Genomic DNA, 55,774 nt, shown 5'->3' with positions numbered 1-55,774 from the left:
CGGTCGGCGGCGGTCACTGCGCCGCCTCGCTCCCGTGGGAGGCCTTCTCCCGCTCGGCCGCCGCCTCCGCCTCGGCGGACTCCCGGCGGACCGTGACGACCCGCTGGACCAGCGTGATCAGGCTGCCCACGGCGACGACCCACAGGGCGATCGGCAGCAGGATCTGGATGCCCGGCACCCCGAACTTGTGGAAACCGGCCAGACCGGCTGCCACCAGCGAGATCACCAGGCGCTCGGCGCGCTCCACCAGACCGTTGACGGCGACCGGCAACCCGATCGACTCGCCGCGAGCCTTGGTGTAGGACACCACCTGGCCGCTCGCCAGGCAGAAGATCGAGACGGCGCACAGGACGTTGTTGTTCCCGTTGCCCGCGTACCAGAGGGCGAAGCCGCCGAAGATCGCGCCGTCGGCGACCCGGTCCAGGGTGGAGTCCAGGAAGGCGCCCCAGCGGCTGGTCCGGCCCAGCTGGCGGGCCATGTTGCCGTCCACCAGGTCCGAGAACACGAACAGCGTGATCACGATCGTGCCCCAGAAGAACTCGCCCCGGGGGAAGAAGACCAGGGCGCCCGCGACCACTCCGGCCGTGCCGAGGAGTGTGACCGTGTCCGGGCTCACACCCCGGCGGATGAGAAACGCGGCGAACGGTGTGAGGACACGCGTGAAAAATGCACGCGCGTACTTGTTCAGCATGGCCTTCCCGACGGTCGTTGCGCCGTGCGGCCCCTGCTGGCCACCCCGGCTGGCCCATCGTAGCCACGCGCGCCTGTGCGCGACGGGTGGGCACTCGCAGACGGGCCCGGCGGCGGCGCGTGGAGGGGCACGCGGGCGCGATCACGTCCTTCGTATGGACGCACCGTGACGGGAGTGGAAAGCTCGAATAACCGCGGGCGTCATCGGAGCCGCCACCGCACGCGGCCCAACATGCTCGCCCGCGCCCACACAGACCTCACCGTGCACGGGAGGCAAGGCCATGGGCGACAAGGTCAAGGAACACCCCGGAGCCGCCGGCAGGGCTACAGCGGCCGACCACCCCGCGTCCGTACGGAATGTGGTGCTGGTCGGCCACTCCGGATCGGGCAAGACCACCTTGGTGGAGGCTCTCGCGCTTACCGCGGGAGCGGTGAACCGGGCGGGCCGGGTGGAGGACGGCGGCACGGTCTCGGACTACGACGACATCGAGCACCGGCAGCAGCGCTCCGTACAGCTGTCGCTGGTACCGGTCGACTGGAACGGAATCAAGATCAATATCCTGGACACCCCGGGATACGCCGACTTCGTCGGTGAGCTGAGGGCCGGTCTGCGCGCCGCGGACGCGGCCCTTTTCGTCGTCTCGGCCTCGGACGGGGTGGACGGCTCGACCCGGATGGTGTGGGAGGAGTGCGCGGCCGTCGGGATGCCGCGGGCGATCGTCGTCACGCACCTGGAGGCCGCCCGCGCCGACTTCGAGGAGATGACCCGGGTCTGCGCCGAGGCGTTCGGCGCCGACGACCCCGACGCCGTACTCCCCCTCTATCTGCCGCTGCACGGCCCGCAGGGACCGGACGGGCACGCGCCCGTGACCGGCCTGGTCGGGCTGCTCACGCAGAAGCTGTTCGACTACTCCTCCGGGGAGCGCAAGGAGTCCGAGCCGGGGCCCGACCAGCTGCCGGACATCGACGAGGCCCGTAACCGGCTCATCGAGGGGATCATCTCGGAGAGCGAGGACGAGACGCTCATGGACCGCTATCTGGGCGGCGAGCAGATCGACCTCAAGACACTGATCGAGGACCTGGAGCGGGCCGTGGCACGCGGAGTGTTCTTCCCCGTGCTGGCCGCCGCCCCGGCCGCCGACGGCGCCCGCCAGGGGCTCGGCACGGTGGAGCTCCTGGAGCTGGTCACCGGCGGGTTCCCGACCCCGTTCGAGCACCCCACGCCGGGGGTCACCACCATCGACGGCGAGCCGCGCGACATCAAACCGTGCGACACGGGCGGCCCGCTGGTCGCCGAGGTGGTGAAGACCGCCTCCGACCCGTACGTCGGCCGGGTCTCGCTGGTCCGGGTCTTCTCCGGCACCCTGCGCCCCGACGAGACGGTCCATGTCTCCGGGCACGGCCTCGCCGACCGCGGCCACGAGGACCACGACGTCGACGAACGCATCGGCGCCCTGTCCACCCCGTTCGGCAAGCAGCAGCGCCCGGTCACCCATGTCATCGCCGGCGACCTCGCGTGCGTGGCCAAGCTCGGCCGCGCGGAGACCGGGGACACCCTCTCCGGCAAGGACGACCCGCTGCTCATGGAGCCGTGGCAGATGCCCGACCCGCTGCTGCCGCTCGCCATCCAGGCACACAGCAAGGCGGACGAGGACAAGCTCTCACAGGGCCTGTCCCGCCTGGTCGCCGAGGACCCGACCATGCGGCTCGAACAGAACCAGGACACCCACCAGGTCGTCCTGTGGTGCCTCGGGGAGGCGCACGCGGACGTCGCCCTGGAGCGGCTGCGCAGCCGGTACGGCGTCCAGGTGGACGTCGTACCGCACCGGGTGTCCCTGCGCGAGACGTTCGCCGGCCGGTCCGCCGGGCGCGGCCGGCACGTCAAGCAGTCCGGTGGGCACGGCCAGTTCGCGATCTGCGAGATCGAGGTGGAACCCCTGCCCGGCGGCTCCGGCATCGAGTTCGTCGACAAGGTGGTCGGCGGCGCCGTGCCCCGGCAGTTCGTCCCGTCCGTCGAGAAGGGCATCAGGACCCAGGCCGCCAGGGGCGTCGCCGCCGGCTATCCGCTCGTCGACGTGCGGGTCACCCTCCTCGACGGCAAGGCGCACTCGGTGGACTCCTCCGACGCCGCCTTCCAGACGGCGGGCGCGCTGGCGCTGCGGGAAGCCGCCGCGGACGCGAAGATCCATCTGCTTGAGCCGGTGGCCGAGGTGTCCGTGCTGGTCGGCGACGACTATGTCGGCGCGGTGATGAGCGACCTGTCCGGGCGGCGCGGCCGGGTCCTCGGCACCGAGCAGACCAGCGGCGGGCGCACCCTGATCAAGGCCGAGGTGCCCGAGTTCGAGATCGGCCGGTACGCGGTCGACCTGCGCTCCCTCTCGCACGGCACGGCGCGTTTCAGCCGCTCGTACGCCCGTCACGAGCCGATGCCGCCCCAGATCGCCGAGAAGATTCGCGAACAGGCCAAGGAGGCCTCGTAGTTGGTCTCATAGTTGGTCTCATAGTTGGTCTCGAAGTTGGCCTCACGGTCGACATGGTCGATGTGGTCGCCTTGGTCGCCGTGGTCGACGACAAGGGTGTTCGGCGGACGGCTTCGGCCGTCCGCCGACGGTTGTCGGTGGCCGGGGATACCCTGAGTACTTGATCAACAGGTGTGCGGGGTACGGAAGTCGGGAAAGCCGCAGAAGCGGGATGGCGGCAAGTGGGGGCGGGAATGAGCTTCGAGGACTTCTTCGGGCCACAGGTGCCCAGGCCGGGCGGCGAGGCACAGGCCCCGACCTATGCCCTGGCCTCGGCGGCCTACCGGGACACGCCGATGGAGGAGATCAAGAAGGCCGACAACGAGTGGCACCAGTCCACGGTCAACGAGGGCCGCAAGTGGGCGAGGATCTTCCGGCCCAACTTCGGTGAGGCGTACTCCCAGGCAATCGTCGACCGCATGCTGGGCGTCGGCCGCAAACCGCTCATCCAGTCCTTCGGCAGCGAACCCCAGGTGGTCGTCGAGCACTGCCTCGCGGCCAACCGCATCCGCAAGGAGCGGGACAAGCGACTGACCGCCGTCATGTTCCTGTGCGGCGTGCTGTTCCTGCCCGGCCTGGTGGTCTGGCTGCTCGTCTTCCAGCTCCGGGCCGGCATGCTGAAGGCCGACAACAAGCGGGTCTCCGGGCTCGGCAGCGCCCTGCTGGCCGCCGTCGGCGTCCTCGCGGTGATCTTCCTGGTCCGGATGCCGCTCAGCGGCTTCTGGGGCTGGTACGCGCGCGGCTGCATCGTGCTGCCCGTCGTCGGCTGGTACCTGGCCAAGCGGCTCTGCGAGCGGACCGCCGCGGACCTGCGCGAGGCCTGGGGCGGTCTGCTCTCCGGCGGCAGCGTCGGCGCGAAGGTCCCCGAGGCGGTGCCGACCAGCCCCGACCAGGCCGCGGCCGAACAGCTGCGCCAGTCGCTGGCCCGGCTCAGCGCCGAGCAGCAGTCCAACTCGGTCTTCTACGCCGGCACCAAGGGCATACTCGGCATGGGCACCCGCTGGGGTTCCTGGGTACTCGCGGAGGAACTGGTCCCCCTCGACCCCGTCAAGGGTGTCCACGAGTTCCGGGCCTGGACGGTCGTCCGGGAGATCGAGAAGGAGCTGAGCGTGCTGCACCGGCAGCACCTGAAGACCGGCGGCTTCCCCGAACCCCAGGTCAAGCACTGGATCGTCACCCATGTCGGAGCGGGCGCCAAGGAGGTGTCCAGGCCCGAGGGCACCGACTACAAGGTGGGGCCCAAGGACGTCGAGGGCATCTGCAACAGCAACCACTTCGACAAGGGCGACCGCCACTACCTGGGCGTGCAGTGGCCGTACCTGTGGAACGGCGACCTGATCATCACGATGATGGCGACCGTGACCGTGCTGAAGGAGACCCTCCGCATCGAGGTCACCGGACACGCCCTGGGCCCGGTCAACGGCCTGTTCAAGGGCAAGCCCGAGGCCCCCACCAAGACGGTCGCCAAGACCGTGCGGTTCTGGGAGACCCGGACCGTCAAGCTGCCGCTGGTCACTGCCGACGAGGTGGTCCGCCTCACCGCCCGTGCCACCGTCAGCTGGTATCCGCCGGTGCTGAAGTGGCTCGGCGGTTCGATAGGCCTGCCCGAGCCGTTCGGTCTGCGGCACGCCTGGGCCGACCAGCCCTGGGACCACCGCTTCATGGCCGACGACGCGCTGCGCGCGGCCACACCGATACTCCGTGCGGTACACCGGGCGGCGCTCAGTGTGCTCAAGGAGCACGACGTCGACATCGACAAGTTCACCTCGCGGGCGGGAGCGCTCAGCGGGTCGGTCCAGGAGGCGTCACCGAAGAAGGCGGACAAGTACGACGCGTGACCCCGTCCCCTCCCCGCTCCGGGGAGGGGACGGGTGGGACCGTCAGGCCCGGACCGTCGGCCAGACCTCTGCCAGCATCTTTCGGGTGTCCGCCAGCAGTTGCGGCAGTACCCGCGTGTGGCCCACCACCGGCATGAAGTTCGTGTCGCCGCCCCAGCGGGGGACGACGTGCTGGTGCAGATGGGCCGCGATGCCGGCACCGGCCACCGTGCCCTGGTTCATGCCGATGTTGAAGCCGTGGGCACCGGACGCGGTGCGCAACGCGGTCATCGCCTGCTTGGTCAGCTCTGCCAGTTCGGCCGTCTCCAGGTCGGTCAGGTCCGTGTAGTCGGCGACATGGCGGTACGGGACCGTCATCAGATGGCCGCCGTTGTACGGGTAGAGGTTGAGCACCGCGTAGACGTGCTCGCCGCGCCGGACGATCAGCCCGTCCTCGTCGGATTTGGCCGGGATCGAGCAGAAGGGACAGCCGTCGTCGGCCCCCGGGCCGGTCGGCTTGTTCTCACCCTGGATGTAGGCCATCCGGTGGGGCGTCCACAGGCGCTGGAACGCGTCCTGCGTCCCCACTCCGATCTGCTGCTCCGGCTCACTCGTCATGCTAGGCAGCATATGGCTTCGCCCGTTCGCGGCGTGTCGCCGGGGCCAGCGCGAACCGCTCGGCGGCGAAGCTGGGCGGATGGACGACGACAGCCGCCTGGACCGCTGGGAGCGGGGGCCTGCTGCGGCCGGTGCGGATCGTGCGCACCTACGAAGCGATGCAGCGCAGACACGGGCACCCCCGGCTCGCGCTGCAGTCCCGCGTGATGGCCTACGCGAGCCTGTCGATCGCCCTGCTGGGCTTCGCCGGCGCACTCGCCGTCCACCAGGCCGAACGCGGCGCACCGAACGCCACGATCCACACCTTCGGCGACTCCGTGTGGTGGACCTGCTCGACCCTCTCGACCGTCGGCTACGGCGATGTGACCCCGGTGACCACGCTCGGCCGGACCATCGCCGCGGGGCTGATGGCGTGCGGGATCGCCCTGCTCGGCGCGGTCACCGGGTCGTTCTCCTCGATGCTGCTGCAGCGGTTCGCGCTGGAGGGCGAGGAGGACGCACTGGAGGGCCGGGCAGCGAAGAGGCCCCCGGAGAAGTGATCTCCGAGGGCCTTTCGCAGGGGCGCGGGATCAGACCTGGGTCCGCTCCTCGACCACCTGCACGATCTTGGCGATGGCCTCGTCGAACGGAATGCCGTTCTCCTGCGAGCCGTCGCGGTAGCGGAAGGAGACCGAGCCGGCCGTCATGTCCTCGTCGCCCGCGATGACCATGAAGGGCACCTTCTGCTTCTGGGCGTTGCGGATCTTCTTCTGCATCCGGTCGGACGACGCGTCGACCTCGACCCGCAGGCCCTTCTTCTTGGCCTCGGCCGCGAACTTCTGCAGATACTCGACGTGCCCGTCGCCGATCGGGATGCCGACCGCCTGCACCGGCGCCAGCCACGCCGGGAAGGCGCCCGCGTAGTGCTCAAGGAGCACCGCGAAGAACCGCTCGATGGAGCCGAACAGGGCGCGGTGGATCATCACCGGGCGCTGCTTGGAGCCGTCGGCCGAGGTGTACTCCAGGTCGAACCGCTCGGGCAGGTTGAAGTCGAGCTGGACGGTCGACATCTGCCAGGTGCGGCCGATGGCATCCTTGGTCTGCACGGAGATCTTCGGGCCGTAGAAGGCGGCGCCGCCCGGGTCGGGGACGAGCGGGAGGCCCTGCTTCTCGGCGACCGCGCGGAGGGTCTCCGTGGCCTCCTCCCAGACCTCGTCGGAGCCCACGAACTTCTCCGGGTCCTTGGTGGACAGCTCCAGGTAGAAGTCGGTGAGACCGTAGTCGCGCAGCAGGTTCAGGACGAAGGTGAGCGTCTTGTCGAGCTCCTCCGCCATCTGCTCCTTGGTGCAGTAGATGTGCGCGTCGTCCTGCGTGAACCCTCGGGCCCGGGTCAGGCCGTGCACGACGCCGGACTTCTCGTAGCGATACACCGTGCCGAACTCGAAGAGGCGCAGCGGCAGTTCACGGTAGGAGCGGCCGCGCGCGTCGAAGATCAGGTTGTGCATCGGGCAGTTCATGGGCTTGAGGTAGTAGTCCACGCCCTCGTCGAGCTGCATGGGCGGGTACATGCCGTCGGCGTACCAGTCCAGGTGCCCGGACGTCTCGAAGAGCTTCCCCTTCGTGGCGTGCGGGGTGTAGACGAACTCGTAGCCCTCCTCCTCGTGCCGGCGGCGCGAGTAGTCCTCCATCACCCGGCGGATGATGCCGCCCTTGGGGTGGAAGACGGCGAGGCCGGAGCCGATCTGCTCCGGGATGGAGAAGAGATCCAGCTCGTTGCCCAGCTTGCGGTGGTCGCGCTTCTCGGCCTCGGCGAGGAAGTCCAGGTACTCCTTCAGCTCGTCCTTGGACGGCCAGGCGGTGCCGTAGATGCGCTGGAGCATCGGGTTCTTCTCGCTGCCGCGCCAGTAGGCGGCCGCGTTGCGCATCAGCTTGAACGCCGGGATGAGGCGGGTGGAGGGCAGGTGGGGACCGCGGCAGAGGTCCTTCCAGCACAGCTCGCCGGTCTTGGCGTCCAGGTTGTCGTAGATCGTCAGCTCACCGGCGCCGACCTCGACGTCCGCGCCGTCGTCGCTCGACGCCGAGCCCTTGAGGCCGATCAGTTCGAGCTTGTACGGCTCGTTCGCCAGTTCCTCGCGGGCGGCCTCGTCGGTCACCGCGCGGCGGGAGAACTTCTGCCCCCGCTTCTGGATCTCCTGCATCTTCTTCTCGATGGCCTTGAGATCCTCGGGCGTGAACGGCTTCTCGACGTCGAAGTCGTAGTAGAAGCCGTCCTTGACCGGCGGGCCGATGCCCAGCTTGGCCTCCGGGAAGATCTCCTGGACGGCCTGCGCCATGACGTGCGCGGTGGAGTGGCGGAGGATGTTGAGACCGTCCTCGGAGGCGATCTCGACGCCCTCGACGGTTTCGCCGTCCTTCGGCTCGTACCCGAGGTCCTTGAGCTCGCCGCCCACGCGCGCGGCGATGACCGAGCGCTCACCGGCGAAGAGCTCGGCGGCCGTAGTGCCCGTCGTCACCACGCGCTCTTCCCGCTCGGAATCGCGTTGGATGATCACACGGACGTCTGACACCGGTCTCTCCTGCCTGAAGGTGGATGCGGCGCCATACCAGGAGCGCGCGCAATACCGGATCGTACCGACCCGGCCCCACCGACCGCTAAACGGTCACCCACAGTCCGCGCTCAGTCGCAGTCGTCGCCGCTGCACGCCTCCTCGAAGAAGTCCAGGTTCTCCTGCAGCGACTTCATCAGCCGGTCCCGCTCGGCCTCGTCCACCTGCACCGGTACGACCCCGGAGGCACCGGACAGCCGCCGGAACCCGCCCCGGCTCTCCAGCCGCCCGTGCACCCGCACCGGGAGCCCCACGAGGTGGGCCTGCCCGGCGATCCGGTAGTCCTCCTCGTCGAGGGTGACCCGGACGTACGGCACCTCGGCGCCGGCGATGACCCGCAGCCGTACCGCGCCCTCGCCGCGCTGCTCCGAGCGGCGCATCCGGACCACGGTGCCGGTGATCCGGACCGGGACGGACGGTTCGTCACGCAGGAAGCGGGCGCCGGCCTCGCGCAGCACGGGGAGGTCGCCGGGTGAGAACTCGACGGGCTCGGCGGTGGACGCGCAATCGTCGGGGACCCCGGCGCCCGGGGCCCACTCGACGGAGATCCGGGCGCCCTCGGTGCCGCGCACGAGCGTGACCAGGGCGTCGGTCAGTTCGCGGCTCACGCCCGCCTCGACGGCTCCGTCGAAGGCGTCCATGCCGCCGGTGGCCCGCTGGTAGTCGATGGCCTCGCGGGCGGCGTACAGGGCCTGGTGGAGGCGTACGGCGAGGGGCCGCCCGGTGCCGACGGGCACGAAGGCGGTCAGGCCGCGGCCGCCCTCCGCCGAGCCGACGAGGACGGACTCCAGCATGGCGGCGGCCGCACGCTTGTGCCGGGCGCCGTAGTAACCGGCACGCGCGCGGGTGGCGAGCGCGCCGGCCAGCAGGGTCTGCCGGACCGCGGTGCGCAACTGCTCCTCGACCGTCCAGGGCGCGGCGTCCACGGGCCCGCTCGGCACATCCCGCCACCAGCGGATCTCGTCGCTGGGCACCGCGAGCCCGACCAGCACCTCACGCGCGGCGGGCGTGCCGCTGCGCACAAGAGCCGTGAGCGCCTCCCCGAGCAGATCGTCACTGTCCGGGAAGGCGCGGCTCTCTGGTACGAGCAGGCTGGTGCCGGTGCTGCCCGGCCCGGGTGGGGTCCAGCGGCCGTAACGCCCCGGGGCTCCCCCGCGCCGCTGCCAGCCGTGCCGGCGCAGCAGGGCGCCGAGCACGGCGGGGTCGACCTCGGTGGGCTCGGGAGGACGGTGCCAGTGGGGGTCCACGGGATGCGGCCGGACTTCCCGGAACTGCTCCTCGTACGGACGGTGCCTCATGGTCGTCCTCCCGTCCCGACCCGCGTCATGATCTCGCAGAGCGCCCGGTCGTCGAAGATGCGCGAGGTCGGAATCCGCACGGTGGTCCGGTTCCGGCCGGTGATCGGGTGCCCTGCCAGGTTGACCCAGTAGCAGCAGTGGCGCAGATCGAGCCGGTCGTGGCTGGCGCGCAACCAGTCGTCCTGGGAGCGCGGAACCAGCATCACCACGAGGATCTTGTGCACCGACACCGGTGTGCGGGCGAGCTTGCGCAGGTGGTCGTTGTCCAGCGTGAAGGAGAAGAAACGTCCCGGCGGGTTGGGTGGGATCTGGTACGTGCACTTGAGCTGCACCTTTATGGTCACCTCGTCGTCGACGGTGTGCCCGGGCGAGCCATGGCTGACGTGCCAGTCGATGCCGTTGTCCGGGAATGGCTGCGAGAGCGAGCAGCCGGCCGCCGCGGCGACGGCGTGCAGATATCCCACCTGCAGTGTCTCCATGCAGGCGGTGGTGGCGAGTGTGCCGCGATGGGGGCCCGTGCGTTCGGGCAGCAGCCCGCCCCGCTCGGGCTGCGCTATCGCCATGACCAACAGCCTTCCCAGCCAAAGAGTTTCCCCGTGGCGGGCCGCTGAACTGCAAAGACCCGCACTCCTGTTGTGTCCTTCCGGCGTACGCCGCAAACGGCCCGGGTATCACCAAACGGGCAGAAGACGGAACGTCAGCTGCCGTGGGTGAACGAGGAGTTGTATTGGCATGACGTGCTGGTACGAGGGGCCCTTGGCGGCCTTCGACACGGAGACCACGGGCGTGGACGTGGAGACCGACCGCATCGTGTCCGCCGCGGTCGTCGTCCAGGACGCCGCGGGCACCCGGCCCCGGGTGACCCGCTGGCTGGTGAACCCGGGCGTGCCGGTGCCGGAAGCGGCGACGGCGGTGCACGGGCTGACGGACGAACACCTGCAGCGCAACGGCCGTTGGCCGGCGCCGGTGATGTACGAGATAGCCGAGGAACTGACCGAGCACGCGGCGATGCACCGCCCACTGGTGGTGATGAACGCGCCGTTCGATCTGACGCTTCTGGACCGCGAGTTGCGGCGGCACCGGGCGTCTTCACTGGACCGCTGGTTCGAGGCGAGCCCCCTGCTCGTCCTCGATCCGCGGGTCCTGGACAAGCATCTGGACCGCTACCGCAAGGGCCGCCGCACCCTGACCGACCTCTGCGCGCACTACGAGGTCACCCTGGAGGGGGCGCACGACGCGGCCGCCGACGCACTGGCCTCGCTCGATCTCGTGCGAGCGCTGGGCCGCCGTTTCGCGGCCCGGCTGGAGCGCCTGAGCCCCGCCGAGCTGCACACGTTGCAGACGACGTGGCACGCGGCGCAGGCGCGCGGCCTTCAGGCCTGGTTCGCGCGCAGCGGCACACCGGAGACGGTGAACACGTACTGGCCGCTACGGCCGGAACTGCCGACGGCGGCGTGAGTGACGGGGCACCGGCACCCCGGCGCCCCGTCACACGAAAAAGGCCGGCCCGCTGGTGCGGACCGGTCTTCCCGGTGGTGGGCGATACTGGGTTCGAACCAGTGACCTCTTCGGTGTGAACGAAGCGCTCTCCCACTGAGCTAATCGCCCGGGAACGCAGTGAACGATACAGGGACCGGCGGGTTTCGTTCAAACTGCTTGCAGGTGCCTGAGCAGTCCCCGCCGCCCCGCCCGCATCATCAGCCGGTGGTTGACGCGGAAGAACGGCCGCCCGGGGACCGCCAGTCGGCGCAGCAGCGGCTTGTTGACGTCGACGACCTGGTCGTAGCGGGCGAGGGTGCCGGTGCCGTCGGCGGTGATCGTCCAACGGGACCAGCCCTCGATGTCGCCGGTCATCACGATCTCCAGCACCCCGGCGGCCGGGTCGCGCCGCGTCTCGCGTGCGGTGAATGTCATGTCGTACGGCAGGACCGAGCGGATGGTGATGACGCCGGTGGTGTCGTTCAGCCGGCTGACCGTACGCACCTGCGGCCACCAGCGCGGGTAGTCCTCGACCCGCTCCAGGGCCTGGTAGACGGCGGTGGACTCGGCGGCCAGCGGCCACAGGCTGCGGAAGCGGTAGTGGGTCCAGTCCATGAGCGGAGTCTGCCCCACCGGGTCGACCTGAGTACGCGTACTCATGCCGTACCGAGTGACCTGGACCACACTCATGGGTGCGAGCGCCGCCGCCCGTGCGACGGCGCTCCCCCGCCTTCTTATGAGGGCATCCTGTCGCCCAGCAGGGCGAGGTTCTCGATGGCCGCGAGCCCGTACAGCGCGGTGTCGTTCGAGGACACCCAGCTCGCCTCACTCCCCGCGACGAGCGTGACCGGCCCGGAGAGCGGCTCGGTCTTCCACGGCGAGGACTCCGTATAGCCGTCCGAGCTGTAGAACTTCGTCCACGCGCGCTTGGCGAGCGTCTCGTCGCCGGTCTGTACGGCGGCGTAGGCGTCGAGCCGCGAGTGGCCCTGGAAGAGCAGCAGGGTGCCGAAGTTTGAGCCGTAGCGTGCCGCCTGTTCGGCCTTGGTGGCGTTGAAGTAGCGGCAGTAGTCGAAGTACACCTCGTTGAACTTCGGCATGTCGATCAGGTGGATGAGTTCGGCGCAGAGTTCGTTGAGGCCGAAGACCGCCGAGAGATGCGAGACCGAGACGACCGGAGCGGTCGCCGTGGCGAACCTGCCGGTGTCGAGGTCGTACAGGCCGCTGCCCTGGACGAAGCCGTTGGGCTGGGCGGCGATGCCCTCCATGGTCGACAGCACACGTGCCTTGGCCTTCTCCCACTTGGGGCCCTTGCGTTCCCACTCGGTCAGCCAGGCCGACACCAGGCCGCTCCAGTCGGTGCCGAAGCCGATGGAGAGGGCATGCCGGTCCGGGGTGTAGGGGTCGGTGCGGACCTTGCGGAGTGGGTCGAGGACGAGGAAGGTCTCGTCGGAGTCGACGTTGGCGGCCATGAGGTCGCCGACGCGTTCGTCGGCGGTGAGGAAGTAGTAGAAGCGCCGGTAGGTGGTGTTGGAGATGCGCTGCTGCTTGGCGCTGTCCGCGAAGTGCTGGACGCCGTGCCGGGTGCCGAGGCCGGCCCACTGTCCGATGTGGTAGACGTCGACCTCGCCGGTGTGCCGGGTGAGCGCCTCCGCGAACCGGAAGATGTCCGAACGCCCGCTTCTGAGGTACGCGTACCAGAGCCAGAGGTCGGGTGAGAGTTCGGAGTTGTCCCAGGCGTACCCGCCGACGTCGTACCGCCACTGGTGGCGCACGGTGTCGTAGGTGTGCATGAAGTCGCCGTAGTCCCAGAAGCCGTACCAACGGCGTTGCTCCACCTGGTCCTTGTAGTAGGTGAAGAGGAAGTCGAGGTGGTCCTCGATCCTGGCCTTGGCGGCGGTGGAGCGGTCGGGCTCGGAGTAGAGGCCGGGGCCGAAGACCTTGGCCTTGATGAGCTGCTTGGGCGGGGCGGTGAGCTGGGGCAGCGTCCGTACGGCCTCGACCTGCGCGGCGAGGGCCTCCGGCGCGGGCGTCGACTCGTTGGCCCAGAAGAGGAGTTCGGAGGTGCGGGCGATGCCGTAGGGCGTGCCGAATTCGGGCTCGTAGTCCTCGTAGGTGATGTTGAGGCCTTCGAGTTGTTCGGCGTAGGTGTCCTGGCCCATGCCGTCGTGGTAGAAGCGCAGGTCCATCGGCTGGGCATCGGGCGACCAGAGCCAGAGGGTGACCTCGGCCTCGTCGGTGTGGGCGTCGCGGATGTCGAGTTGGGCCGGGAACTTCTCCCAGAAGTCCCGCAGCCCGAAGGAGAATCCGCCGCTCGCACCACCGACGTAACCGAAACCGGAGGCCCGCTTGCCGCCGCCGGCCGCGATCCAGCCGTACCCCTTCTTGGTGCGCTTGCGCAGGGTGAAGCCGTCGGCGGAGAGCTGGGAGAGGGTGTAGTCGCCCCAGTGCGGGATGTACTGCAACCGTGTCGTCACCCGCTGGTCCCAGGTGGACGGGTCGGGCAGCTTCTCCCCCGCGTACTGGGCCGCCTGCACGGCCGCGCCCGGGTCGCGCCGCAGCCCGGTGATGCCCTGGACGGCCTCCCGCAGCAGGCCCGTTCCCTCGCCGCCGAGGCGGATGTGCCGGTCGTAGGCCTCATCGCGCATCGGCACGCCGAAGCGGACACCGAGCCCGCGGATGAAGTCACCGCTCGCCTTGCCCGGCTGCTGGGTGCCGTCGTAGGTGATCGTGTGGACCATCCGGAAGGAGTCGGCGCCCGCGTAGAAATAGAGACGGAGGGAGAACGGCAGCCAACTCCGGCTTCCCTTGCGGTGTTTGCCGTCGATGCGGACCACGGCCCGGACCGGGCCCTCCTGCTCGACGGTCACCGCGTCGATGGCGCCGTCGAAGCGCTCGGTCCTGACCGTGCCCTGGTCCTCGTCCTCGATCTCGGGCTGGCGGATGAGGACGAGCCGCCCGTTCCTGGCGATCTCCGTCGCACCACGGGTGACCGACTTGATGAGCGTCGAGCCGTTCTTGCCGATCCTCACGCCGATCACGCCGGTGGACACGTCGATCGTGCCGCCGCTCTTGTCGACGGTGACCTTCTGGGAGGGGGCGGCCGGGGTGCCCGCGGCGAGCGTGAGCTTGCCGTTGCCGGAACTCACCGCGTGGGCCGTCCACTTGAGGGAGCCGTCCGGCCAGTAGGCGATCGGCCAGGACTGGACGGGCACGTCCTGGCCGTCCTCGTCCGTCAGCGCGAAGGCCTGGTCCTCCTGGAACGTGCCCTTCGGCCAGGGCACTCCGACGGTCGAGCCGGGCGCGGCGCCGAGACCGCCGTCCTCCAGCCAGTCGAGGCTCACCGGGTCCGCGTCGGCGGCTGCGGCTCTGGGCGCGGCCTGCGCCTCCTTCGCGCCCAGCGCCCAGCTGAACTGGGCGGCGGCACCGGCGACGGCGGCCGCCTTGAGAAGGGACCTGCGGGGGATGGGAGACATGGTCCGCCTTTCCTTTCCGTCCACATGCGGTTAGTCAGGGGCATGACAGTGAGAGGTGCGGCGCCGGGAGACGCCATCCCTGGGTATGAGGCTGGTCAGCGGCGGCGCCGGTGGCGCTCCTCCACGGCGACGGACGCCGCCGCGACGGCACCCAGCACCGGCACCGCCAGCGGCGCGATGAGCAGCGCGGAACAGACCACCAGGACCGCTCCCCCGACGAGCAGGAAGGATCCGCCGGGGTCGAGGACGGTACGGCGGCCGGCCGCCGCGAGCAGGGTGCGCCAGCGGTCGCCCGGCGCCCAGACGGCCGCCGCGCGCAGGCCTGCGACGGCGAGACCCATCACCGCGAACAGGCCGACGGCCCCGACGAGCGGCCCGCCCGGCAGCCCGGCCCGCACGGCCTGGACGTCCACCCAGGCGACGGCGACCGCACCCCATCCGGCGAGCCCGACCAGCCGGCCGCCGCGCAGGGCGCTACGGAAGTCCTCGACGAAATCCCGCCAGCCGCCGCCGACCTGGCCGGTGCGGCGGCGCAGATGGCGGGCGCCGGCGGCGAAGGCGGCCGGGTAGGTGACGACTCCCAGGGACGCGACGGCGATCCACACGCCGGTGAGCAGGCACTCGGCGAAGACGCCGAAACGATCCGAGAAGGCGGTGGACTCAGCCCGTACGTCGTCGGCCACGGCCTCAGCCCTTCAGTCCGGAGGTCGCCATTCCGTCGATCAGATAGCGCTGGAAGGCGAGGAAGAACAGCAGCACGGGCAGCAGCGCGACCAGGGACATGGCGATCATCCCGCCGTAGTTGGCCGCCACGCCGTCGGAGTCGCGGAACATCATCAGGCCCAGGGAGACCGTGTACTTGCCGGGCTCGTTGAGGTAGATCAGTGGGCCCATGAAGTCGTTCCAGGCGTTGATGAAGGTGAAGATCGCGCTGGTGATGAGAGCGGGCCGGCACAGCGGCAGCACGATCGACCAGTAGATACGGAAGTGCCCGCAGCCGTCGAGCCGGGCCGCCTCGTCCAGTTCCCGGGGCAGGTTCCGCATGAACTGCACCATCAGGAAGACGAAGAAGGCCTCGGTGGCGAGGTACTTCCCGATCAGCAGGGGCGTGTAGGTGTTGATCCAGCCCAGCTTCTGGAACATCACGTACTGCGGGATCAGCAGCACGTGGTACGGCAGCAGCAGGGTGCCGATCATCAGGGAGAAGAGCAGGTTGCGGCCGGCGAAGCGGATCCGGGCGAAGGCGTAGGCGGTGAGCGAGCAGGAGATGAGCACGCCTACGACGGCGCCGAGCGCGTAGAAGAGGGAGTTCTGGAAGAAGGTCCAGATCGAGATGTCCGCGATGCCGTCGGCGAGGCCCTTGAAGTTGGACAGGATCGGGTGGGACGGGACCAGCTGGAGGCTGTTGACGATGTCCTTGCTGGGCTTGAACGACGCTCCGACGACCCAGACGACCGGATAGAGGATGACCGCGAGGATCAGCAGGGCGCCGAGGTGCCAGGCGAGCGAGCCGGTGCGCTTGTGGGAGAGACCGCTGCGCTTCTGCAACAGACCGGGGGAACTCATCGGGAGACCTCCTCGTAGTGCACCCACTTCTTCTGGGACCAGAAGAGGACGGCCGTCACCAGGGCGACGGCGAGCAGCAGCATCCAGGCCATCGCGGCGGCGAAGCCCATCTGGGCGTTCTTGAAGCCCTGCTCGTAGAGGTAGCAGGTGTAGACGAGCGTGGCGTCGGCCGGTCCGCAGGTGCCGTTGGAGACGACATAGGCCGAGCCGAAGATCTGGAAGGAGTGGATGGTCTCCAGGAGCACGTTGAAGAACAGCACCGGAGAGATCATCGGCAGGGTGATGTTCCAGAACTTCCGGAACGGGCCTGCGCCGTCCATCTCGGCCGCCTCGTACAGCTCCTTCGGCACCTGCTTCAGGCCCGCCAGGAAGATGACCATGGGCGCGCCGAACTGCCACACGGTCAGCGCGACCAGGCAGTACAGAACCCAGTCGGCGTTGCCGACCCAGCCGCCGACATGCCAGCCGAAGAAGGTCTGGCCACGGTCCACGATCGCGCCGTCGGAGAACAGGGACCGCCAGACGAAGCCCACCGAGACACTCGCGCCGATCAGTGAGGGGGCGTAGAAGGCGGCCCGGTAGAAGGCCTGGCCGCGCCGGCTCCGGGCGAGGAGCAGGGCCACCCCGAGGGCGAGCAGCAGCTTCAGCGGGGTGCCGATGACCACGTACTTCGCGGTCACCTCCACCGACTTCTGCCAGCGGGGGTCGTCGAACATCTTGGTGAAGTTGTCGAACCCGACCCACTTCGGGGTGTTGAAGAGGTTGTAGTCGGTGAACGCGAAGTACAGCGAGGCCACCATCGGGCCCGCGGTCAGCAGCAGGAAACCCGCGATCCACGGTGACATGAAGAGGTAGCCGGCGAGGTTCTCACGCCGGCGGCCCGGCCGCCGCCCGGTGGTGGTGGAGGCGGCCGAACGCGTCCCGCGCGCCGCGGGGAGGGAATCCTTGACGAGCGTCACGGCACGTCCCATCAGGCCTGGAAGGCGGCCTCGGACTCGGTGAAGAACTGCTTCACCGCGTCCGCGACCTTGGTCTTGCCCTGTCCGAGGTCGCCGCCGATACGCAGGAAGGCGGCCTCGATGGTGTCGGCACCGGAGGGGTGCGGGGTGATCGTGCCGAGGACGCCCGCCTTGGCGGTGTCGTCCTCGTACTGCGCGATCTCCTTGTTCACCGTGTCGGTCGGCTTGAACGCCGCGTACTGCTCGGTGCTCGCGAGGATGCCCCGGTCGTAGCCCATGATCCTGCCGACCTCCGGGTCGTGGACCATGAAGTCGATGAACTGCGCGACCTCCTTCGGGTGAGCGGTACGGGCGGAGGCGCTCAGCATCAGGGAGGCCAGGTACTGCCCGGTGTGCTTGCCGTCCATGGTCGGGATCGGGGCGAGGCCGTAGGTGCTGTTGCCCTCCGACGAGTAACGGACGGTGAAGTTGTCCCAGGTGAACTCCGAGGCGCCGTGCCCGGCCGACAGGGAGGACTTGGGGACGTCCTGGGCCACGACCTTCGGGTCGGTGACGATGCCGGCCTTGACGCGGTTGTAGCCGTCGGCCCACCACTCCGTCAGATCTGCCTGGTCGAAGCCGAGTCCGTCCTCGGTGTAGAACGCCTTGCCGTTCTGCCGGAGGTAGAGGTCGTAGAGGTACATGATGGCGAAGTAGCCGGTGTCCCCCGCGACCTTCGTCCTGTCGTGGATGGTCTTCAGGGCCTTGAAGTAGTCGTCCCAGGTCCAGCCCGTGTGCGGTTCGACGCCGGCCTTCTCGAAGACCTTCTTGTCGATGACGAGCGCCATGGTGTTGGAGCCGACGGGGATTCCGAGCTGCTTGCCGTCGACCTCGCCGACCTTCGTCACATCGGCCCGGAAGTGATTCAGGCTCAGATTGCCTGCCTGAACCTGGGACTTGAGGTCGAGGAGAATTCCTCGCTTGTCGTACTTCCGAAGAAAGGTGACGGCATTCTGGAAAACGTCCGGGGGATTTCCCCCCGCGGCCTGTGTCTGGAACTTCTCCCAGAACGATTGATATGTCTGGAAGTCCGTCTTGACCTTGATCTTCGGGTACTTCTTCTCGAAGAGCTTGATGGTCTGGTTGATCTTCGTGGCGCGTTCCTCGGCACCCCACCACGAGTAACGGATCGTCACCGTCCCGTTCCCGGAACCGCTTCCGCCACCGCACCCGGTCGTCGCGGCGAGCCCGAGCGCGACCGCCGAGGCCCCGGCCGCCTTCAGAACGGTCCGCCTCTCCACATTCCTGCTCGTTCCCACAGTCGGGCCCCTCCCCGCAGCGTCGCCGACGCCTGCATGAATCGTTTCAAGTAAGCGCTTGCTGGCACAAGTTACGGAGGGGCCGGTGAGGCGTCAATGATTCGGACAGGAATTTCTTGTGGCCGGGGGCGGCGGAGCGGCGCGGTGGGGTGCGGGCACGGTGGCTGTCGGGTGGGTGACGTCGCAGGTGAGGGACGTGCGGTCGGGCGGCCGAACGTGAAGTGGCTTGCGGGGGCGGCAGTTGCGGGTTGGCTTCGACGAGCGGTTCGGAGTGGCGGCGAGGCCGGACCGAAGAGCATGTCGAGATCGACGAGGAGGGCTGCGCGGAGGGGCGGGGCGGCCCGCAGATCCCCTTCCACGCGGCGGCCCCGTCGGTCCGACATCGAGAGGTGGGACACGGTCACGCACTGGCGATTTCAGCGGCGCCGAGCCGGACGGCGGGGAGATACCTCCGACCACTCCGACCCGGCGGGCCCCGTCCAGCGGCCTTGCCCTGAAGATCGCCGTCCGCCTGTGCCGGTACCTACCTGAGCCATCAGCCGACCAGCGGCCGAGCGTGTACGACCGTGATCGCCCTCGCCGCCGCGGACGCTCAAGAAACTGTCCGCACCGTGCGGAGCGTGACGGAGCGCGACGGAGGCGATGCCACGTACCTCGACCTGCGTCGACTGCCGCCGTTGCCTTCGCCGCACCTGCCCGCCGTACGGCGGGCAGGTGCGGCGAAGGGCGGCAGGGTGGGGCAAGGCTCGTCGTACCGCTCCGCAGGAGCAACGACCGGCGGCAGTCCGCCCGCGCAGTGGACGCAAGCAGGGCAAGCGCGCAGGCGACGCGCTCGGCGGCGTCCCGCCGGAGTCGCACCGGCCCCACCCGACCGCGACACCGGCCCGCAGCAGCCCTGCCGAACGAGGTAGCTGTTCCCGCCGGAGCCCCGCCCCTCCCCGCTCCTGAAACAACTGCGGCCCACCTGCTCTCTCGCAGGTGGGCCGCAGTTCCGGGTGGGCGATACTGGGTTCGAACCAGTGACCTCTTCGGTGTGAACGAAGCGCTCTCCCACTGAGCTAATCGCCCGGACGCAGGAAGAACATTACCCCATGTCAGGGGGTGCCCCCGACCAGTCGCCGGGGCCCGCGGCCGTCGGCCGGGTCACTCCTCGATCTTCCAGGGCATCACGACGCCGAACTTGGAGAGGTATACCCCGGCCAGGCCGGCCACGATCACCAGGCCGACCGTCGTCAGCGTGATGTTCCGGCGGCGTACCTTGGGGTCGAGGGCCTTCTGGGCCGCCTCCGTGACCTTGCGTTTCGTCCAGCGGAGCACCAGCTGGGCCCAGACGAACTCGGTCGCCCAGATCGCCATGCCGCCGAAGATGATCACCCAGCCCGGCCCCGGCAACGGCAGCAGGACGATGCCCACGACGACCACCGCGAGGCCGACCGCGAAGACCCCGACCTGCCAGCTGAGGTGCAGCATCCGACGTGCCTTGATGAACTCGGGCGCCCGCGATCCAAGTCCCCGCTCGTCGCGCGCCCCGTCCTCCTTCGTTCCGACCACCTCGCTCCCGTCCGAGGCCACGGCGACCTCGCCCGGTTCGTTACTCCCCGTATTCATACGACCAAACCCTACCTGAGCGATTCCTGTCACCGGAATGGTCGTAGCTCTCGTACGGGTTCTCGGCCGGAAGAGTTACGTAAACACACGCAAAACACTCAGAGGGGTTTACAACGGCACCGTAGGTGGCATGTCGATTTCGCCGACGTGCGAATCCCCGAGCGCACACTGAGCGAAAGGCCCTGGCGCTTATGAACACCACGGTCAGCTGCGAGCTGCACCTGCGCCTCGTTGTGTCGAGCGAGTCCTCCCTGCCTGTCCCCGCAGGCCTGCGGTACGACACGGCCGACCCCTACGCCGTGCACGCCACCTTCCACACCGGAGCCGAGGAGACCGTCGAGTGGGTGTTCGCCCGCGACCTCCTCGCCGAGGGGCTGCACCGGCCCACCGGCACCGGCGACGTCCGCGTCTGGCCGTCCCGCAGTCACGGTCAGGGCGTCGTGTGCATCGCCCTGAGCTCTCCGGAGGGGGAAGCCCTGCTCGAAGCCCCGGCGCGGGCCCTGGAATCCTTCCTGAAGCGAACTGACGCCGCCGTGCCGCCCGGCACGGAACACCGGCACTTCGATCTCGATCAGGAGCTCTCGCACATTTTGGCGGAGAGCTAGGGCGACGCCCCTCAAGCCGCCCGGCGCCGTCCACTCGGGGAGACGGCTCGGGCCTAGACAACCGCATACGGCAGCACCGGCGCCGCCACCGTGATCGGTCACGGGGCGGCGCCGGTGTGTCCTTGTGCCCTGGGAACCGCCACCGGGCGGTGAGCGTTCTACAGGGCAGCGACGAGTGGGGCAGAGCACGGTGCGGTGGAGCCGTGTGTCGCTACGATCGGCCACCATCGGCGGGCGCCCGCCCGACCCTCAGGCCAGGGAGCGAAACGTGCTGATCACCCACGACACCCGGTGTTCCCTCGACGCCGTGGTGGATCTGGTGAACACGGCGCCGGAGGACGACACGGCGCCGGACGGACTGCCCGATGTCGCGGCGCTCCAGGTTTTCGTGCGAAACCACGACATCAGCGATGTGGGCGTGCTCTCTGAGTTCGACCTGTCGGCGGTGCGCAAGGTCCGCGGACGGTTCGCGGGGATCTTCGCCGCCCCTGACGCCCGGGCCGCCGCAGGGATGATCAACGAACTGGTCGCGGCCGCGGGCACCACGCCCCGGCTCACGGACCACGACGGCTACAACTGGCATGTGCACTACTTCGCGCCCGGCGCCTCGGTGGCCGACCACCTCGCCGCCGACTGCGGGATGGCGCTCGCGTTCTTCGTCGTCGCCGGAGAGCAGGAGCGGCTGCGGCGCTGCGAGGCCCCGGACTGCCGACGGGCCTTCGTGGACCTCTCCCGCAATCGTTCGCGCCGCTACTGCGACAGCCGGACCTGCGGAAACCGGCTGCATGTCGCCGCCTACCGGGCACGCCGCAAGGAAGCGGCGGGCTGATCGCCGGCTCTGCACCCGAAGGGCGAAGGGCTACCGACGGCCGCCGGACGTCACAGAGCCGGCGACCCGGTCCGTCGTCGGGGTGGGTCGATGCCGACGCCTGTCCCGGCGGGTGGCGCCGGGACGGGCGGGTACGGCTCACAGCCACAGCAGGTCGTGCAGCGCAGCCATGAGGAGCAGACACCCGATCACCGCAAGGAAGATCATCAGCGGTGGCTGGGAAAGGGCGAAGAGGCACCCGCGCGGCTCGTCCTTCGGCGGCACGGCCTCGCTCTGTTTCGTGTCCAGCATCTCGCGGCGATGATGACCCAGCGGGCACCCGCCGCGCGATCAACACGCCCGGAATGGGCGGTAGTTCGCCGAATTCCGTAATGTCGGGTCCGCTTCCGGTCGCCCCGTGAACGCTTCCGCGCGCGCCGTAGACGCACTGTGTCGTTTCAATGCCTCATGTGACTGTCATACGGATGCGGTGCATCCGCCCGCGACCGGCCTGAACAGCGTCGTCCCCACGCGACGGGCGCCGTCTCCCGCATGGGAGGCCCCGCCGCCGCGGGAGGGTCATATTCCGTGCTTCTTGAGGATGGCCTCGATGTCGCTGAAGTCCTCACCCGCGTCGGAGCCGCGGGGCGCAGCCGCGGGCCTGGCCGCCGGGCGGGTGGCCGGTCCCAGCGACGGTGCCGAGGCGGCGGGGGCGACGGCGTCCCGCTGCGCGCCCCGGGCGGCCGCCTTGCGCTCGGCCCGGGTGCCACCGCGTCGGCGCTCCACGGCCCGCGTGGTGGCGAACAGGGCCCAGGCCGCGCCGAGCACACCGAAGCCCGCCCAGGCGGTGGGACTGAACGCCGTGTCGGCGATCCAGCCGACCACTCCTGTCATGACCAGGCCGACGGGCACGAGCGAGTAGGCGGCGATACGGGCCGCCGACAGGTACCGCTTGCGGTAGGCGCTGACCACGGCGATGCCCAGGCCGGCCGCGGACACGGCGGAACACACTGTCTCGGCGATCATCCGGTCCTCCTGGCGGGCTCGGGCGGGCGGAGCGAGGGACGCGCGCTGCGTCGCGCCCCTTCCATCGTGCACCGCCCGGCCCGCGCGATCCATGCCCAGGCCCGACAATCAGGGGCATCTCGGGGTCCTCTCCGGGTCGTCTCCACCCCAGGTACGGGCTGTGATCACAGCCGGCCACCGCCCGCCGCCCCCTGTCACGATTGGGCCGCGGGAGCCCGGCCTGGAAGACTGGTCGCCATGAACGACTCCCCCGCGCGCACCGACGCCCCGGTACTCGACGTCTGGTGTGAACTCCAGTGTCCCGACTGCCGCAGCGCCCTGGACGACCTCCGCGCCCTGCGTGCCCGGTACGGCGACCGGCTGGAGCTGCGGCTGCGGCACTTCCCGCTGGAGAAGCACAAGCACGCCTTCGCCGCCGCGCAGGCTGCCGAGGAGGCTCTGGAGCAGGGCAAGGGCTGGGAGTACGTCGAGGCGGTCCTCGGCCGGATCGAGGAGCTGGACCGCAAGGGCGAGCCCTTCCTGGTCGAGGTTGCCCGTGAACTGGGCCTGGACGCCGAGGAGTTCGATACCGCGCTGGTCGACGGCCGGCACATCCTGATCGTCGACGCCGACCAGGCCGAGGGACAGGCCATCGGCGTGACCGGCACCCCGACCTACGTCATCGGTGGTGAACGCCTCGACGGCGGCAAGAGCCAGGAGGGCCTGCGCGAGCGGGTGGCGGAGATCGCGGACCGGTTGCTGGCCGGGCAGGGGTGACCGGGTCTCGGATCAGGTCCTTGTGGAGCCGGGCCTCAGATCAGGTCCTTGTAGAGGGAGTACGACGTGGTGACGTACCCCAGTGACGCGTAGAGCCGCTCGGCCGGTGTGTTGCCGACGAACACGTTGAGGCCCAGGGCCTGCTTTCCGGCGGCGATCGACTGGGCTTCGGCGAGCAGCATGAGGGTGCGGCCGTGACCCCGGCCCCGGAGGCCCTCGTCGACCATGACGTCGTAGACGAAGGGCGGCTCGCGGGCGAGTACGAGCCAGAGGGTGCCGACCCTGGCCCCCTCGTGCTCCAGGACGCTGATCCGCGTGTCCGGGGTCGACAGGCCCTGCGGCAGCCCGACGGCGTAGTCGCGCTCGGACTTGGCCAGGGCCTCCGCCGCCGGGACGCCCCGGTCGATCCAGTCCTGAGCGTAGTCCACCGTGCCCGCCGCCAGCCACGGGCCGTACTCGGCGTCCGTCATGGCTCTCGCCCGGCTGCCCGCCGGCAGTTCGGGCGGGGTCGCGCCGAGCGGTTTCACCATACGGCGGTTGCGGTGCACATACCCGAGCGTCGTGGCCAGCCGGAGTGCCCCTTCCGCGTCGGCGGGCACCTCGATGCCGAGTCGCGCGCAGCCCCAGCCGCGGGCCACCTCCTCGGCCGCGAGGGCGGCCACCGTGCCCCGTCCGCGTCCCCGGTCCGCTTCCTCGACGTACAGATCGTGGAGCACGGCGACGGAGGGCCCCCAGGAGGGATGGGTGGAGAGGCGTACCGAGCCCACTGGCCGGCTGTTCACGCACACCTGGTAGCGGCGGGACAGCGCCTTGTCGGCGCCGCGCTGGAGCGGCTCGGTCGGCCGCAGAGTCGTGGTCATCAGAGGTGTTCTACCCGCTGCGGACGCCCACGTCAGCCCAATAAACGAGGCTCCTACGGATCCAGGTCCTCGCCCGACCGCTCGTCGAAGATCCGCATCGCCTTGGCGGTCACCGGGCCGGGGGCGCCGGGGAGTTCGCGGTCGTCGACCCGGTGCACGGCCTGGACGTCGCGCAGGGTGGAGGTGAGGAAGATCTCGTCGGCCCGCTCCAGGACGTCGAGGGGCAGGTCGGTCTCCCTGGCGCCGGTCCATTCGACGGTCAGGGCGCGGGTGATGCCGGCCAGACAGCCGGAGGTGACCGGCGGGGTGTGGATCTCGCCGTCGAGGACGACGAAGACATTGGAGCCGGTGCCCTCACAGAGCTGCCCGACGGTGTTGGCGAACAGGGCCTCGGAGGCGCCGTGTTGGTGGGCGCGGGCCAGTGCCACGACGTTCTCGGCGTACGAGGTGGTCTTCAGGCCGGTGAGCGCACCGCGCTCGTTGCGCGTCCAGGGGACCGTGATGACGGCGGTGGAGTCGGCGCGGCGGTCGGTCTCCCCTACGGCGACCACGAGGGTGGGTCCCCGGTCACCGCGGTCGGAGCCGAGCGGGCCGTGGCCGCCGGTGTAGGTGATGCGCAGCCGGCCCAGCGGCATCGGGTTGGCCGCCAGCACCGCCTCGCACGCCCGGCGCACCTCGTCGTGGTCGGGATCGGGCAGACCGAGGCCTCGGGCCGAGCGGGTCAGCCGGTCGAGGTGCCGGGTGAGTGCGAAGGGCCTGCCGTCGGTCGCCTTCACCGTCTCGAAGATGCCGTCCCCCACGGTCAGCCCGTGGTCGAACACGGAGACACGCGCGGACTCGACGTCCTGCAGTGCGCCGTCCAGCCAGATCTTCACCCGAGATCCCCTTCGTTCATGTCGTACGTACCCGACGCTACCGCGAGCAGCCGGGCGGCCTTCAGCTCGGTCTCCCGCCATTCACCCTCCGGGTCGGACCCCCAGGTGATCCCGGCCCCGGTGCCGAACCGCAGTGCGCCCGCATCCCGGTCGATCCAGAAGGTACGGATACCTACGGCCAGCTCTCCGACGCCCCGGTCCGCGTCCACCCAGCCGATGCCGCCGCAGTACGGGCCGCGCGGCGCGGTCTCCAGGTCCTCGATGATCCGCAGGGCGCTCGACTTCGGCGCGCCGGTGACCGAGCCGGGCGGGAAGGCGGCCGCGAACAGCTCCGCCCAGCCGGCGCCCACGCGCAGCTCACCCCGGACCGTCGACACCAGGTGGACGAGCCCGGGATGTTTCTCGACGGCACACAGGTCGGGGACGGTCACCGTGCCGGTGGCGCAGACCCGCCCGATGTCGTTGCGGACCAGGTCCACGATCATCACGTTCTCGGCGTAGTCCTTCTCCAGGAGGTCCGCCTCGGTGCGGCCGGTGCCCTTGATCGGCCCGCTCTCGACGGTCCGCCCCGTCCGGCGCAGGAACAGCTCGGGCGAGGCGGTGGCTGTCTCCACGCCGTGCTGGGGCAGCCGAATCGTTCCGGCATACGGCGCCGGGTTGCCGCGGGCCAGCAGCGCGGTCAGGGCGTCCACGTCGGCGTCCGGGGCGACCGGCGCCGACAGCACGCGGCAGAGGTTGGCCTGGTACACCTCGCCGGCCGCGATCTGCGTACGGATCCGCTCCACAGCCGTCGTGTATGCCACGCGGTCGAGCGACGACGTCCAGTCACCGGTGGCGGGCCCCCGCCACCGCCCCGGCACCGGGGCGGGCACCGGTTCCTCCCGTACGTCGCCGAAGCGGGCACAGGTCAGCCTGCCCTCGAAGTCGGCGCAGACGGCCCAGAAACCGGTGGAGTCGAGGACCGCGGGATCGCTGGTGACATCGAGGAGACCGGTGGCGAGACGGGTGCCGAAGCGGGCGAGAGGAGCGTGAGGGAGCACGTCGTCGAGTCTATGGTGGGTGTCGTGGGGGTGACCCGGGCATGTCGTCGAGGCGGCTCTGACCACGTCGCCCGCGAGGTCCGGCGCAGCACGCTGCGTAAACGCGTTTTTGTGCTGGCCCGGGAATCCGCTAGAGTTCAACACGTCGCCGGGCCGCGAGAGCGGACCGAAACGACAGGCGGACGTAGCTCAGTTGGTAGAGCGCAACCTTGCCAAGGTTGAGGTCGCGAGTTCGAGCCTCGTCGTCCGCTCGAAGGAACTAGGGGTCTTCCCGATCCCCTACACTCCTGGTGGAGTGGCCGAGAGGCGAGGCAACGGCCTGCAAAGCCGTCTACACGGGTTCAAATCCCGTCTCCACCTCCAAGGACGATTAGCTCAGCGGGAGAGCGCTTCCCTGACACGGAAGAGGTCACTGGTTCAATCCCAGTATCGTCCACTGGATCTTCGTCGCCTTCGTCGCTCTAGTCGAAGGACCGAGGATCTGACCTCGCGCGATTAGCTCAGCGGGAGAGCGCTTCCCTGACACGGAAGAGGTCACTGGTTCAATCCCAGTATCGCGCACGCAATGCCCGTGATCTTCGGATCACGGTCCCGAGGACGATTAGCTCAGCGGGAGAGCGCTTCCCTGACACGGAAGAGGTCACTGGTTCAATCCCAGTATCGTCCACACAGCACAGAAGCCCCCGGCCGTCTCGTACGGTCGGGGGCTTCTGCGTGGACTCAGCTGGAGAAGAGCATGTGGGCCCAGCTCTTGTGGCCGTGGTGCCCGCCATGGCCGTAGTGGCCGTGGCCGCCGCCGTGGTGACCGCCGTGCTGCGGGGCGCCCCAGGCCGGCGCGGGCGGCGCCGGGTACGCCTGCGGGGCCGGCGGAACCGGCCCGGCCCACTGGGCCTCCAGCTGCGTCAGCGCCTCAAGCTCGCCGTAGTCGAGGAAGATGCCCCGGCAGCCGCTGCACTGCTCGATCTGGACGCCATTGCGGTTGTAGGTGTGCATCGGCGCATGACACTTCGGACACTGCATGGTCGGCTCAACTCCTCGCCGGTCAAAACTGCTTCACGTTCTCCCAGGACAGACTCCGTCCGGCCCTGGCCGGTTGCACCTTACTTCGGAAAATCGGGGGTCAACCGGGCGGGGACCGAGGCCGTTCAGGAGCATCACGGGTCATTCCGGGGCCATACGGGCACAAGCGTCGATCAAGGACTGCTCGACCTCGTCCAGGGGACGGTCCGCCGCGAGCGCCTTCGCGAGATAGCGCGCGGCGGTCTGGACGGTGAGGGCGCGGGCCGGGACGTCCAGGGCGGCCCAGGGGTCGCCGTCCTCCGGTACGGCCGGGCCGCCGGCCGCACGGTAGGCGGACAGAAAACGGGTCCAGTCGTCGGGCGGGAGGAGGCCGCAGGCGTACCAGGAGGCGGGGCGGGCGAGGTCCCAGGCCGGGACGCCGACACCGAGGTCGTCGACGTCGATGAGCCGCCACGATCCGCCCGGCGCCGGGTGCCGGACCAACTGGCCGAGGTGCAGATCGCCATGGCAGAGGGTGCGGGTGCCGGGCATCGGGGCCTCGCCGCGGGCCCAGGCAGGCAGGGCGGACCAGGCGCGGAGAACGGGCGGGGCGGCCGGGTGCGTCGCCGAGGTGGCCAGCGCGGCGCGGAAGCGGGCCATCGCGTGGGCGGCCTTGGCGGGGCCGCGCATCGGTGGTGTGGCGGGGGCGGCCGGGGTGCGGTGGAGGCGGGCGAGGAGGGTGGCGGCGGCTTCCCAGGGGGCGGCGTCCGGGGCGTCGGGGTCCACCGGACGGCCGTACGGCCAGAGGGTGACCGGGCGGGTGCCGAGCACGGTCGACGGAATGGGCGTGAGCGGCGGGAGGAACACGTCGGGAAGGTGTGCGGCGGTGGCCAGGCGGAGGGCGAGGGCGGTGGGGTCGGTGCCGGGGGCGTGGGCCTTCGCGACGGTTCCCGCGTGGCGGAGGACCGTGGTGTCCGGGCGGTGGGCGAGGGTGGTGGTGGCGCCGCAGTGGCAGGGGGCCGCGTCGGGGTGGGCGGCGGCTCTGACCTTGGCGGTCAGCTGGGGTATCACGTCTGCGGTCACGGGTCCCCCGGGCTGGTACGACTTGCTGCGGTGAGCGTACGTGGGTGTGGCGGTGCGGCGTTCACAGTTGGGGCCGGCAACTTCCCCCCACCCCCGGCGCGCCGCGACGGCTGCGGTGTGCCCTGCCCGTTGCCGACCCGCACCACCGCCCCCCGGGGTGGGGGTTGGGGTACCGGGGTTTCGCTTGCCCGCGCCGGCGGGGTGCCGCTGCGCCCACCCGGGCCGCCTGGGGGCACCTCCCAGGCCCTTAAGGCACTGGGGGAGGCACGACTGCCCGCAGCTATGTAAAAGCAATGCCGGCGCAGCTCCCCAGCTGCGCCGGCATTTTGCCGTCCGCCGCACCCCCGTCCCCACGGGGTTTCATGGGTGGATGTCCCCGCCCGGACCGCTCTTCCGGGCCTGGGGTCGCCGCTCAGCGCCCCAGCATCACTCCCACGGACGACGCCTGTGTGGCCACTGTCTCCCAGCCGTCGAAGACGAGGAGGAGCAGGGCCGCCAGGGGAAGGGCCATCAGCGTCGCCACCAGGGGGTGGCGGCGGCCCTGTCGGCGGGGGCGGGTGGTGTGTGTCCGCTGTGCCGTAAGAGCCATGGTCCCTCTCCTGACCGTTCAGTTGTCTTGGCAGCGGCGGGTGTCTGACCTCGGGGGACGAGTGCTGCACCCGCCGCTTGACCTCAAATCTAGGCGCGGGACACCTCGGGGACGTCATGCCCTCGTACCGAATCGCGGGCCTCCGAGAGGATGAGCCGTGACCTGCGCTCTACTCCCCTGGGTGGAGACAGGTCCTACACCTCGTCCTACGCCTCGGGGTCTTCCCGGAGGGGGTGCCCGGTCCTTCCCGGTTTTTCCGAGCTGTCCTCGCGGGGTACCGGCTGCTCCACGAGGGCCAGGACCCGGGTCGCCATGAAACGGGCCGTACGGACGACACTGCCGTTTCGCGTGACTTCGCTCACTTCCACCACCCCTCGTCGTACCGCCGTCTCCACCCGGCGGCCCGCCCGGCTGGCCACCACCTCGTACGTACGGGTCGTGTCGCCGGCGTCGACGACTATCTCCACTCGGTCACCCTTCACAGCCTCAATCCCCCTTCTGTGACGGCTGGTTGGAGCAGACAAGTAGTCAAAGGCGTTGATACCGGCGCCTTCCTGACCACTCCTCAAGTCTCGCACCCGGCACTGACAATCCGTCGGGCCGAGAGGGCGCGGCCTCTGCGCGCGGGCGGCCGTGGAAACGTAAGCTGTGCCACGTCAGACGGACCGGGCAGCGGGGATGAACATGGCGATGATGCGCCTGAGGCGCGAGGACCCGCGCGTCGTCGGCTCGTTCAGGCTTCACCGAAGGCTCGGCGCCGGCGGGATGGGCGTGGTCTATCTCGGCTCCGACAAGAAGGGGCAGCGGGTCGCGCTGAAGGTGATCCGGCCCGATCTGGCGGAGGACCAGGAGTTCCGGTCCCGTTTCGCCCGTGAGGTCTCGGCGGCCCGGCGGATCAGGGGCGGTTGCACGGCACGGCTGGTCGCCGCGGACCTGGAGGCCGAGCGGCCGTGGTTCGCCACCCAGTACGTGCCCGGTCCCTCGCTGCACGACAAGGTCGCCGACGACGGCCCGCTGGGCGCGGCGGACGCGGCGGCGGTCGGCGCGGCGCTGTCCGAGGGACTGGTCGCCGTGCACGAGGCCGGCGTCGTCCACCGGGATCTCAAGCCGTCCAACATCCTGCTGTCCCCGAAGGGACCGCGGATCATCGACTTCGGCATCGCCTGGGCGACCGGCGCCTCCACGCTCACCCACGTCGGTACGGCGGTGGGCTCCCCCGGGTTCCTCGCGCCCGAGCAGGTGCGCGGGGCGGCGGTCACCCCGGCCACGGACGTGTTCTCGCTCGGCGCGACCCTGGCGTACGCGTCCACCGGTGACTCGCCCTTCGGACACGGCAGTTCCGAGGTGATGCTCTACCGGGTCGTCCACGAGGAGCCGCAGCTGTACGGGGTGCCGGACGCGCTGGCGCCGCTGGTGCGGGCCTGTCTCGCGAAGGACCCGGAGGACCGGCCGAGCACGCTGCAGCTGTCGCTCCGGCTGAAGGAGATCGCCGCACGTGAGGCGCAGGGGCTGCCCGACGTACGGCCGCCGGCGCCGCGTGCCGCGGAGGCGGACCGGCCCACCGGGCGGCTCACCGAGACCTACCCGGAGCCGCAGCGCACCCAGCGGCGGCCGCAGTCCTCGGCGGGCACGCCGGTGCGGGGCAACGCGCCCTCGCGCGGCGGCAGCGGTCCACGGGCGAACGGCGGTATGCCGTCCCGGCCGGGCGGCACGCGTCCCACGCCTGCTCCGCGCGGCAACGGCACCCGGCCCGGGCACCCGAACGCCGGCGGGAACCGGCCCGCGTCGCGCGGTGGTACGGGGCGTCCGGCGCCGCGCCCCACGGGCACCGGACGGCGCCCGGCCAATCCCCGGCTGCTGCGCCAGCGGCTGTTCGTGTTCGTCGTGGTGACCCTGCTGGTGGCGCTGGGGATCGCACTGGCTCAGGGCTGTTCCGGTCCGGCGAACGGGATGGGCGTGCCGCGTGGCGTCGTACCAGCGCAGTGGGTGACTCTCAGGGAGTAGGGGTCCGGAGCGGACAGGGGCCTACGCCTCCGGGCGGCCGGTGGTCACCGCGTAGAAGGCGACCGCGGCCGCCGCGCCGACGTTGAGGGAGTCGACGCCGTGGGACATCGGGATGCGGACCCATTCGTCGGCGGCGACCAGCGCCTGGGTGGAGAGGCCGTCGCCCTCCGCGCCGAGCATCAGGGCGACCCTGTCCATCCGGTGCGGGGCGGCCTCGTCGAGACTGCGGGCCTTTTCGTCCGGAGTGAGGGCGAGCAGCGTGAACCCGGCCTCGCGGACCGAGTCGAGTCCTTTGGGCCAGGTGTCGAGACGGGCGTACGGCACGGAGAAGACCGCGCCCATCGAGACCTTCACGCTGCGGCGGTAGAGGGGGTCGGCGCAGTCGGGGGACAACAGCACCGCGTCCATGCCGAGGGCCGCCGCCGAGCGGAAGATCGCACCGATGTTGGTGTGGTCGTTGACCGACTCCATGACGACGACCCGGCGGGTGGTGCGCAGCAGCTCGGTCGCCGTCGGCAGCGGCTTGCGCTGCATGGAGGCGAGCGCGCCGCGGTGCACGTGGTACCCGGTGACCCTCTCGGCGAGCTCGGGGCTGACCGCGTAGACGGGGGCCGGGAGTTCGTCGATGACATCGCGCATGACGTCGACCCACTTGGCGGACAGCAGCATCGAACGCATCTCGTAGCCCGCGTCCTTCGCCCTGCGGATGACCTTCTCGCCCTCGGCGATGAACAGGCCCTCGGCCGGTTCGCGCTTGCGGCGCAACTCGACGTCGGTCAGGCCCGTGTAGTCGCGCAGGCGCGGGTCGTCGGGATCCTCAACGGTGATGAGATCGGCCACAGGGTGATACTGCCTTGTCCTGGGTGTGGTGCCAACGGGCTGGAACGGGTTGTGTTACCCGGGGTTACGCCGGTTCCGCTCCGGCGGACGGGTGCGGGCCGACGTTCACGACCTCGCCGATGACGATGACCGCCGGGGGCTTCACCTCCTCGGCGCGCACGACCTCCGCGACCGTGGCGAGGGTCGCGTCGACCCTGCGCTGGGCGGCGGTCGTGCCCTCCTGGACCAGGGCGACCGGGGTGTCCGGGGACTTGCCGTGGGCGACCAGGGCCTGGGCGATCTGCCCGATCTTGTCGACGCCCATCAGGATCACCAGGGTCCCGGTGAGCTTCGCGAGGGACGGCCAGTCGGCGAGCGACCGCTCGTCGTCCGGCGCGACATGGCCGCTGACCACGGTGAACTCATGCGCGACGCCCCGGTGCGTGACCGGGATACCGGCCGCGCTCGGCACGGAGATCGAGCTGGAGATGCCGGGCACGACCGTGCAGGGGATGCCGGCCTCGGCGAGCGCCTGGACCTCCTCCATGCCCCGGCCGAAGACATAGGGGTCCCCGCCCTTCAGCCGTACGACCGACTTGCCCTGCTTGGCGTGTTCGATCAGGGCGTTGTTGATGGCCTCCTGGGCCATGTAACGGCCGTACGGGATCTTCGCCGCGTCGATCACCTCGACGTGCGGGGGGAGTTCGGCGAGCAGGTCGCGGGGACCGAGGCGGTCGGCGATCACGACGTCGGCCTCGGCGAGGAGGCGGCGGCCGCGCACCGTGATCAGGTCGGGGTCGCCGGGGCCGCCGCCGACCAGGGCGACGCCCGCGGTGCGGGTGCGGTGGTGCGGGGCGACGAGGGTGCCGTCGCGCAGACCCTCGACGACCGCGTCCCGGATGGCGGCGGTGTGGCGGGGGTCGCGGCCCCGCGCGTCGGTGGTGAGCACGGCGACCGTGACGCCCTCGCTGTGGCCGGTGGCCGGGGTCCAGGCGGTGGCCTGATCGGCATCGTCGGAACGGACGCACCAGACGCGGTGGCGCTCGGCCTCGGCGGAGGCGGCGGTGTTGGCGTCGGCGTCACTGGTGGCGATGAGGGCGTACCAGGCCTCGGTGAGATCGCCGTCCTGGTACGGGCGTCGGAGCCAGGTGATCTCGCCCGCGTCCGCCATGGCCTCGACCGAGGGGGTCGCCTCGGGGGATACCAGGGTGATGTCGGCGCCTGCCGCGACAAGGGCGGGGAGACGGCGCTGAGCCACCTGCCCGGCGCCGAGGACGACCACCTTGCGGCCGGTGAGGCGGAGGCCTACGGGGTAGGCGGGGTGTTCGGCCATGAGGGTGCGGCTCCCTGGTGTGGCGGCGGTGTTCGGTGCCCTGACGTGGGCATTTTAAGCGGCACCGGGTTTTGACGGGTCAGGTGTCCGATGGCTGAGCGTTGCGGGGCGGGCGCACGGCTTTGGGTGGTTGTGCTCACCCGTTCCGTCCCGGCGGAACGGGTGAGCACAACCACCTGGTCGGCCAAGAGGAGACCCGGAACTGCCCTGCCTATTTCTCGGTCACGCCCGCCGAGTCGAACGTGGCCACCTCATGCATCGCCCTCGCCGTGCTCTGCACCAGCGGAAGCGCAAGCAACGCGCCCGTACCCTCGCCCAGGCGCAGGTCCAGGTCGACCAGGGGGCGCAGGCCCAGTTTGTTGAGGGCGGCGACATGGCCGGGCTCCGCGCTGCGGTGGCCCGCGATGCAGGCGGCCAGGACCTCGGGGGCGATCGCGCGGGCCACGAGCGCTGCCGCGCCTGCGCTGACGCCGTCCAGGATCACCGGGGTGCGAAGGGAGGCGCCACCGAGCAACAGGCCGACCAACGCCGCGTGTTCGAAGCCGCCGACCGCGGCCAGGACGCCGATGGGGTCGGCCGGGTCCGGCTGGTGGATGTCCAGGGCGCGGCGGACGACCTCGGTCTTGCGGGCGAGGGTCTCGTCGTTGATGCCGGTGCCTCGGCCGGTGACCTCGGCGGGGTCGGCTCCGGTGTAGACGGAGATGAGCGCGGCGGACGCCGTGGTGTTGGCGATGCCCATCTCACCGGTGAGCAGGGCCTTGTTGCCGGCCGCCACCAGGTCGCGAGCGGTCTCGATGCCCACCTCGATGGCCTGTTTGGCCTCCTCGCGGGTCATCGCCGGGCCGGTCGTCATGTCGGACGTGCCCGCGCGGACCTTGCGGGGCAGCAGACCTGGCGTCGCCGGGAGCTCGGAGGCGACACCGACGTCCACCACGCACACCTCGGCGCCCACCTGGGACGCGAACGCGTTGCAGACCGCTCCCCCGCCGAGGAAGTTGGCCACCATCTGCGCGGTGACCTCCTGCGGCCACGGGGTGACGCCCTGCGCGTGCACACCATGGTCTCCTGCGAAGATCGCGACCGCCGCGGGCTCCGGGATCGGCGGCGGGCACTGCCGGGACAGGCCGGACAGCTGGGCGGAGATGATCTCCAGCATGCCGAGCGCGCCGGCCGGCTTGGTCATCCGCTTCTGCCGCTCCCAGGCCTCGCCGAGCGCCTTGGCGTCCAGCGGGCGGATCCCGGCGACGGTCTCGGCGAGCAGGTCGTGGGGGTCCTCGCCGGGCAGGGCGCGGCGGCCGTACGTCTCCTCGTGCACCACCCAGGACAGCGGGCGCCGCTTGGACCAGCCGGCCTGCATCAGCTCGGGCTCGTCCGGGAACTCGTCGACATAGCCGACGCACAGGTAGGCGATGACCTCGAGGTGCTCGGGCAGCCCCAGCGCGCGGACCATCTCGCGCTCGTCGAAGAAGCTGACCCAGCCGACGCCGAGGCCTTCGGCGCGTGCGGCGAGCCAGAGGTTCTCGACGGCGAGGGCCGCGGAGTACGGCGCCATCTGCGGCTGGGTGTGCCGGCCGAGGGTGTGGCGGCCGCCGCGGGTCGGGTCGGCGGTGACGACGATGTTGACCGGGGTGTCGAGGATGGCCTCGATCTTCAGTTCCTTGAACTGCTTCGCGCGGCCCTTGGGGAGGGACTTGGCGTAGGCGTCGCGCTGGCGCATGGCCAGTTCGTGCATGCTGCGCCGGGTTTCGGTGGACCGGATGACGACGAAGTCCCAGGGCTGGGAGTGGCCGACGGAGGGCGCGGTGTGGGCGGCCTCCAGGACGCGCAGCAGCACCTCGTGCGGGATCGGGTCGCCGCGGAAGCCGTTGCGGATGTCACGGCGTTCACGCATGACCTTGAGGACGGCCTCGCGCTCGGCGTCGTCGTAGGCGGGCGCGGCCGGGCCGGTGGACTGACGTGCTTCTGCCACGGGGGCCGTGCTCTCTTCCTGGTCGGCGGCCCTGGTCTCCAGGTCCTCCGCTTGCTGTACGACATCGGGGTCCGCCACCGGACCGGGACCGGGCTCGGCCTCACGGGGCGCGGGGACGGTGGCGGCCTGCTCCGGTACGGTCTCGCCCTGGTCCTGGGCGGGGAGGACCAACGGGTGCGGCGGGGTCGGGGCGAGGTGCGGGGTGGTCGGCACCTGGCCGTCGACGGCGACGAACTCGCCGAGGGTCTGGTCAGCCGTGGTTTTTGTCGGAACGGCCGCGGCCGGGGGCTCCTCGGGCTGGGCCGCGGCGGCGCCCTGGGTCTGAGGGCCGGCGAGGGGCTGGGCAGGCGGCGGCTCAGGGAACTCGGGGGCAGCGGTCTCGGCCGGCGGTACGACAGCCGCCGCGGGGAACTCGGCCCGAGCCTCCGGCGCTACGGCGTCCGGGGCGGGCTGCTCGGCTTCCGGGGCGGCGGGGGCGAAGGGCTCCGGCTGCTGCGGGGCCTCGGCGACGGCCGCTGGGGCTGCCGGGGCGGGTGCCTCGGCGACGGCCTGCTCGGCCTGCACCGGCACGGCCGGCGCGGTGGCCACCGGCTGACCGGCCTCGGCCAGGGCGGCTTCCGGGGCGGGAACGGGCTCGGGCACCGGAACGGGTTCGGGCGCGACGGTCTCTGTGACCTGCTCGGGTACGACCGGCTCCACCGTCTGCGGCTCCGGCACGACGGGCGGCACGGGATGCACCGGCTCGGCCCCCACGGCCTGGGCGGCCGGCTCCGGAACCACTGCCTCCACCACCGGCACGGCCTCAGGCTCGGCGACCGGGCCGGGAGCCACTCCGGCATCGGGCGCCGGCACCGCGTCCTGCCCCGCCGGAACCTCCGGAACCGGCGCGACCTGCGGAATCTCCGGAACCCGCGGCATCTCCGGAGCCTCCGCGACCACCGGCGCAGCCTCCGGCACGGCACCCGTCACAGGCCCCTGAGCACCTTCCGGAGCCTGCGCAACCTGCGGTGCCGTCGGTTCGGCCACAGGTCCCGGAACGCCCCCGCCGACCGGCTGGGCCGCGCCCTCCGGACCGTACTCGGTGTCGGGCCGCATCTCGACTCCCACCGGTGCCTGCTGCTCCGCCGCGACGCCCGCGACGCCGGACGGCTCGGCAGCCGGGAAGTGCTGAGCCACCACGGACTCCTGGGCGAAAGCCACGGGGGCCGGAGGAGACTCGGGAGTGACCGTCTCCGGTGCCGGAACAACCGTTTCGGCAGCTGGGGCCTGTGCGCTCACCTGTGCCACCGGCGCGGCCTGCGGGACGGCGGCCTGCGGGACCGCCGTCTGCGGCGCGCCCCAGGGCGCGGCCGACTGAGGCGCGGCCTCGTGCAGCGGCTGGGCGTCGAGGTACTCGGGACCGGCCGTCGGCAGGCCCGGCTGCCGGACCGGCGTGCCGGCCGGGCCACGGTCGGCGAGGGAGCGGACCGGACTGGCGGAGGCGTCGGGAATCGGCGGACCGAGGTGCAGCGGGCGGCGCGGGGCCGGGGCGGCCCCGGGATCGTGGGGCACGGAGAGGATAGGGGACGCCGGTACCGAGTTGGGCAGCCGGACGGCGCTGAGGTCGACCGACCCGCTGTCCCGGCCGTCCGTCTCGTGCGGGCCGGGCTCGTGGACGGTCTCGACGACCGGCTCCGGGGCCGGCGGCGGCACTTCGTTGCCCCAGGCACCCTGGGCGCCCGGCAGCAAGAGGTCTTCGTCCTCGGCGGGCGACTCGGAGAGGTAGGTGTACGCGCCGTGCGCGGGAACGCCCGGCTGTTCCACCATGCCTGCGCTCTCCGGCAGTCCCTCGCCCGGGACCTGGCCGGTGTCGGTCATGCGTACCCCTCGCCCATCGGTTAGTGCCTTCTACGACCAGCTCACCCGGGACGGCGCACCGACCGCCCCGCAGTGAAGAACGAGCGTGCGTGCCCAGCGGCACGAACGACCCGCCGGAAAAGGCGACAAAGCCATTCAGTGGCATTGTCCCGGCCGTTCGACCGTCGCGACAGCGTGATCCGCGACAGCCCGCTGTGGACTGCGCCACGTTGCGCGTCCCAGGTTCTGCCGTACCACACCCGCCCCAAAAGAGGCGCGTTTTCCGGATATTGACGAGCGAATTTCCGGGCCACCGGTGCGGTGCAGCGATCGGCCAGCCTACCGCGCGCAGTATGACAACAGGATCACGGGGCGCGTTCGGGAAGAACGCCGCTGAGCAGGAACGCGACGTGCCGCTCGGTCTCCGTCCAGGCCCTGGTGTCGAGTTCGACGGACTGCAGGAGTGCGCACTCGACCTGATATCCGTGCTCGGTCAGGTCCCGTCCGATGAGTTCGGCCGCGTCGCGGGTGGCGGCATGGGTGACGATGCGCTGCGGGCGGCGGTCGGCGACCGCGGTGACCACGGCCGCTCCCCCGCCGCCGACCCGGACGACATCGGGTTCGGGCAGGTTCTCCAGTACGTGAGGCGCACCGCCGTGCACGATCTGGAGCTGGACCCCGAACCTGCGGGCTGCCGTCTCGCTGCGGACGCAGGCCGCGAGGTCCCGGTCGACGGCGATGACGGCGGCTCCGGCGCGCGCGGCCTCGGTGGCGAACGCGCCGCTGCCGCACCCGATGTCCCAGACCAGGTCACCCGTCCGGGGGCCCAGCCGGGCGAGTTGGGCGGCCCTCAGCAGATCCGTTTCCCCTTCGCCGAGCGCGGCTCCCTCGCCGTACTCCGCATCCGGCTGCACCCAGCCGCGCGGGCCGGCCGACGGGTCCCGGCCCGCGATCCAGCCACTGCCCTCGCCGGCCGCCAACGGTGCGGAAGGACCGCCGATGACGATGACGACGTTGGGGTCGCGCCAGGTGTGGTCGGCGGCCTTGTCGGAGGTGACCACGCTGACCTGCTCGCGGTCGGTGCCGAGTTCCTCGCAGATGACGAAGGTGCGGTGGACGCCCTCCATCAGCAGGCTGAGTTCGGTGGGGCCGGCGCCGGGTGAGGTGAGGACGGCGACCTTGGTGTGGGCGCGGCACACATTCACCGCGCGTCGCAGGGTGCGCCGGTGTGCGACGACCACCTGGGCGTCGTCCCAGGGCATGCCGGCGCGGGCGAAGGCGGCGGCCACCGAGGAGACGGCGGGGACGACCTCGACCTCCAGGCCGAACTCGGGCGCGCGCAGGGTCCGTACGACGCCGAAGAAGCCGGGGTCGCCGTCGGCGAGCACCACCGCGGTGCCGCGGTGGCCGGCGATGCGGCGGGCGGCGAGGGCGACGCTGCCGAGGCGGATGCGCTCGGCGGTCTGTGGCACCTCGGGGAGGGCGAGATGGTGGGCCGCGCCCGCGACGAGCGTGGCGGCGCCGAGCGCGCCGCGTCCCGCGGCGGTCAGGGGCGAGCCGTCCCAGCCGATCACCGTGACCCGGTCGGCCATCGTCGTCAGTCTCCAGGGTTTTTGCAGGTCGTCATGGTCCGGGGCCCGTGGGCGGGCTCCGTGAGAGTATCTGGTGGAGCCGTCCGGCGCGCGGCGGGGCGAGTCCCGTCGGCGTCAGTTCCAGGAGCTGAAGCCACCGCTCTCGGCGAGTTCCTCGCCCGCGCCTTCCAGGTCCTCCGGGAGCAGGCTCCACACGATGAAGTCGGTGCGCACGTCCGCCCAGGTGCCGTCCTCGGTGCGGACGTGGACTATGCAGGCGTTGCGCAGCACACCCTCGCTGATCGAGCCGATCTTCTGGGCCACCTGCTGGGAGGCGGTGTTGTCGGCGGCGGTACGGATCTCGATGCGTTCGAGCTTCTGGTCGCCCAAGAGCCAGTGGGCGGTGGCGAGCGCGGCCTCGGAGGCGTAGCCCTCGCCGCGGGCCCAGGGGGCGATGATGTACGACAACTCGGTCGATCGGATGTGCCAGTTGGTCTTGGTGAGCTGGATGACGCCGACCAGGCGCTGGGTGAGGAACTCGGTGACCGCGAGGTCGAGGCCCCGCCCCTCGGTGCGCTCGGCGGAGGCGTACTCGGTGATCCAGTGCCGGGCCGCGTCCTCGGTAAAGGGCTGGGGCACGTCGGTCCAGGCCGCGACCTGCTCGTCGTTCATCATCTCGGTCAGGGCGGGCACGTCGTCCTCGTCGAGGGGACGCAGCACCAACCGCTCCGTGCTGATGGAGATGTTGGGGAAGGTGCTAGTCATGCGCCACTCCGTAACCTTCGGAAATCCTTAGGGCGTGCGAACTGCCCAGCATGCAGCATGAAACCACTGAACCGCACGACGGGGTCCACCCGCGGTGAGCGAGTGGACCCCGTGCGTGGCGATACGCCGTATACGTGCAGTCGGACAGCCGTACAGCTGCCGTCGGAAGGACGATCAGAAGGACGGGATGACCGAGCCCTGGTACTTGTCCTCGATGAACTTCTTGACCTCGGGCGACGTCAGGAGCTTGGCGAGCTTCTTCACCCGCGGGTCCTTCTCGTTGCCCTTCTTCACCGCGAGGAAGTTGCCGTACGGGCTGTTCTTCGCGGACTCCAGGACGAGGGCGTCCTTGGCGGGCTTGATACCGGCCGAGATGGCGTAGTTGCCGTTGATCACCGCGGCGTCCACGTCGTCCAGGGAGCGCGCGGTCTGGGCCGCCTCGACCTCCTTGAACTGGAGGTTCTTCGGGTTCTTGGCGATGTCCTGCGGGGTCGCCTCGCTGCCGGCGCCGTCCTTGAGGGTGATGAGCCCGTTGGCAGCGAGCAGCTTGAGGGCACGCGCCTCGTTCACCGCGTCGTTCGGGACGGCGACGGTCGCACCGCTCTTCAGCGCGTCGGCGCTCTTGACCTTGTGGGAGTAGAGGCCGAGCGGCTCCAGGTGGACCGTGACGACGGGCACGATGTGGGTGCCGCGCTTCTTGTTGAAGTCGTCGAGGTACGGCTGGTTCTGGAAGTAATTGGCGTCCACCGAGCCGTCCTCGGTCGCCGTGTTCGGCACGATGTAGTCCTGGAACTCCTTGACCTCCAGGTCGAGTCCGGCCTTCTTCGCCAGGTGGTCCTTGACGTAGTTCAGGATCTCGGCGTGCGGGGTCGGGCTCGCGGCGACGACCAGCGGTCCGCTGTAGTCGGAGGAGCCGGAGGCGGAGTCCTTGCCCGAGCCGCAGGCGGTGAGCCCGAAGGTGAGGGCTCCGGCGGCGAGGACGGCGGTGGTGAGCTTGGCGGTGTTACGCACGAAAAGTGCCTTTCCTTAAGGGTGGAGCGACCCCGCGGTGGGTGGTGCGGGGAAATCTGTGGGGGGTGCGGGCGGCTCAGACGGTCTTGCTGGTGGCCGTCGAGGCCTTCAGCAGCCGCAGCTTCGGCGCCGGGCCGGACTGTCCGCCGCGCCGGTGCAGCGAGCGGGCCGTGTGGTCGCCGGCGAACTGGATGAGCGAGATGACGACGGCGAGGATCCCCACGGTGATCCACATCAGCTCGGTCTCGAAGCGCTGGTAGCCGTACCGGATGGCGATGTCGCCGAGCCCGCCGGCGCCCACCGTGCCGGCCATGGCCGAGTAGCCGATGAGCGCGACGATCGTGGTCGTGGTGGAGGAGATCAGCGAGGGCAGCGACTCCGGTACGAGGACCTTCCGTACGACGGTCCAGGTGTTGCCGCCCATCGACTGCACGGCCTCCACGAGGCCGCCGTCCACTTCGCGGACAGCCGTCTCGACCAGACGCGCGAAGAACGGGATGGCACCGATGGCGAGCGGCACGATGGCGGCCTCGCGGCCGATGGTCGTCCCGGTGATCGAGCGTGTGAAGTTCATCAGCGCGACCATGAGGATGATGAACGGCATCGAGCGGGCGACGTTCACTATCTGCCCGATGACCTTGTTGGCCAGCACGTTCTGGAGCAGTCCGCCGCGGTCGGTGAGGACGAGCAGGACGCCGAGCGGGAGTCCGCCGACGACGGCGATCAGCGTGGACCAGCCCACCATGTAGAGGGTGTCCCAACACGCCTGGGACAGCAGCGGCTGCATCTCGGACCAGCTCACTTGGCACCTTCCTTCACCAGCGCGGGCTCCTGGCCCACCACGTCGATCTGCAGGCCCTGTTCGCGCAGGAAGCCGATGGGCACCACGTTGTCCTCGTAGCGGCCGGGCAGTTCGATGCGCATCCGGCCGATCTGAAGGCCGCCGACGGTGTCGATGGCGGCGCCGAGGATCGATATGTCGATGTTGTAGGTGCGGGAGAGCTGGGAGATGACCGGCTGGGTGGCGGCCTCGCCGTGGAAGGTGACGTCGAGGACCGTGCGGTCGTCGCCGGAGGCCTCGCCGCCCACCGGGAAGAGTGCGGCGGCCAGTTCGGACCCGGGGGTGCCGAGCAGCTCACTGACGGTCCCGGACTCGACGATGCGTCCCTTCTCCATGAGGGCGGCCGAGTCGCAGATCGACTTCACCACGTCCATCTCGTGCGTGATGAGCAGGACGGTCAGGCCCAGCTGCCGGTTCAGGTCGCGCAGCAACTGGAGGATGGAGCGGGTGGTCTCCGGGTCGAGGGCGCTGGTGGCCTCGTCGGAGAGCAGCACCTTGGGGTCGCCGGCGAGTGCGCGGGCGATACCGACACGCTGCTTCTGACCGCCGGAGAGCTGGGCCGGGTAGGCCTTCGCCTTGTCGCCGAGACCGACGAGGTCCAGCAGCTCCAGCGCCTTGCGGGAACGTTCATTCCCCGACGTGCCGAGGATTTCGAGCGGCAGCTCGACATTGTCCTGGACGGTCCGGGAGGAGAGCAGGTTGAAGTGCTGGAAGACCATGCCGATACGGCTGCGTGCCTGCCGCAGCTCCTTGCCGGCCCGGGGGCCGCGTCCGGCGAGGGCGGTGAGGTCCTGGCCGCCGACCGTCACGGTGCCGGCGGTGGGACGCTCCAGGAGGTTGACGCAGCGGATGAGCGAGGACTTGCCGGCGCCGGACTGGCCGATGACGCCGTACACCTCGCCCTCGCGGACATGCAGATCGACGCCGTCGAGGGCGGTGATCTCGCGGCCGCGGGAGCGGTAGACCTTGGTCAGGCCCGTTGTGGTGATCACTGGGATTCCATCACTGTTGAGTACGCGGGCGTGGGTGTGCCCTGGTACGGGAGGGAAAACGTGCGCGGGGCAGCCGGGTCACATACGGCTCAGGGCGTACGGACAGGCCACGGCGGCGGCTCGCTTCGGGGCGCGAGGCTCTGGGGTGGTGCGGGGGCCCTCTAGAAGGCGCACATTCGACACATACAACGAGCACCGGGCGTCATGGTCGCCTCGGTCGCAGGGGTGCGGTCGCTCGTCGTGGTCATGCGATCAGTAAACCAGACGGACGGTCCTGACAGGCCGCCGCCGTCCGCATGCTGGACAGCGGCGGACGCCCGTCAGCCGCGCGTCGAGATCTCGACGACGTGGTCGGTGACCAGCGCCGACAGGGCCGAGAGGTCCTGCACCACGAGGTCGGCGTCCAGCTCGTGCGCCTGGTGGGTTGTGGTCAACGCCACGGTGGTCATCCCGGCGGCGCGGCCCGCCTGGAGACCGGCCGGGGCGTCCTCGAAGACCACGCAGCCGGCCGGGTCGACGCCCAGCCTGCGGGCGGCGAGGAGGTAGGGCTCGGGGTCGGGCTTGCCGCGGGTGATGTCGTCCGCGGCTATCAGCATCTTCGGTCGTATCCCGACCGCGTCCAGGCGGGCCTCGGCGAGCCGGCGGGTGGCGGAGGTGACGACGGCCCAGCGGTCGGCGGGGAGGGAGTCGAGCAGGACGGCGGTGCCGGGGAGCAGCTGGACACCGCCGTTGGGGACGTCCTCCACCTCCAGCTGCTCGACCCGGGCGACCGCCTCCGGGACGAGGTGGGCGGGGAGCAGGTCGGCGACGATCTCGGCGGCGGGGCGGCCGTGCAGTTCGACGCGGGCGAAGTCCTCGGTGACGCCGTACTCGACGGCCCAGCGGGTCCAGCAGCGGTCCACGGAGGCGAGGGAGGAGACCAGGGTGCCGTCGTTGTCGAAGAGCAGGGCTTGTGCGTGGATCGTCCGGAGCGTCATGGTCCCGACCCTACGGCGTACGGCAGGGGCGACGACGGCGGGCCTTTTCGGCCGTAATAAGGTCACCGCATGCTCAATGCCCTGCTGCTGGTGACCGGAGTCGCCGCGCTGCTGCTCGCCGCGTGGTGCGGCTGGGCCGCGTACCGGGACCAGCCGACGAAGGACTGGCACTTCATCGGGATGGCCGTGGTGTCGGTGCTGGCGGTGATCCAGCTGGTGGCCGGGATCGTGCTGCTGGCGCGGGGCGACAAACCGGCGCAGGGTACGACGATCTTCGTGGCCTATCTGCTGGGGGCGTTCGCGTGCGTCCCTGCCGCGGGGTTCATGTCGCTCGCCGAACGGACCCGGTGGGGTTCCGTGACCGTCGCCGCGGGCGGTGTGGTGCTGGCCGTGCTGGAGGTGCGGCTCTATGACATCTGGGGAGGGTGAGATGACGACCGTGGAGCAGAGGCCGAAGCGGCTCACCAGTGGGCCGGGCACGCTTCTCGTGTGGTTCTACGGCGTGATGGTCGTCGGGGCGGTGTCGCGATCCGTGTACCAGATCGCGACCGGGTTCGACCGGGCGCCGCTCGCGTACTCGCTGTCGGCGGTCGCGGGGGTGGTGTACGGGTTCATCACGTACACGCTGGTGCGGGGCGGCGAGGCCGCGCGCAAGGCGGCACAGGTGTGCTGTGCCGCCGAGCTCGCCGGGGTGTTGATCGTGGGTACCTGGACCCTCGTCGACCCTTCTGCGTTCCCGGACGCGACCGTGTGGTCGGACTACGGGATGGGGTACGTGTTCATTCCTGTGCTGTTGCCGGTTTCCGCGTTGTACTGGTTGCGGAAGGCGCCCAAGCAGCAGGAGGGCTGAGCGACATGGGCGACTGCGGACCGTTGTGGCTGGTCGCGCCCGCGCGGCGGTAGCCGCATATCGAACACAGCCCCGCGCCCCTTTCGGGGCGCTCCGGTTCGGGGCGTTGAGAAGCTAGGCCGTTGTCGCGTACGTGCTGGCCGGCTTTTCCAGGACGATCATGGGTACGCCATCCTGGCCCTTTGACGTGCCTACCGTCTCGTAGCCGACCCGGCGGTACAGGCGCAGGTTGCCCTCGCTCCTGTGGCCGGTGAACAGGCGGAACTTCTTGGCTCCGCGTTCTCCTTCCAGCGCCGCCTCCGCCGCGCGCAGCAGCCTCGCGCCGATGCCGTGGCCCTGGAGGCGGGGGTGGACGCAGAGCTTGCCGATGGCGGCGGCGCCGTCCTCGGTGACCGAGCCGCGGACCGAGCCGACGACCTCCTCGCCGAGGCGGGCGACGAAGACGCAGTCGGAGGCGACCTCCTGGCGGACCGAGTCGAGGCTCTGGACGAGCGGGTCGATGCGGTAGTTGCCGTACAGCGCTGCCTCGCTCTGGAAGCACAGGTACTGGAGCCTGAAGATCTGCTCTGCGTCCTGCTCGGTCGCCACCGAGATGGTCACGCTCATGCCCATGTGCGCACGCCTCCCGCTCACCTGATCGCCTGTCGTTCTCACTCCTATCCCCGCGCTTCGCGGGACGCAACCTCCGACGTCAACAATCGGCGCAGACATCCCAGACATCTGGAACGTTCCGGTCCCAGACTGCCCTGTGAGATACCCAACTCCCCCGCGATCTCACGGTATGTCAGGTCCTTCGGGGAGAGCAGGGCCTGGAGGAGGCGGGGGCAGCGGCCGGGGAGGCGGGCGACCGCCTCGCGCAGGGCGCGGTGGTGGGCGGTGGTGACGGCGCGCTGTTCGGGGGTGGGGGTGGTGTGGTCGGTGGGTTCGGTGCCGTAGGGGCGTTCATGCCGTGTCGTACGACGGGTGCGGCGGGACTCGGCCCGGACGGCTCTGCGCAGCCAGTCCTCGGGGGCCCGTGGCGGGCCGTGGGTCTCCAGCCGCTCCAGCAGGCGGAGCCAGACGGTCTGTTCCAGGTCGCCGGGATCACTTCCGCAGGCATATGCCTCGGCAGAGGCCTCGGCGGTGAGCAGGGGGCCCAGGGCGGCAACCAGGTCGTGCGTCATATGCGGAACGACGCGGCCGCCCCGGGGCAGGTTGCCGGGGCGGCCGCAGACACCCCGAACGGGGTGCGGGGGCTCAGCCGTTGACGAAGGCGTCGCGGGCCAGGATCGCGGTGTCGGCGTTGTCCGAGAAGACTCCGTCGATGCCGGTCTCGAAGTACGTCTGGAAGACGGGGAAGACATCGCCGTACGCGGTGACGTCGCTGCCCTTGCGGTAGGCCGGCGGCAGGAAGGGGTTCTCGTTGCGCATGGTGTAGGGGTGCAGGATCAGTCCCACCTTGTGCGCGTCCGCGACCAGCGTGCTCGGCGTGGTGAAGTTGCCGTTCGCGTCCTTCGGGATGATCAGGTCCACGGTCGGGCCGATGCCCTGCGCGTAGCCGGCGATCTCCCGCAGGCCCTTCGGCGTGATCAGGTCGGCGACGGTGCGCGGGTCGCCGGTCGCGACGAAGTCGTAGGGCCGGGTGTTCGCGGCGGAGAGCAGGACGACCAGCGGGTTGTCGACCAGCGTGTTCAGGCGCTGGATGCTGGTCGGCTCGAAGGACTGCAGGATGACCGGCGAGTTCCGCTTGTCCTTGCCGTACTTGCGCAGCAGCTTGGCGACCCGCTCCTCAAGTCCGAGGCCCAGCTTGCGGAAGTAGGTGGGGTGCTTGGTCTCGGGGTATATCCAGACCTGCTTGCCGCGCTTGCGGGTCTGCTCGTCCTGCCACTTGAGGACTTCCTCGAAGGTGGGGATCTCCCAGCGGCCGTTGTAGAGCGTGTTGTGCGGGCGGTTGGCCGGGATGCGCTCGATCGCGCGCAGCGTCTTCAGTTCGGCGAGCGTGAAGTCCTCGGTGAACCAGCCGGTGGTGGGGGTGCCGTCCAGGACCTTGGTGGTCTTGCGGTCGGCGAACTCCCTGTGGTCGGCGACGTCCGTGGTGCCGCCGATCTCGGGCTCATGACGGCAGACCAGGTAGCCGTCCTTGGTGGGGCACAGGTCGCCGGCCTCGACGACGTCGGCGCCGAGGTCGAGGGCCAGGTTGTAGGAGCCGAAGGTGTGCTCCGGGCGGTAGCCGCTGGCGCCCCGGTGGCCGATGATCGTCGGCTTGGGCAGGCTCTTCAGGCCGCCGTTGCCGTGGCCGGACTGCCTCGCCTCGGCCGCTCTGGCGGCGCCGGGCAGGCCGAGGACCGCTCCGCCGGCGCCGAGCACCGCGGCACCGAGCAGCGCCCGCCGTCCGGTCATACCGTTCACCTGTGTCCGCTCGTCCGAGTCGTTCGCGTTCATGAGCGCTCTCCTGACCTTCGCCCTTCGATGCCGGCTGATCGTAGGGCTGCGGACGTGACCGACGGGAGACCGCCGCCCCAACGGCCGGGTGACGCCGTATGGCTGATGAACGGCGACTCATGACGGTCTGTCGGCGACTTCCGTCACATCGTGGCGGCGTGTCGCGAGCTGTCTCCTGGGCGGCACCGCAGGTAAACCAACGTCAACAGTGCGTAAGACCTCGGTGAACCGACGGTGCTCGATGTGCGCTCCCCACAGAGCCGCGAGTAATGTCCTCACCTGCACAGACTCATACCGCCCCCTCGACGTCGGAGGACCCGTTGTCCCGCTTCGCGTTCATCAAGGCAGCGCTCGGACCGATCATGCGCCTGATGTTCCGCCTCCAGGTGGAGGGCGTGGAGCACATCCCCGGAGACGGTCCGGTCATCCTCGCCGGGAACCACCTGACGTTCATCGACTCGATGATCCTGCCGCTGGTGAGCAAGCGGCAAGTGTTCTTCATCGGCAAGGACGAGTACGTCACCGGGAAGGGCTTCAAGGGCCGGCTGATGGCCTGGTTCTTCACCGGCGTCGGCATGATCCCGGTGGACCGGGACGGCGCGAGCGGCGGTGTCGCCGCACTGATGACCGGCAAGCGGGTTCTGGACGAGGGCAAGATCTTCGGGATCTACCCGGAGGGCACCCGCTCCCCCGACGGCCGGCTGTACCGGGGCCGTACCGGCATCGCCCGGCTGACGCTGATGACCGGCGCGCCGGTGGTGCCGTTCGCGATGATCGGCACGGACAAGCTGCAGCCGGGCGGCGCGGGCATCCCGCGGCCCGGCAAGGTGACCGTCCGCTTCGGCGAGGCCATGGAGTTCTCCCGGTACGAGGGGATGGACCGGGACCGCTATGTGCTGCGGGCCGTGACCGACTCGGTGATGGCCGAGGTCATGCGGCTCTCCGGGCAGGAGTACGTGGACATGTACGCGACCAAGGCGAAGGCCGCCTGACACTCTTTCGGCGGACGGGCACGGACCGGGGGTCCGTGCCCGTCTGTCTGCCGTTCGCCTGACATCCGTGACGTCCGCCTGGCGGTGGAATCTGGCCCGACACTTCGGTTATTCCTGCGCATTTACCGGCCATATGAGCACACAGCATGTCTTATTCAGACATGCAGAAACCTTCTCGGCGTACCCTGCTCCTTGCTCCGTTCGCTGCCGCCGGTGCGGGACTCCTGGCCGCTTGTTCCGACTCGGACTCCCCCTCCCGGTCCGGCCCGCAGCAGGCGGCCCGGACGGCGGCGTTCGTCCCGCAGGGGCCCAAGGGGTTTGTCAACCCGTCGGATCCAGAGGTGCTCGCGACCGAGCGGAAGCGTGGCTCCGGCCCCGTCCGCATGGTCACGTTCACGGCTGCCGAGAGCCTGCTGGACCTGGGCGGACAGTCGGTGCACAGCTGGGCGTACAACGAGTCGGTCCCGGGGCCGCTGGTGCGGGTCACCGCCGGTGACGTCCTGAGCCTGACCCTCAGCAACCGGCTGACCGAGAAGACCACGCTGCACGCCCACGGGGTGCGGCTGCGCTGCGACATGGACGGCGTTCCCGACCTGACCCAGCCCGCCATCGCGCCGGGGACGGACTTCGTCTACCGCTTCGTCGCCGCCCACCCGGGCACGTATCTGTTCCATTCACACGTCGACATGCAGCCCGACCGCGCCCTGTACGCGCCGTTCGTCGTCGACGACCCGAAGGAGCCCCTCGCCTACGACAAGGAGTGGATCGTCGTCCTGGACGACTGGGTCGACGGCATCGAGGGCTCCACCCCCGACAAGGTGCTCGACCAGCTCAAGCCGGGCGGCTCCATGGCCATGCACATGGGGATGGGCATGGGCCCCGGCCACGGCAGCCCGAGCCCGCACGGGTCGGCGAGCGCGTCCGCGACACCCTCCAGGTCCAGGAAGCAAACGGGCCCCGACCGGGTGCTGCGCGACTCCCACAGCCGCATGCTGCACGGCGAGGGCGGCAACGTCGCCTACCCCCACTACCTGGCCAACGGGCGGCTGCGCACCGACCCCTCCGTCTTCCGCTGCCGCCCCGGCGACCGTGTCCGGATCCGCATCATCAACGCGGGCTCCGAGACGGCCTTCCGGGTCGCGCTCGGCGACCACGCCATGACCGTCACCCACACCGACGGCTACCCCGTGCAGCACAAGCGGACCGACGCCCTGCTCGTCGGCATGGCCGAGCGGTACGACGTTCTCATCACCGCCAAGGACGGCGTCTTCCCCCTGGTCGCACTCGCCGAGGGCAAGAAGGGCAAGGCGCTCGCGGTCCTCCGTACGGACAAGGGAAGGAACCTTCCGGCGCCGGACGTCCGCCCGAACGAGCTGGACCGCGAGGTCGTGCCGGCGCGCCGTCTGCTGCCGGCCGAGTCCGTCGCCATGGACGACCGGGTGCCCGACCGCGACCTGCGGATCAGGATCACGGGCACGATGCAGAAGTACGACTGGGGGTTCGACCACAAGCCGTACGACGTGCGGCAGCGGCATGCGGTGCGGGCCGGTGAGCGGGTGCGGCTGACCCTCATCAACGCGACCGACATGTGGCATCCGATGCATCTGCACGGGCACACGTTCTCGGTCACCGGGCTGAACTCGGCGGGGGCCCGGAAGGACACGACGATCGTGCTGCCGCACCGCAAGCTGGTGCTCGACTTCGACGCAGACAATCCCGGGCTGTGGATGCTGCACTGCCACAACCAGTACCACTCGGAGAGCGGGATGATGACGGTGCTCGGTTACAAGAAGTGAGGCGTCACGCCTGCGTGGCGCTCTCCAGTTCCTGCCCCTTCAGCAGGAACCAGGCCACCACTGCCGTCGCCAGCAGGACCACGGCGCCCGCGCCCGAGGCCAGGTGCAGGCCGTGGACGAAGGAGTTCCGGGCCGCCGTCAGCATCTCGGTCGCCGAGTGGGGAGGCATGGCCGTCGAGGCCTGCACCGCCGCGCCCAGGGATTCGTGGGCGGCGGCCGGGGTGCCCGCCGGGGCCGGGAAGCCCCGGTAGACGCCCATCACGATCGAGCCGAGCAGGGCGATGCCCAGGGCCGCGCCCAGTTCGTACGCCGTCTCGGAGACCGCCGAGGCGGCGCCTGCCTGGTCCTTGGGGACGCTGGAGAGGATGACGTCCGCAGTGACCGTGAAGGAGAAGCCGGCGCCGACGCCGACCACCAGAAGGGCCGCGCCGAGGATCGGGTAGCCGGTGGACTGCGCGAGCGTGGTCAGGGCCGCGAGGGCCACGCCGACGGCCGCCAGGCCGCCGGAGACCACCGCCCGTACCGAGTAGCGGCGGGCCGCCCGGCCGGCCACCAGGCCCGCCGCCACCGCGCCCACGGCGGCGGGGAGTTCGGCCAGGCCCGCCTCGAACGGATGCCTGCCCTGGACCAATTGCAGATACTGGGAGAGGAAGAACACCAGGCCAGACATGCCGAGTACGGTCAGCAGGTCGGCGAGGACCGCTCCGCTGAAGCCGCGTCCGCGGAACAGCCGCATGTCCAGCAGGGGCTTGGGCATGGTGAGTTGGCGGCGGACGAAGCCGTAGAGGGCCGCGGCGCCGAGGAGGGCGGCGGCCGCGGTGACTCCGGTGACGCCGTGGGTCGCGGCCTCCTTCACCGCGTACACGACCGCGATCATGCCGACCAGCGACAGGACGACACTGGTCAGGTCCCAGGGGCCGGGGTCGGGGTTACGGGACTCGGGGAGCGTCCTGATGCCGACGAGGACCAGGACCACCATCACCGGCAGGTTGATGAGGAAGACCGAGCCCCACCAGAAGTGTTCGAGCAGGAAGCCGCCCACGATGGGGCCGATGGCCGTACCGGCGGAGGCGGTGGCGCCCCAGATGCCGACGGCGAGGCTGCGCTCACGCGGGTCGTGGAAGAGGTTGCGGATCAGGGCGAGGGTGGCGGGCATCAGGGTCGCGCCGGCGACGCCCAGCAGGGCGCGGGCCGCGATCATCGTCCCAGGGGTGGTCGCGTACGCGTTCAGGACGGAAATCGCGCCGAACGCGGTGGCGCCGCCGAGCAGGATCCGCTTGCGGCCGATACGGTCGCCGAGGCTGCCCATGGAGACCAGCAGTCCGGCGATGACGAACGAGTAGACGTCACCGATCCACAGCAGCTGGGTGCCGGAGGGTTTGAGGTCTTCGCTGATGTAGGGGGTCGCGAGGCCGAGGACGGTCGCGTCCACGGCCACCAGCAGCACGGCCAGTACGAGGACGGCGAGCGCGAGCCAGCGGCCCGGACGCCTGTCCGTCTCCCTCGCGAAGGCCGGCTGCAGGGTGCTGGTCATGATTCCTCTCTTCGTCGCGCGCCGCCGAGCAACAGCTCGACGATCATGTGGGTGAAGTCCTTGGGGGCGACCCTGCCCTCCGACACCGCCCAGGCGGCGGAGGCCAGCAGGCCGAACAGCGCCTCGGTGAGCCAGGCGGGCGTGAGATCGATACGGAACTCGCCGCTCTGCTGGCCGCGCCGGAAGAGGGCCGCGATGCGGTCGTCGATCCGGGTCCAGCCCGGGTTCTGCTGCCCGCCCTCGAACAGCTGGTTCTCGGTGTAGAGGAAGGCCAAAAGGCCGGCGGCCGGTTCGATCTCGCGGACCAGGCGGTGGACGGCGTCGGCCGCCGGGCCCTCGTCGAGCCGGGCCGCGTCCAGGGCCGCGTCGCACTCCTCGATGCCTAGCGCCTCCAGAGCGCGGACGAGCGCGTCCCGCCCCGCGAAGTGCCGGTGCAGGGTGGCCCGGCTGATCCCGGCGGCCTTGGCGACCTCGTCCATGGTCGCGGTGGATTTGCGGGTCAGCAGGGCGGCTGCGCTGCGCAGCACCTGCTCACGATCGAGGGCCATGAGACAAGGGTAGCCCATGTGAGACATGCTTGTCTCATTCTGGGCATGTGCGACTCACAAGAGGCAGGTCGGAGATGGTTTCGCGTCAGTGCCAGGGCAGGCTGCCGCGCCGCTCCCAGTACGCCTGGGGCTCCTCGATCAGGGCAGCGAGGCGGGTCAGTTGGTCCTCGTCGAGATCGACCGCGGCCGCGTGGAGGTTCGAGGCGAGCTGGGTGAGCGTCGCCGCGCCGGAGAGGACGACTCCGGCCCAGGGCTGTCGCAGTACGACCGCGAGAGCGACGGCGTCACAACCGAGGCCGGTCTCCTCGGCCACCGCCCGCAGCGCGTCGGGAGCGTGCGGGCCGGCCAGCCGGCCGTTTGCCATGCCCTCCTTCACGATCACCGTCAGTCCGGCGTCGTGCGCCTCGGCGAGGGCGCGGCCGGCCGAGGTCTCCAGCGCGTTGTACGTCGACTGGACGGTACGGAAGAGGGGCTCGCCGTCGACCGTCACGGCGAGGGCGGCGCGGACGGCGTCGGCCTGGGCGGGGCCGCTCGTGGAGAAGCCGATGGTGAGGCCGGTGGACGCGGCTTCCGCGAGGCGGGCGTGCAACTCCTTGTCGGTGAGGGCCGGGCTGTCCGGGGTCACCGAGTGGATCTGGTAGAGGTCGAGGTGGTCGCCGAGGAGTTCGGCGGTCTCGGCGCGCTGGCGGTCGTACGTCTGGACGGTGTGGTCCTTGACCTCGTGCGTCTCGGCGTCCGCCGACCAGCCGGCGGTGTAGGTGTAGCCCCATTTGCTGCCGACGACCACCTCGGCGGCGGCGTCGGGGCGGGCGTTCAGCCAGTCGGCGAGGAACTCCTCGGAGCGGCCGTACGAGCGGGCCACGTCGAAGTAGCGGACGCCCTGGGCGTAGGCGGCGTCGAGGAGTTCCTGCGTGCGGGTGCGGAGGGCGGCGACGCTGCGGTCCTCTCCGAGGTCCTCTTCGCGACCGAGGTTGATGTAGCCGGGGCGGCCGACCGCGGCGAGGCCGAGGCCGATGTGGCAGGTCGGCGTGGTCGCGGTCGCGAGGCGGGCGAAGGGCATCGCGGGCTCCGTTTCGGTCGGCTCCGGTACGGCTTCCGACCAACGTAACCCGCGATGACCTTCGCCTCAGAACTCGCGCGGTGCGGTGTGTTGGCGGGCGCGGACGCGTCGTGGCTTGTCGCGCAGTTCCCCGCGCCCCTTCAGGCGTGCTGCCGGGCCGTTGCCCAGGAGTGCTGGGCCGCCACGTCCGCCTTGACCTCCGCCAGCTGGGTCGCCACCGCGCTCGGTGCCGTGCCACCCCGGCCGTTGCGGGAAGCCAGCGCGCCCGGGACGTTCAGGACCGACCGCACCTCCGGCGTCAGGTGGGCGGAGATCTTCACGAACTGTTCGTCCGTCAGCTCGTCCAGTTCCTTGCCCTCGGCCTCCGCCGCCTTGACGCACTCGCCGGCCACCTCGTGGGCCACGCGGAACGGGACGCCCTGCTTGACCAGCCACTCCGCGATGTCCGTGGCGAGGGAGAAGCCGGCCGGGGCCAGTTCCTCCATGCGCTCGCGGTTGACGGTGAGGGTGGCCATCATGCCGGTGAAGGCGGGGAGCAGGACCTCCAGCTGGTCGCAGGAGTCGAAGACCGGCTCCTTGTCCTCCTGGAGGTCGCGGTTGTAGGCGAGGGGGAGGGCCTTGAGAGTGGCGAGGAGCCCGGTGAGATTGCCGATGAGCCGGCCCGACTTGCCGCGCGCCAGCTCCGCGATGTCCGGGTTCTTCTTCTGGGGCATGATCGACGAGCCCGTGGAGAACGCGTCGTGCAGGGTCACGAAGGAGAACTCCTTCGTGTTCCAGATGATGATCTCCTCGGCGATCCGGGAGAGGTTCACTCCGATCATCGCGGTGATGAAGGCGAACTCGGCGACGAAGTCACGGGAGGCCGTGCCGTCGATCGAGTTGCCGACGCTGCCGTGCTCGAAGCCGAGGTCCGCGGCCACCGCCTCCGGGTCCAGGCCGAGCGAGGAGCCGGCCAGGGCGCCGGAGCCATACGGGGAGACGGCCGTGCGGTCGTCCCACTGGCGCAGCCGCTCCGCGTCCCGGGACAGGGACTGGACGTGGGCCAGGACATGGTGGGCGAAGAGGACCGGCTGGGCGTGCTGGAGGTGGGTGCGGCCGGGCATGGCCACGTCCGGGTGGGCTTCCGCGAGGCCGATCAGGGCGTCCTGGAGGTCGGCGATCAGGCCGCCGATCACACGGGCGTGATCCCGGAGGTACATCCGGAACAGGGTCGCGACCTGGTCGTTGCGGGAGCGGCCCGCGCGGAGCTTGCCGCCGAGGTCGGGGCCGAGACGCTCCAGGAGGCCGCGCTCCAGAGCCGTGTGGACGTCCTCGTCGGCGATGGTGCCCACGAAGGAGCCGTCGGCGACATCGGCCTCCAGCCGGTCGAGGCCGGCGATCATGCGCTGGAGTTCGTCCTCGGTGAGCAGGCTCGCCTTGTGCAGCACGCGCGCGTGGGCACGCGAACCGGCGATGTCGTAGGGCGCGAGCCGCCAGTCGAAGTGGACGGACGCGGACAGCTTCGCCAGGGCCTCGGCGGGACCGTCGGCGAAACGGCCGCCCCAGAGCCGTACGTCACCGCTGTTGCTGCTCACTTGCGTTGCTCCTAGAGAGATAGGGATGTGGCGCCGCCTCCCCACCTGCGGGTGAGGAGGCGGTTGTCACGCTACTGCTTAGGCCAGGTCGCGCTTGGCCGCGATTTTGGACGACAGACCGTAGATGTCGATGAAGCCCTTGGCCGCGGCCTGGTCGAAGGTGTCGCCGGTGTCGTAGGTGGCGAGGTTGAAGTCGTAGAGGGAGGAGTCGGAGCGGCGGCCGGTGACCACCGCGCGACCGCCGTGCAGGGTCATGCGGACATCGCCGGTGACATGCCGGCTCGCCTCGTCGACGAAGCCGTCCAGGGCGCGCTTGAGCGGGGAGAACCACTGGCCGTCGTAGACGAGTTCGCCCCAGCGCTGCTCCACCTGCCGCTTGTAGCGGGCGAGTTCGCGCTCGACGGTGACGTTCTCCAGTTCCTGGTGGGCGGTGATCAGCGCGATGGCGCCCGGGGCCTCGTACACCTCGCGGGACTTGATGCCGACCAGCCGGTCCTCGACCAGGTCGATCCGGCCGACGCCCTGGGCACCCGCGCGCTGGTTGAGTTCCTGGATCGCCTGGAGCACGGTGACGGGCCTGCCGTCGATCGCGACCGGGGCACCCTGATCGAAGGTGACGACCACCTCGTCGGCCTCGCGCGGGGTGGCGGGGTTCTGGGTGTACTCGTAGACATCCTCGATCGGGCCGTTCCAGATGTCTTCCAGGAAGCCGGTCTCGACGGCGCGGCCGAAGACGTTCTGGTCGATGGAGTACGGGGACTTCTTGGTGGTCGCGATCGGGAGGTGCTTCGCCTCGCAGAAGGCGATGGCCTTGTCGCGGGTCATCGCGTAGTCGCGGACCGGGGCGATGCAGGTCAGGTCGGGGGCGAGGGCGACGATGCCGGCCTCGAAGCGGACCTGGTCGTTGCCCTTGCCGGTGCAGCCGTGGGCGACCGTCGTGGCGCCGTGCCTGCGGGCCGCGGCGACCAGGTGCTTGACGATCGCCGGCCGGGAGAGGGCGGAGACCAGCGGGTAGCGGTCCATGTAGAGGGCGTTGGCCTTGATCGCCGGGAGGCAGTACTCCTCGGCGAACTCGTCCCTGGCGTCGGCGACCTCGGCCTCGACCGCACCGCACGCGAGGGCGCGCTTGCGGATGACGTCCAGGTCCTCGCCGCCCTGGCCGACGTCCACCGCGACGGCGATGACCTCGGCGCCCGTCTTCTCGGCGATCCAGCCGATGGCCACGGAGGTGTCCAGCCCGCCCGAGTAGGCGAGTACGACGCGCTCGGTCATGGGTCCCTCCTCAGCTAATCCACTACTATGCATGAGTATGCAGAGCTCTGCATGATTCGTCAATCGGGCCCGCTCCGCTCACGGATGCCTTCCGGGCGGTGTCAGAGATTCGCGAAAGAGGTTTGAACAAACGAAACCGCTTTCTCGTACCCATGCCTGAACGCCGGCGCCGCGTCTGTAAAGCCACCTCCGACCCAAGTGAGGCATCCGCATGTCCAGGGCTCTTCCGAAGTACAACAAGCGTCGCGTCGCGCTCATCGGCGGTGCCGCCGCCGTGGCGCTGTCCGGTGCGGTCATCGCCGACTCGGCCCTCGCCGGGACGCCCGACAAGAGCAGCGGCACCAGCAACGCACGCACCCTCGCCGCCTCGCCCGGGACGATCACCTGCCCGGACGTCGCCTCGCAGCTGCCCGCGATCCCGGCCTCCGCGCAGGCCGAGGTCGACCGCAACCTCACGCTCCTCCAGACGCAGATCCAGGAGGCCGACAAGCGGCTGGTCGACACGGTGGGCCAGGGCGGGCCTAACTTCGTGAACAACGCGATCCTCGGTCCCCTCAAGGACAAGCGCGTGGCGACCATCAACCGCATCGCGACGGCGATCGGCCGTACGGCCGCCAAGCCGACCGGCCTGGACGCGCTGGCGCCGTGCACCCTGAACGCGAACGGGACCGGCACGAACACGGGCAGCGGCACGGCGACGGGCACGGCCTCGGCCACGCCGAGCGCGGCAGCCACCCAGCAACAGTCGACCGGCGGCACAGGCACGAGCAGCTCCGCGGTGGGCACGATCACCTGCCCCGACGTCGCCTCGCGGCTGCCCGCGATCCCCGCCTCCGCGCAGGCGGAGGTCGACCGGAACCTCACCCTGCTCCAGACTCAGATCGACGAAGCCAACAAGCGTCTCCAGACCACGGTCGGCCAGGGCGGCCCGAACTTCGTGCAGAACGCGATTCTCGGCCCCCTGACCGACAAGCGGAAGTCGACCATCGACCGGATCGCGATCGCCATCGGCCGCACGTCGACCAAGCCGACCGGCCTGGACTCCCTGGCCGCCTGCA

At 70.5% G+C, this 55,774-nt stretch carries 51 protein-coding genes, 7 tRNA genes and 1 pseudogene (2 of these 59 cut by a window edge); 18 read left to right on the top strand and 41 right to left on the bottom strand.

Annotation, left to right across the window (positions count from 1 at the left end; translation table 11 throughout):
* On the bottom strand, positions 1–17 hold the 5' end (the start) of the coding sequence (locus ACZ7OO_RS16655; protein ID WP_471505351.1) for a phosphatidylinositol mannoside acyltransferase. Its footprint begins 892 nt before the window's first position; the window shows 17 of its 909 coding nt (coding positions 1–17); its start codon is at positions 15–17; its stop codon lies beyond the left edge, outside the window.
* Positions 14–691, bottom strand: a complete 678-nt coding sequence (gene pgsA / locus ACZ7OO_RS16650; protein ID WP_352219901.1) for a phosphatidylinositol phosphate synthase — start codon at positions 689–691, stop codon at positions 14–16. The genes ACZ7OO_RS16655 and pgsA overlap by 4 nt, the downstream gene beginning before the upstream one ends.
* Before the next feature lie 280 nt (positions 692–971).
* Here pgsA and ACZ7OO_RS16645 point away from each other — a divergent pair, with 280 nt between their 5' ends.
* Together ACZ7OO_RS16645 and ACZ7OO_RS16640 are read left to right on the top strand one after the other, a co-directional pair.
* Positions 972–3,170: an elongation factor G-like protein EF-G2 gene (locus tag ACZ7OO_RS16645; protein WP_471505349.1), complete on the top strand. Its 2,199-nt coding sequence runs from the start codon at positions 972–974 to the stop codon at positions 3,168–3,170.
* Positions 3,171–3,403: 233 nt separating this feature from the next.
* Positions 3,404–5,047 carry a hypothetical protein gene (locus tag ACZ7OO_RS16640; protein WP_471505348.1) on the top strand — a complete coding sequence of 548 codons (1,644 nt, stop codon included), beginning with the start codon at positions 3,404–3,406 and terminating at the stop codon, positions 5,045–5,047.
* Positions 5,048–5,089: 42 nt separating this feature from the next.
* On the opposite strand, the gene ACZ7OO_RS16635 is transcribed toward ACZ7OO_RS16640, so the two are convergent.
* Entirely contained in the window at positions 5,090–5,644 is a 555-nt protein-coding gene (locus ACZ7OO_RS16635) for an HIT family protein (RefSeq protein ID WP_471505346.1), read from the bottom strand.
* Positions 5,645–5,763: 119 nt separating this feature from the next.
* Here ACZ7OO_RS16635 and ACZ7OO_RS16630 point away from each other — a divergent pair.
* Positions 5,764–6,183, top strand: a pseudogene (locus ACZ7OO_RS16630) (potassium channel family protein); the annotation flags it as partial.
* A gap of 30 nt (positions 6,184–6,213) precedes the next feature.
* Here the strand turns inward: ACZ7OO_RS16630 and thrS are convergent.
* The 3 genes from thrS to ACZ7OO_RS16615 form a co-directional block, all read right to left on the bottom strand.
* On the bottom strand, positions 6,214–8,190 hold the full coding sequence (gene thrS, locus ACZ7OO_RS16625; protein ID WP_471505345.1) for a threonine--tRNA ligase: 1,977 nt from the start codon (positions 8,188–8,190) through the stop codon (positions 6,214–6,216).
* 110 nt (positions 8,191–8,300) lie between these two features.
* Positions 8,301–9,527, bottom strand: a complete 1,227-nt coding sequence (locus ACZ7OO_RS16620) for a hypothetical protein (protein ID WP_471505343.1) — start codon at positions 9,525–9,527, stop codon at positions 8,301–8,303.
* The gene (locus tag ACZ7OO_RS16615; RefSeq protein WP_352219907.1) at positions 9,524–10,090 is read right to left on the bottom strand and encodes a DUF4365 domain-containing protein; all 567 of its coding nucleotides are present in this window, start codon (positions 10,088–10,090) and stop codon (positions 9,524–9,526) included. The genes ACZ7OO_RS16620 and ACZ7OO_RS16615 overlap by 4 nt, the downstream gene beginning before the upstream one ends.
* Before the next feature lie 169 nt (positions 10,091–10,259).
* Between ACZ7OO_RS16615 and ACZ7OO_RS16610 the strand changes: the two genes are divergently transcribed.
* Positions 10,260–10,985: an exonuclease domain-containing protein gene (locus ACZ7OO_RS16610; protein ID WP_471505342.1), complete on the top strand. Its 726-nt coding sequence runs from the start codon at positions 10,260–10,262 to the stop codon at positions 10,983–10,985.
* A gap of 75 nt (positions 10,986–11,060) precedes the next feature.
* Here ACZ7OO_RS16610 and ACZ7OO_RS16605 read toward each other — a convergent pair.
* The 9 genes from ACZ7OO_RS16605 to ACZ7OO_RS16565 all read right to left on the bottom strand — a co-directional run bounded on the left by ACZ7OO_RS16605 (position 11,061) and on the right by ACZ7OO_RS16565 (position 19,910).
* Positions 11,061–11,135 (bottom strand) — tRNA-Val (locus ACZ7OO_RS16605).
* Between the two features lie 39 nt (positions 11,136–11,174).
* A complete protein-coding gene (locus ACZ7OO_RS16600) occupies positions 11,175–11,621 on the bottom strand; it encodes an SRPBCC family protein (RefSeq protein WP_471505562.1) in 447 nt (148 codons plus the stop codon).
* Positions 11,622–11,740: 119 nt separating this feature from the next.
* A complete protein-coding gene (locus ACZ7OO_RS16595; protein WP_471505340.1) occupies positions 11,741–14,479 on the bottom strand; it encodes an exo-rhamnogalacturonan lyase family protein in 2,739 nt (912 codons plus the stop codon).
* A 95-nt stretch (positions 14,480–14,574) separates the two neighbouring features.
* Positions 14,575–15,162 (bottom strand): hypothetical protein, encoded by a 588-nt coding sequence (locus tag ACZ7OO_RS16590; RefSeq protein WP_471505339.1) that lies wholly within the window; start codon positions 15,160–15,162, stop codon positions 14,575–14,577.
* Positions 15,163–15,166: 4 nt separating this feature from the next.
* Entirely contained in the window at positions 15,167–16,045 is an 879-nt protein-coding gene (locus ACZ7OO_RS16585) for a carbohydrate ABC transporter permease (protein WP_471505337.1), read from the bottom strand.
* Positions 16,042–17,004: a carbohydrate ABC transporter permease gene (locus ACZ7OO_RS16580; protein ID WP_471505336.1), complete on the bottom strand. Its 963-nt coding sequence runs from the start codon at positions 17,002–17,004 to the stop codon at positions 16,042–16,044. The genes ACZ7OO_RS16585 and ACZ7OO_RS16580 overlap by 4 nt, the downstream gene beginning before the upstream one ends.
* Positions 17,005–17,015: 11 nt before the next feature.
* Positions 17,016–18,302 carry an ABC transporter substrate-binding protein gene (locus tag ACZ7OO_RS16575; protein WP_471505335.1) on the bottom strand — a complete coding sequence of 429 codons (1,287 nt, stop codon included), beginning with the start codon at positions 18,300–18,302 and terminating at the stop codon, positions 17,016–17,018.
* Between the two features lie 996 nt (positions 18,303–19,298).
* Positions 19,299–19,370 (bottom strand) — tRNA-Val (locus ACZ7OO_RS16570).
* A 75-nt stretch (positions 19,371–19,445) separates the two neighbouring features.
* Positions 19,446–19,910, bottom strand: a complete 465-nt coding sequence (locus ACZ7OO_RS16565) for a TIGR02611 family protein (protein WP_471505333.1) — start codon at positions 19,908–19,910, stop codon at positions 19,446–19,448.
* A gap of 191 nt (positions 19,911–20,101) precedes the next feature.
* Between ACZ7OO_RS16565 and ACZ7OO_RS16560 the strand changes: the two genes are divergently transcribed.
* The gene (locus tag ACZ7OO_RS16560) at positions 20,102–20,515 is read left to right on the top strand and encodes an SsgA family sporulation/cell division regulator (protein WP_004002642.1); all 414 of its coding nucleotides are present in this window, start codon (positions 20,102–20,104) and stop codon (positions 20,513–20,515) included.
* Between the two features lie 268 nt (positions 20,516–20,783).
* Complete coding sequence (locus ACZ7OO_RS16555) at positions 20,784–21,344, top strand: CGNR zinc finger domain-containing protein (protein WP_352219916.1); 561 nt, start codon at positions 20,784–20,786, stop codon at positions 21,342–21,344.
* A gap of 138 nt (positions 21,345–21,482) precedes the next feature.
* Here ACZ7OO_RS16555 and ACZ7OO_RS16550 read toward each other — a convergent pair whose 3' ends face one another.
* Both ACZ7OO_RS16550 and ACZ7OO_RS16545 read right to left on the bottom strand, forming a co-directional pair.
* Positions 21,483–21,635: a hypothetical protein gene (locus ACZ7OO_RS16550; RefSeq protein WP_352219917.1), complete on the bottom strand. Its 153-nt coding sequence runs from the start codon at positions 21,633–21,635 to the stop codon at positions 21,483–21,485.
* 267 nt (positions 21,636–21,902) lie between these two features.
* Positions 21,903–22,349, bottom strand: a complete 447-nt coding sequence (locus ACZ7OO_RS16545) for a hypothetical protein (RefSeq protein WP_471505332.1) — start codon at positions 22,347–22,349, stop codon at positions 21,903–21,905.
* 237 nt (positions 22,350–22,586) lie between these two features.
* Here ACZ7OO_RS16545 and ACZ7OO_RS16540 point away from each other — a divergent pair, with 237 nt between their 5' ends.
* Complete coding sequence (locus tag ACZ7OO_RS16540) at positions 22,587–23,105, top strand: DsbA family protein (protein WP_352219919.1); 519 nt, start codon at positions 22,587–22,589, stop codon at positions 23,103–23,105.
* Positions 23,106–23,140: 35 nt separating this feature from the next.
* Here ACZ7OO_RS16540 and ACZ7OO_RS16535 read toward each other — a convergent pair whose 3' ends face one another.
* From ACZ7OO_RS16535 to ACZ7OO_RS16525, 3 genes are read right to left on the bottom strand one after another with little or no spacing between them, the layout of a single operon-like run.
* A complete protein-coding gene (locus ACZ7OO_RS16535; protein WP_471505330.1) occupies positions 23,141–23,965 on the bottom strand; it encodes a GNAT family N-acetyltransferase in 825 nt (274 codons plus the stop codon).
* A 53-nt stretch (positions 23,966–24,018) separates the two neighbouring features.
* Positions 24,019–24,840 (bottom strand): aminotransferase class IV, encoded by an 822-nt coding sequence (locus ACZ7OO_RS16530; RefSeq protein ID WP_471505328.1) that lies wholly within the window; start codon positions 24,838–24,840, stop codon positions 24,019–24,021.
* A complete protein-coding gene (locus ACZ7OO_RS16525) occupies positions 24,837–25,880 on the bottom strand; it encodes a chorismate-binding protein (protein WP_471505327.1) in 1,044 nt (347 codons plus the stop codon). Before ACZ7OO_RS16525 ends, ACZ7OO_RS16530 begins: the two co-directional genes overlap by 4 nt.
* Before the next feature lie 178 nt (positions 25,881–26,058).
* Here ACZ7OO_RS16525 and ACZ7OO_RS16520 point away from each other — a divergent pair.
* The 5 genes from ACZ7OO_RS16520 to ACZ7OO_RS16500 all read left to right on the top strand — a co-directional run bounded on the left by ACZ7OO_RS16520 (position 26,059) and on the right by ACZ7OO_RS16500 (position 26,547).
* Positions 26,059–26,131 (top strand) — tRNA-Gly (locus ACZ7OO_RS16520).
* Positions 26,132–26,169: 38 nt separating this feature from the next.
* A tRNA-Cys gene (locus ACZ7OO_RS16515) sits at positions 26,170–26,243 on the top strand.
* Between the two features lies 1 nt (position 26,244).
* A tRNA-Val gene (locus ACZ7OO_RS16510) sits at positions 26,245–26,316 on the top strand.
* 53 nt (positions 26,317–26,369) lie between these two features.
* A tRNA-Val gene (locus tag ACZ7OO_RS16505) sits at positions 26,370–26,441 on the top strand.
* Between the two features lie 34 nt (positions 26,442–26,475).
* Positions 26,476–26,547 (top strand) — tRNA-Val (locus ACZ7OO_RS16500).
* A gap of 53 nt (positions 26,548–26,600) precedes the next feature.
* On the opposite strand, the gene ACZ7OO_RS16495 is transcribed toward ACZ7OO_RS16500, so the two are convergent.
* The 4 genes from ACZ7OO_RS16495 to ACZ7OO_RS16480 form a co-directional block, all read right to left on the bottom strand.
* Positions 26,601–26,900 (bottom strand): TFIIB-type zinc ribbon-containing protein, encoded by a 300-nt coding sequence (locus tag ACZ7OO_RS16495; RefSeq protein WP_471505325.1) that lies wholly within the window; start codon positions 26,898–26,900, stop codon positions 26,601–26,603.
* Between the two features lie 141 nt (positions 26,901–27,041).
* A complete protein-coding gene (locus ACZ7OO_RS16490) occupies positions 27,042–27,962 on the bottom strand; it encodes a phosphotransferase family protein (protein WP_471505323.1) in 921 nt (306 codons plus the stop codon).
* Positions 27,963–28,374: 412 nt separating this feature from the next.
* Complete coding sequence (locus ACZ7OO_RS16485; RefSeq protein ID WP_046726640.1) at positions 28,375–28,551, bottom strand: hypothetical protein; 177 nt, start codon at positions 28,549–28,551, stop codon at positions 28,375–28,377.
* A 206-nt stretch (positions 28,552–28,757) separates the two neighbouring features.
* Positions 28,758–29,033: a hypothetical protein gene (locus ACZ7OO_RS16480; RefSeq protein WP_450758992.1), complete on the bottom strand. Its 276-nt coding sequence runs from the start codon at positions 29,031–29,033 to the stop codon at positions 28,758–28,760.
* A 196-nt stretch (positions 29,034–29,229) separates the two neighbouring features.
* On the opposite strand from ACZ7OO_RS16480, the gene ACZ7OO_RS16475 reads away from it, so the two are divergent.
* Positions 29,230–30,555, top strand: coding sequence for a serine/threonine-protein kinase (locus ACZ7OO_RS16475; protein WP_471505561.1), 1,326 nt, complete (start codon positions 29,230–29,232; stop codon positions 30,553–30,555).
* Between the two features lie 21 nt (positions 30,556–30,576).
* Here ACZ7OO_RS16475 and ACZ7OO_RS16470 read toward each other — a convergent pair whose 3' ends face one another.
* The 9 genes from ACZ7OO_RS16470 to ACZ7OO_RS16430 form a co-directional block, all read right to left on the bottom strand.
* Complete coding sequence (locus ACZ7OO_RS16470; RefSeq protein ID WP_351735755.1) at positions 30,577–31,395, bottom strand: TrmH family RNA methyltransferase; 819 nt, start codon at positions 31,393–31,395, stop codon at positions 30,577–30,579.
* A gap of 64 nt (positions 31,396–31,459) precedes the next feature.
* Entirely contained in the window at positions 31,460–32,707 is a 1,248-nt protein-coding gene (cobA, locus tag ACZ7OO_RS16465; protein WP_471505321.1) for a uroporphyrinogen-III C-methyltransferase, read from the bottom strand.
* 211 nt (positions 32,708–32,918) lie between these two features.
* The gene (gene cobT, locus ACZ7OO_RS16460; protein ID WP_471505319.1) at positions 32,919–36,533 is read right to left on the bottom strand and encodes a nicotinate-nucleotide--dimethylbenzimidazole phosphoribosyltransferase; all 3,615 of its coding nucleotides are present in this window, start codon (positions 36,531–36,533) and stop codon (positions 32,919–32,921) included.
* Positions 36,534–36,877: 344 nt separating this feature from the next.
* Positions 36,878–38,104 (bottom strand): precorrin-6y C5,15-methyltransferase (decarboxylating) subunit CbiE, encoded by a 1,227-nt coding sequence (gene cbiE, locus ACZ7OO_RS16455; protein WP_471505317.1) that lies wholly within the window; start codon positions 38,102–38,104, stop codon positions 36,878–36,880.
* A gap of 114 nt (positions 38,105–38,218) precedes the next feature.
* The gene (locus tag ACZ7OO_RS16450) at positions 38,219–38,848 is read right to left on the bottom strand and encodes a GNAT family N-acetyltransferase (protein WP_471505315.1); all 630 of its coding nucleotides are present in this window, start codon (positions 38,846–38,848) and stop codon (positions 38,219–38,221) included.
* A gap of 174 nt (positions 38,849–39,022) precedes the next feature.
* Entirely contained in the window at positions 39,023–39,859 is an 837-nt protein-coding gene (locus ACZ7OO_RS16445; RefSeq protein ID WP_471505313.1) for a MetQ/NlpA family ABC transporter substrate-binding protein, read from the bottom strand.
* Between the two features lie 76 nt (positions 39,860–39,935).
* Positions 39,936–40,661, bottom strand: a complete 726-nt coding sequence (locus ACZ7OO_RS16440; RefSeq protein ID WP_471505311.1) for a methionine ABC transporter permease — start codon at positions 40,659–40,661, stop codon at positions 39,936–39,938.
* On the bottom strand, positions 40,658–41,692 hold the full coding sequence (locus ACZ7OO_RS16435) for a methionine ABC transporter ATP-binding protein (protein ID WP_471505309.1): 1,035 nt from the start codon (positions 41,690–41,692) through the stop codon (positions 40,658–40,660). Before ACZ7OO_RS16435 ends, ACZ7OO_RS16440 begins: the two co-directional genes overlap by 4 nt.
* Before the next feature lie 320 nt (positions 41,693–42,012).
* Complete coding sequence (locus ACZ7OO_RS16430) at positions 42,013–42,669, bottom strand: HAD family hydrolase (protein WP_471505307.1); 657 nt, start codon at positions 42,667–42,669, stop codon at positions 42,013–42,015.
* Between the two features lie 69 nt (positions 42,670–42,738).
* Here ACZ7OO_RS16430 and ACZ7OO_RS16425 point away from each other — a divergent pair, with 69 nt between their 5' ends.
* Together ACZ7OO_RS16425 and ACZ7OO_RS16420 are read left to right on the top strand one after the other, a co-directional pair.
* Positions 42,739–43,098, top strand: a complete 360-nt coding sequence (locus ACZ7OO_RS16425; RefSeq protein WP_365796554.1) for a hypothetical protein — start codon at positions 42,739–42,741, stop codon at positions 43,096–43,098.
* Positions 43,079–43,519, top strand: coding sequence for a hypothetical protein (locus ACZ7OO_RS16420; protein ID WP_471505305.1), 441 nt, complete (start codon positions 43,079–43,081; stop codon positions 43,517–43,519). The genes ACZ7OO_RS16425 and ACZ7OO_RS16420 overlap by 20 nt, the downstream gene beginning before the upstream one ends.
* A 114-nt stretch (positions 43,520–43,633) precedes the next feature.
* On the opposite strand, the gene ACZ7OO_RS16415 is transcribed toward ACZ7OO_RS16420, so the two are convergent.
* The 3 genes from ACZ7OO_RS16415 to ACZ7OO_RS16405 all read right to left on the bottom strand — a co-directional run bounded on the left by ACZ7OO_RS16415 (position 43,634) and on the right by ACZ7OO_RS16405 (position 45,940).
* A complete protein-coding gene (locus ACZ7OO_RS16415) occupies positions 43,634–44,131 on the bottom strand; it encodes a GNAT family N-acetyltransferase (protein ID WP_352219935.1) in 498 nt (165 codons plus the stop codon).
* 44 nt (positions 44,132–44,175) lie between these two features.
* Entirely contained in the window at positions 44,176–44,682 is a 507-nt protein-coding gene (locus tag ACZ7OO_RS16410) for a sigma-70 family RNA polymerase sigma factor (protein ID WP_471505303.1), read from the bottom strand.
* A gap of 73 nt (positions 44,683–44,755) precedes the next feature.
* On the bottom strand, positions 44,756–45,940 hold the full coding sequence (locus ACZ7OO_RS16405) for a glycerophosphodiester phosphodiesterase (protein WP_471505301.1): 1,185 nt from the start codon (positions 45,938–45,940) through the stop codon (positions 44,756–44,758).
* A 320-nt stretch (positions 45,941–46,260) separates the two neighbouring features.
* On the opposite strand from ACZ7OO_RS16405, the gene ACZ7OO_RS16400 reads away from it, so the two are divergent.
* Positions 46,261–46,932, top strand: a complete 672-nt coding sequence (locus ACZ7OO_RS16400) for a lysophospholipid acyltransferase family protein (RefSeq protein WP_352219938.1) — start codon at positions 46,261–46,263, stop codon at positions 46,930–46,932.
* 161 nt (positions 46,933–47,093) lie between these two features.
* On the top strand, positions 47,094–48,728 hold the full coding sequence (locus ACZ7OO_RS16395) for a multicopper oxidase family protein (RefSeq protein ID WP_471505300.1): 1,635 nt from the start codon (positions 47,094–47,096) through the stop codon (positions 48,726–48,728).
* A 4-nt stretch (positions 48,729–48,732) separates the two neighbouring features.
* Here ACZ7OO_RS16395 and ACZ7OO_RS16390 read toward each other — a convergent pair whose 3' ends face one another.
* The 5 genes from ACZ7OO_RS16390 to ACZ7OO_RS16370 all read right to left on the bottom strand — a co-directional run bounded on the left by ACZ7OO_RS16390 (position 48,733) and on the right by ACZ7OO_RS16370 (position 54,716).
* On the bottom strand, positions 48,733–50,262 hold the full coding sequence (locus ACZ7OO_RS16390; RefSeq protein WP_471505298.1) for an MFS transporter: 1,530 nt from the start codon (positions 50,260–50,262) through the stop codon (positions 48,733–48,735).
* On the bottom strand, positions 50,259–50,810 hold the full coding sequence (locus tag ACZ7OO_RS16385) for a TetR/AcrR family transcriptional regulator (RefSeq protein ID WP_471505296.1): 552 nt from the start codon (positions 50,808–50,810) through the stop codon (positions 50,259–50,261). Before ACZ7OO_RS16385 ends, ACZ7OO_RS16390 begins: the two co-directional genes overlap by 4 nt.
* Positions 50,811–50,895: 85 nt before the next feature.
* Entirely contained in the window at positions 50,896–51,870 is a 975-nt protein-coding gene (locus ACZ7OO_RS16380; protein ID WP_471505295.1) for an aldo/keto reductase, read from the bottom strand.
* 140 nt (positions 51,871–52,010) lie between these two features.
* Positions 52,011–53,444 (bottom strand): argininosuccinate lyase, encoded by a 1,434-nt coding sequence (argH, locus tag ACZ7OO_RS16375; RefSeq protein ID WP_471505293.1) that lies wholly within the window; start codon positions 53,442–53,444, stop codon positions 52,011–52,013.
* Between the two features lie 78 nt (positions 53,445–53,522).
* A complete protein-coding gene (locus ACZ7OO_RS16370; protein ID WP_471505292.1) occupies positions 53,523–54,716 on the bottom strand; it encodes an argininosuccinate synthase in 1,194 nt (397 codons plus the stop codon).
* Positions 54,717–54,927: 211 nt separating this feature from the next.
* On the opposite strand from ACZ7OO_RS16370, the gene ACZ7OO_RS16365 reads away from it, so the two are divergent.
* Positions 54,928–55,774 carry the 5' portion of a hypothetical protein gene (locus ACZ7OO_RS16365; protein ID WP_471505291.1) on the top strand. It continues 14 nt past the right edge of the window, so the window shows 847 of its 861 coding nt (coding positions 1–847); the start codon lies at positions 54,928–54,930; its stop codon lies off the right edge, out of view.

The organism is Streptomyces sp. NPDC111744 (assembly GCF_055634995.1).
This window is presented reverse-complemented; position numbering and strand designations above follow the sequence as displayed.

Excerpts from the sequence above, each read along its gene's own strand:
- ACZ7OO_RS16545 (WP_471505332.1), bottom strand. The coding sequence starts at position 22,349 with ATGATCGCCGAGACAGTGTGTTCCGCCGTGTCCGCGGCCGGCCTGGGC.
- ACZ7OO_RS16385 (WP_471505296.1), bottom strand. The coding sequence starts at position 50,810 with ATGGCCCTCGATCGTGAGCAGGTGCTGCGCAGCGCAGCCGCCCTGCTG.
- cobA (WP_471505321.1), bottom strand. The coding sequence starts at position 32,707 with ATGGCCGAACACCCCGCCTACCCCGTAGGCCTCCGCCTCACCGGCCGC.
- ACZ7OO_RS16645 (WP_471505349.1), top strand. The coding sequence starts at position 972 with ATGGGCGACAAGGTCAAGGAACACCCCGGAGCCGCCGGCAGGGCTACA.
- ACZ7OO_RS16540 (WP_352219919.1), top strand. The coding sequence starts at position 22,587 with ATGAACGACTCCCCCGCGCGCACCGACGCCCCGGTACTCGACGTCTGG.
- ACZ7OO_RS16410 (WP_471505303.1), bottom strand. The coding sequence starts at position 44,682 with ATGACGCACGACCTGGTTGCCGCCCTGGGCCCCCTGCTCACCGCCGAG.
- ACZ7OO_RS16535 (WP_471505330.1), bottom strand. The coding sequence starts at position 23,965 with ATGACCACGACTCTGCGGCCGACCGAGCCGCTCCAGCGCGGCGCCGAC.
- ACZ7OO_RS16610 (WP_471505342.1), top strand. The coding sequence starts at position 10,260 with ATGACGTGCTGGTACGAGGGGCCCTTGGCGGCCTTCGACACGGAGACC.
- ACZ7OO_RS16475 (WP_471505561.1), top strand. The coding sequence starts at position 29,230 with ATGAACATGGCGATGATGCGCCTGAGGCGCGAGGACCCGCGCGTCGTC.
- ACZ7OO_RS16485 (WP_046726640.1), bottom strand. The coding sequence starts at position 28,551 with ATGGCTCTTACGGCACAGCGGACACACACCACCCGCCCCCGCCGACAG.
- ACZ7OO_RS16495 (WP_471505325.1), bottom strand. The coding sequence starts at position 26,900 with ATGCAGTGTCCGAAGTGTCATGCGCCGATGCACACCTACAACCGCAAT.
- ACZ7OO_RS16405 (WP_471505301.1), bottom strand. The coding sequence starts at position 45,940 with ATGAACGCGAACGACTCGGACGAGCGGACACAGGTGAACGGTATGACC.
- ACZ7OO_RS16640 (WP_471505348.1), top strand. The coding sequence starts at position 3,404 with ATGAGCTTCGAGGACTTCTTCGGGCCACAGGTGCCCAGGCCGGGCGGC.
- cobT (WP_471505319.1), bottom strand. The coding sequence starts at position 36,533 with ATGACCGACACCGGCCAGGTCCCGGGCGAGGGACTGCCGGAGAGCGCA.
- cbiE (WP_471505317.1), bottom strand. The coding sequence starts at position 38,104 with ATGGCCGACCGGGTCACGGTGATCGGCTGGGACGGCTCGCCCCTGACC.
- ACZ7OO_RS16425 (WP_365796554.1), top strand. The coding sequence starts at position 42,739 with ATGCTCAATGCCCTGCTGCTGGTGACCGGAGTCGCCGCGCTGCTGCTC.
- ACZ7OO_RS16565 (WP_471505333.1), bottom strand. The coding sequence starts at position 19,910 with ATGAATACGGGGAGTAACGAACCGGGCGAGGTCGCCGTGGCCTCGGAC.
- ACZ7OO_RS16390 (WP_471505298.1), bottom strand. The coding sequence starts at position 50,262 with ATGACCAGCACCCTGCAGCCGGCCTTCGCGAGGGAGACGGACAGGCGT.
- ACZ7OO_RS16615 (WP_352219907.1), bottom strand. The coding sequence starts at position 10,090 with ATGGCGATAGCGCAGCCCGAGCGGGGCGGGCTGCTGCCCGAACGCACG.
- ACZ7OO_RS16395 (WP_471505300.1), top strand. The coding sequence starts at position 47,094 with ATGCAGAAACCTTCTCGGCGTACCCTGCTCCTTGCTCCGTTCGCTGCC.
- ACZ7OO_RS16430 (WP_471505307.1), bottom strand. The coding sequence starts at position 42,669 with ATGACGCTCCGGACGATCCACGCACAAGCCCTGCTCTTCGACAACGAC.
- ACZ7OO_RS16550 (WP_352219917.1), bottom strand. The coding sequence starts at position 21,635 with ATGCTGGACACGAAACAGAGCGAGGCCGTGCCGCCGAAGGACGAGCCG.
- ACZ7OO_RS16585 (WP_471505337.1), bottom strand. The coding sequence starts at position 16,045 with ATGAGTTCCCCCGGTCTGTTGCAGAAGCGCAGCGGTCTCTCCCACAAG.
- ACZ7OO_RS16595 (WP_471505340.1), bottom strand. The coding sequence starts at position 14,479 with ATGTCTCCCATCCCCCGCAGGTCCCTTCTCAAGGCGGCCGCCGTCGCC.
- ACZ7OO_RS16560 (WP_004002642.1), top strand. The coding sequence starts at position 20,102 with ATGAACACCACGGTCAGCTGCGAGCTGCACCTGCGCCTCGTTGTGTCG.
- ACZ7OO_RS16450 (WP_471505315.1), bottom strand. The coding sequence starts at position 38,848 with ATGACTAGCACCTTCCCCAACATCTCCATCAGCACGGAGCGGTTGGTG.
- ACZ7OO_RS16370 (WP_471505292.1), bottom strand. The coding sequence starts at position 54,716 with ATGACCGAGCGCGTCGTACTCGCCTACTCGGGCGGGCTGGACACCTCC.
- ACZ7OO_RS16600 (WP_471505562.1), bottom strand. The coding sequence starts at position 11,621 with ATGGACTGGACCCACTACCGCTTCCGCAGCCTGTGGCCGCTGGCCGCC.
- pgsA (WP_352219901.1), bottom strand. The coding sequence starts at position 691 with ATGCTGAACAAGTACGCGCGTGCATTTTTCACGCGTGTCCTCACACCG.
- ACZ7OO_RS16420 (WP_471505305.1), top strand. The coding sequence starts at position 43,079 with ATGACATCTGGGGAGGGTGAGATGACGACCGTGGAGCAGAGGCCGAAG.
- ACZ7OO_RS16380 (WP_471505295.1), bottom strand. The coding sequence starts at position 51,870 with ATGCCCTTCGCCCGCCTCGCGACCGCGACCACGCCGACCTGCCACATC.
- ACZ7OO_RS16635 (WP_471505346.1), bottom strand. The coding sequence starts at position 5,644 with ATGACGAGTGAGCCGGAGCAGCAGATCGGAGTGGGGACGCAGGACGCG.
- ACZ7OO_RS16415 (WP_352219935.1), bottom strand. The coding sequence starts at position 44,131 with ATGGGCATGAGCGTGACCATCTCGGTGGCGACCGAGCAGGACGCAGAG.
- ACZ7OO_RS16620 (WP_471505343.1), bottom strand. The coding sequence starts at position 9,527 with ATGAGGCACCGTCCGTACGAGGAGCAGTTCCGGGAAGTCCGGCCGCAT.